Below are 57,671 nucleotides of genomic sequence, written 5' to 3' on the forward strand. Positions count from 1 at the left end.
GTTCTCAATGGTATTTCAATTTGAACATATTAGTTTGGACGAACAAGCGGGGAAAGGGAAGTGGGATCTTAAGCCTCTAGATTTTCTAGAATTAAAAAAAGTGTTGTCTAAATGGCAGACAGAGCTGAAGGGGGATGCCTGGAACAGTTTGTTTTGGAATAATCACGACTTACCCCGAATCGTTTCTCGTTGGGGAGATGACGGAGAATACAGGATAGAATCGGCTAAAATGTTGGCAACCCTTCTTCATGGCATGCGAGGCACACCATACATTTATCAGGGGGAAGAATTAGGAATGACGAATGTTCAATATCCAATTGAAGACTATCGGGATATTGAGTTACTAAATTTCTACAAAGATAGAATTGAGAAAGGATACCCTGAAGACAAAGTTATGGAGTCAGTCTTTGCAAAGGGTCGTGATAACGCTCGAACACCAATGCAGTGGGACGCTTCCAACAACGCTGGTTTTACATTAGGGAATCCTTGGATTAAAGTAAACCCGAATTATAAGGACATCCATGCACAAGAAAGTTTAAATAACCCTGAATCCATATTCCATTATTATCGGAAACTAATCCGATTAAGGAAAGATCATGAAGTGATCATATATGGGGATTATGAGCTGATATATCCCAAGAATAAAGATTTGTTCGCGTACACTCGAACGCTGAAAGGAGCCAAACTACTTGTAGTATGTAATTTTCAAAAATACACAACCCATCTCCCACTTCAGAAAGAGCTGGCAGAGACTAAGCAGCTGCTAATATCCAATTATCCAAGTAACATGTTTGAAATAGAAATGCGCCCTTATGAAGCGAGAATGTACCTTATCGATACACTCCATAAATGAAAAGGTCTCAGCTTTTTAGATTTCTTTTTTTGATGACAATAACCACAAATAGTAACAAAGGGAGAAGAATTTGAAAAATAGGAAACCAGGAATTAAGAACAAATTTTCGACCGATTACCATGTGATGAGTATAGTTAGGCGACAGAAAAGAAAGCCCGTAAATAAGTGCAGCAAGGGGAAGAATCCATTTTTTAAATCCGACTCCGGTTATTTTTTCAAGTCCTATCACTGCACCGTTAAAAAATAAACACATTTTGATGATCAAGCCAAGAAAAAGAAGCAAGGTGAAAAGGGCATCCATTCGTTCGAACAGATCTGCTAATTCAATCAACTGAACGGTTTCCAAAAGAGGAAGTGTGCTATTGGCGGCGATCTTGGGTCCGAGAACAAAAATATCCAATTGATTAACAAATGTTAGAGCAAGTGCGGTCATTATATAGGCAAAGAAAACGGGTTTTGTGAGATTCCGGCCTTTATGTACAAGCGGATAAAATACAAGAAATAACACAGTTTGTCCGAATGGAAAGGAGATAAGCTCAGGAATAGCGGCTTTAAATATGGGTTTCCATCCTTCCTCTAAAACTGGAAGGGAATTTTCCAAGTGAAAGAGACCAGTTGCCGGAATTAATATACTAATTATGGCGTATCCAAGTACAAAAAAAGGGAAAAGGAACAAGCAAAATAAGAAAAATGCTTTGTAGCCGTAACGAACCGTGTTGGATACAACCACGATTGTGATCAAGATGATGATCCACAAAGGGGTTTGGCGGAGCAAAGTCATTACTGTCACCTCGCCTAAATCGCGTATGTTCCGAGAAGCTTCATATGTAAAATACATCACAAAAAGTAAATTGATGAGTGTGCCCACATATTTCCCAGTGTAACGGCGAAACAACATGAACAAATCTAATTCAGGATCTTGATAGTGAATAACAAGATGGAGCTTTAGCAGAAGTAGTCCTGCTAAAGCTCCTATCAACATGACTAACCAAGCATCTTGATTTGCTTCAGCCCCCATTAAAAACAAAGTTGTACTTCCAACTTCAAATAAAGACATACAAATGATCAACTCGGATACTCGGATTTTATTTTGACGCATGGCTTCAATTCACCTCTCCCTGTTTATCTCATTTCAACAGTTCGTTAAAAGATTTTTCGAATAATCCTGGACGTGCAAGCTTCATTTTTACATCTATTTTTATATCCATGTTTGCTAACTCTCCAGGCCACGTCTCTTTTATTTTTTTCCAGTCTTTTGGATACTTGTGATGAATTTTATTTCCAATACCGATAAGGTCGATATTCTTTTGCTGTAAGGCTTTCCAGCCTTCCTGAATTTGCGATTTGATCGTTTCTGCTGCTTGCATCTGCAATTGATGTGTACTTTGCATATTTTTCATTTCTCTTTGGGAAGAGGCTGACAGAAGATCACCGGTAGCTTTAACGTCAACGTTTAGGTAATAATGATTTAAATTCTTGATTGGCGTAGCCTTAATCTTGGCTTTCCGGATGAGGAAAGCGGACGTAACATTTCCATCCACATAGTTTACAGTAGTGTTTTTAATCTGGTTGTTTAACCATGAAACCCCCATACTTTCCTTTTCATTTAGGAAGCCGACTCTCTTGTCTTTCTGAAAAATGCTTAAACCCGATAACTTGAGTTTACTTTTGGCGGAGGTTTCCTTGAAAACATCAACAGAGTTTAGTTTCTCCGGCTCTGAACCCTCAAGAGATATTTCTGGAACTCCGGCTGCGCCACTATCGGAGCTAATTTTCGAAATAAATTCATACATGGATATTGCGGGGTAGATTGATCCTAATTTGCTATCTCTTTCTATAATCTTTTCTAAAGCTTGACCAGGAATTTTCTCTGGTGGTACAAGCTTTTTTAAAAAATCACGAGCCTCTCCGTTGGCAATGAATACTTTTACAGTTTCTCGTGAATCAAGGTTGCGGAGGTAAATATCAATAATCTCTTCAATGCCTTGTTCTGCTGCTTTTTTTCCAATAACGAGTATATTATTTTGGGCAAAATATAGTTTACGCGGGTATTCCAGGCTACTCTTCGTAACGGTTTCTCTCAATGTTTTTCCATGTGTAGAAAAGGTATGTACAGCGCTTTGCGATGCCCCGGTGGAAGAACCACCTGATCCAGTCGTCATAGCTGATGGAATTATGATTTGATAGGTATTGATCCAGTCGCCCTTATGGCCATCAATTCCAGTTGCTGTTGTGATGGCTAATTCGTTCAATTCTGTACGATCTACGCACCCTGTAAGTAATAACCCTGCAATAAACAGAACATAACTAACTCTTAATTGCCGCACCATTGATCTCTCCTATTTTTGGGTATCAGACTTGTCATTATTTTTGATTTCATCCGAACTAGCAGGGTATTGGTGAGCTGCCTGTCTTGTCTGGTTATGGCCTGATTTTTCGCTAGGTCTGGTTTTCATAGCCCACCACGGAGCTCTGATGATAAGGTCCTTCATATTAGATTTAAAGGTGGGGCTGTAGGGCACAAAATAATCAACTCCGAATGATTTGAGAGATACAAGATGAACAAGAAGGGGGATAATTCCTATCAGAATACCGAATAAGCCCAGAGCCCCCGCCAGTAGCATAAGTGCAAAACGCAACAACCTGACTGCTGAAGCCATACCAAAATACGGGATGACAAAGTTCGATATAGCAGTGAAGGCAACAACGATAACCATTGCACCTGAGACCAGTCCGGCTTGCACCGCTGCCTGCCCGATAACCAGAGCTCCTACAATGGAAACGGCTGGTCCGATGACCCGTGGCATTCGCACACCTGCTTCACGAATCACTTCAAACATCAATTCCATCATTAATGCTTCAATTAATGCAGGAAAAGGAGTTCCTTCCCGTTGAGCCATCAGCGTAATTAACAGCGTGGTGGGGATCATTTCCTGTTGGAAAGTCGTCAAGGCTATAAATAGAGAGGGAAGCAACAATGAGACTAGAAAAGATACCACACGAAGAGCCCTTAAAAAAGTTGAAATGTCATATCTCTGGTAGTAGTCTTCGGCCGTTTGAAAGAAATTGAAGAAAGTTACAGGTGCAATCAGAGCGAATGGCGTCCCATCAACCAGAACAGCTACTTGTCCGTCTAAAAGGCTACCTGCGACAGTATCCGGACGCTCTGAGTTTAGCATGGTGGGAAAGAGACTAAGTGGTTCATCCTGTATGAATTCTTCGATATAGCCACTTTCAAGTATGCTGTCTGTATCAATGGATTGAAGCCGTTTTGTAATTTCCCGTATTACTTCTGGATTAGCGACATTTTCAATGTAAGCTAATATGACTTTAGTTTGTGTATATCGTCCAATAACGTGACTTTCAAATTTAAGGTCAGGTGTCCGCAATTTTCTTCTGATCAGTGTAATGTTAGTTGAGACATCCTCTGTAAATCCTTCTTTAGGACCCCGTACTACGGTCTGAGTACTGGGTTCCTGAATAGCCCGTCTTACTCCGCCTGCGATGGAAACTGCCAAAGCATAGTTGTTTCCGTTGATGACAATGACAGCATTCCCGGAGAGAATGGCTTGATATACCTCATTTTGCGAATGTATCATTTGAATATTTCCTGCTGGAATTGTCTTCTTTAATAGAGAGACCGTGCTATTTTCACCAAGCTTAGAGGAAGATTCAGAGAGTTTTTCTGTAATTAAACCTTCCATTAAATCGGAAAGTAAGTTTTGATCAATTAATCCCTCGATATAACATACTGCGAGATGACCGGCATGGGCAGGATTTTCGGAAAAATTACGAATGATAAAATCAGGACCTTGTCCGAGTTTCGATTTGAGTAAAGACAGAGTTTGGGGCAATGACGGATTAATGGGGTCAGTTGTTTGCTGATTGGACTTTTCACTATCTTGTCTACGCCTTCTTTCAGGTCTCAGAACGTTTCTAAACCAACCTAACAACACAAGTTAACCCCCTTGCTTTATTGATAAAGCATATTTTATCCTCTAAGACCTAAAATATACTTCTTAAGAGCAGTTGATTCCAAAGTTAACCATTAAAATCTAAAAAATCAAAAGCGAGCGCCGTCCAACAGAGGAGAGCGCCCGCTTTTGATTTTTTGGAAATAACTAAATTCAACTAGCAGGTCAGGGAATCAACTCGAGCCCTTCTCCCGGTTCCAACACTTTCCCTACCCCTTCCTTTAGAAGCGAGGCGAAGTAGTGAGGGTCTTGTTTGATATGAGGGAACGTATTGAAATGGATCGGCACAACTTGTTTCGCTTGAAGCCATTCAGTTGCCAGCGCAGCATCTTCTGGACCCATAGTATGGTTGTCTCCGATCGGCAGAAATGCCAAATCGATATTGCTGAGTTCTCCAATCACCTTCATATCGTAGAACAAACCTGTGTCTCCTGCGTGGTAAATCGTTCTGCCCTCTGCTGTGAACAGAATCCCTGTAGGCATTCCCGTATAGATGATTGTTTTAGTCTCCAGATTAACGAGGCTTGAGCTATGAAAAGCCTGGGTTAATTTCACTTTTCCAAATTCGAATTGATAAGCTCCCCCAATGCTCATGGCGTGGGTTCGTACACCTTGCCAACTGAGAACATCCGCTAGCTCTGCCGATGCGATTACCAGCGCGTCATTTCGTTTTGCAATTTCCACAGTATCTCCAACATGATCCCCGTGGCCATGGGTCAGAAGGATTACATCAGCCTGCACGTCGGTTGCTTCCAGATCGGTGTTGGAGTTGCCTGTAATAAAAGGATCAATAAGAATAATTGTGCCATGGGTTTCGATTTTTACAACGGAATGTCCATGATAAGATACTTTCATTTTTCTTCCCCCTTGGTCAAATCGGCGGTGCCGGGTTTATTCAGATTAATGTGATGTAACAAACCATTGCCACGATATTGGCTAATCTCCAATCGCTATCGAAACATACTCTTAGAAATTCTTCGCAGCATTGCGCGCTTTTTCAATTGCTTCGGCTTTGATTTGGGGAGCGCGGTCTCCCGCCGTGGACAGACCTTCCACAAATAGGCTATCAAAGTCTGTTACGCCGACAAAATTCAAAACCGTCTTCAAATGACGGCTTCCATTCTCGCGTTCCGCCACAGGACCTTCCGAATAGATGCCGCCGCTAGCTTGAATGTGGAATGCTTTTTTGTTATGCAGCAGTCCAACGGGGCCATTCTCCGTGTATTTGAATGTTTTGGCTCTGACGCAAAAGGAATCAATGTATGCCTTCAATACCGGAGGGTAAGAAAAGTTCCACATGGGTGTAACGAACACGTACTTGTCCGCAGTGACAAACTCTTCGAGCAAATGATTCAGTTGGGTTATTTTTTCTTGATGCGCGGCAGTCAATTGATCAAACGATGCTCCCGTTTGAAGCTTGCCCCATGCCTCCAATACATCTGCATCGATATGCGGAATGTCTCGTTGATACAGATCTACGTGCACAATCTTATCTTCTGGGTGACTTTCTTGATAGGCTTGTACAAATTGCTCGCCAACGGAAAGGCTGTAAGATGCTTCAGGATTACCAGGATGCGCAGTGATATAAAGAAAGTCGACATAATTATATTTTCTCTCCTTCTTATATAAAATTACGATTTAAACAATAAAAGGGGCGATGCCGTTGCCATAAGACCAGTTGTCTTTCGTGACTTCAATTAAATTGATAAAAACATCCTCGGTTCTAATGTTGCACTGCTCATGCAGTTGTTCAGCAAATGCCGCATAGAACTCTTTTTTTACTTCAGACGATCTGCCGACATTCAAAATGATTTGAACGATGAGAAATCCATCGCTTCTTTCAATGTCCAGACAGTTTGGATCAAAGTTGAAGTTCTCTCGGTTGTGTTCCTCGATAATCAAAAAACGATCATTTTCAGGCACTTGCAGCTTGTCCACGATCGTTTGCGAGACGGCCTCTTTAATACGGGCTTTAGCTTCGCTCGAACGTCCTTCCAACGTGACGATACGCGTTAAAGGCATGTAGATTACCTCCTCTTTTTGTTGATATGCTTTATTCTATCTGTTAAAATCCAGAACACGAATGTACATGAGTTCGTGTTAGTTCGTGTCAGAGATGCTCAAACTATTGAAGCCAGGTGATAAGATGGAAGACGAAAAATCTTTGAAAGATTGGCCCCATGATTGGATTAAAAAAATTCGTTCCAGGCCCGCTAGACATAACCTTTCCAAACGAACACGGCAAGTTGACTTGGCAAGGCAAGTTGGCGTCGATCCACGAACCGTTCAACAGTGGGAGAACGGAGATCGTCTTCCCAGCGTTGGCAGCCTCAAACGTTTGATTCAAGTCTTTTTGGAGGAAGGACTCTTCCTGGAGGGAGCCCAGCGGAAAGAGGCTGAGGAGCTTTGGCTTGCAGTAAAACGCTTTTCGGAAGTGCGCTTTGCAACAAAACGGGAGTTTCCGGATTTTGATGTCACTTGGTTTGAAACCGTTGCTTCGTTCGAAGGTTCCGCGCAGGAAGGTCGGGTTGCCACGCAAGCCGTTTCACTTGCAAGGCAAAGTCAGTTACCGAAGCCTCCTTCTCTCTTTATAGGAAGAAACCAATCCATGGCTGACCTGAAAGAACAGCTGAAGTTCCATTCCCTTGTGTCAATCGTAGGACCCGGAGGGATAGGGAAAACATCACTTGCTGTTCGAGTCGCTTCAACGCTTGCTGAAACGTATCCGGACGGTATTTGGATGTTCGAATTCGGCGCCGTAAAGGATCATCATTTTTTGGGCCAGTATCTGTTATCCACTATGGGACTGCAAAATCAAGGGAATCGAACTGATCTCCAAACCATATTAGATGTAATCTCCGAGAAAAGAATGATGTTTATTTTCGACAACTGCGAACACATCATTGATGCATGCGCGGCTTTAGCTGAATCACTCCTGATGGCTGCGCCAACACTAAGCATCATGGTCACGAGCCGAGAAGCCTTGAACATTTCGGGGGAATACGTCTATCGGATTCCCCCGTTATCCTTTCCAGGTGAGGAGTATTCGCTGGAGGTGCTTTCCGAAGAAGAAATCAAGGAATTTGAAGCCGTGCAACTGTTTATGGAACGTGCGCTTTTGGTTGCTCCTAAGCTTCAACCCACGCTGGCAAACTTGCAGCTTGTAGGTGCCATATGCAAAAAATTAGAAGGGATTCCGTTAGCCATTGAGCTTGCGGCTTCCAGAATGAGTATGTTGACATTAGAACAGATGGAAGAACGTCTGGCGAGTCTGCTGACATTATTGACTGCTGGAAAACGAAATGCTGTGCCTCGGCAAAAAACGCTGAAATCTACAATCGATTGGAGCTACGATCTACTAACCGGCAAGGAGCAACTGCTTCTGAGAAGGCTCAGTGTATTTTCGGGAGGGTTTACGTTGGAGGCAGTGGAGCGGATCTGTAGCTGCGAACCCACATTGCCCACCCGTGATGATAAACTTGCTCGGGAAGATATGCTTGATCTGTTATCCGGACTGGTCAACAAGTCACTCGTCTCAATCGAAACCAGTGATGACTACCGCTACATCCGTTATTTCATGCTGGAAGCCATTAAGGAATATGCTGGCGAGAAGATGCGGGAAGAAACTGACGGCCGTAACAGACATGTTCTTCTTGAACGTCATGCTCAATATTACAGCCAAATTTTGAATCGTGCCGAGGCCAAGTTCAGGACTCGAGAGCGTGATGCCTGCCTTGATGAAGTGAGACAAGAATATGCAAACCTGCGCTCAGCCATGCAATGGTGTTATCAGAATGATGCACATACCAACTCAATCGGATTTCATATGGTTTCAAACCTTTACTGGTTCTGGCTTCATGAAGGCAGATTAAAGGAGGGGATTTTTTGGCTTAACCGTTTTCTGGAAAGTACCGTTCATAAAGAACTGCCTGGTGGAGATTTTTCCAAAGCATTGCATGGGCGGGGCGTCATTCAATTGGTTCAAGGAAACGTTGAAGAAGCCCCGGTTTCAGCTGCACGCAGCGTTGAGCTGGCCCGTGATCTGAATCATTCTGCACAATTAGCCTCTTCTCTTCGTCTCATGGCATTTATTTATATCAACCAGCTACTTTTGAAAGATGCCGAGCCTCTCGTTAAGGAGAGCGTTGATATTGCCAGGAAAACGAAGGACATGTGGAATTTGGCGGCTTCGTTGCATGCTTACGGAAAGCTAAAGCTGGAACAAAAGGAGTATCATGAAGCATCCATGCTTCTAAAAGAGAGCGTGTACTTCTTCGAATCGGTTCAGGATAAATGGGAAGTATCCGGTCCGTACGAATGCCTCGGTTATGCTGCCTTGAAACTTGGGCAGACCGATCAATCCATTGAATGCTTCAAAAAAAGCATTGCGATCAGCCAAATTTACAAAGGGACATGGATTCTCTCTCGCGGAATAGAAGGGTTGGCTATAGCTTTATGGGCAAAGAAGGCTTATCCAGAAGCGGTCATCCTTCTGAGTGCTGCTGAGAAATGTCGCGAAAGCTTCGGAGGTGCTGCCGTTCCGAATTTTCCCGTGGAGCATATAATGTAGTGCTTCTTGATCTTCAACATGTTTTAATTGAACAGGAAATGCGCGATATTTGGAACAAAGGAAAGAGTCTAACGAAAGACCAGATTCTCGCATATTCTTTAGAAACTTAGGTGTGAAAGCCTCCCTGAAAATCTGATCGTCCAAACGATGGACGGCCTCATTGACAGCACGAACAAGGTTGATAGTACAAAGAAACCGTTCCTTTCGTAAATGGTGGGTCGCACTTCCATTTTCCCAGACGGTTTCTTTTTGTTTTACATCTTTGAGAAAAGCGGTCTTCCTGTGGGGTATGCAGTTTATGAACGACCAATAAAAGTCAAAAAATTGGTGTCTGCATTTCAAGATCCCTCTTGACACTCATTTTTTTCTGTAACTATAATGATTACATTAAGAAGGGAGTTAGTAATGATAATATTCAGCGGATTTTCAATAGGACTCGAAAAAGTTCCACTGCTGAATGTTTACCAGACAGTGGAAGTCATGGAGTAGGGGAAGCTCTTTCATATCCACGAACAGCATAGCTAGAATTGCTATTAATAGCATTGTATCCTCAATTATTTTAATCATAACATAGGAGTGGATTTATCATGGCAACTGTATTGTACGTAACCGCGCATCCTTTAAAAGACGGTACATACAGCTTATCAGTCGGCAAACAGTTTATCGAAATCTATCAGGAGGCCAATCCAGGAGATGAGGTCATTCATTTGGACCTGTATCGCATGGATCTTCCGCAAATCGACGCCGATCTTCTAAGACGCTGGGGGCAGCCACCAAGTGGTCTTTCTTTCGATGAACTGAGCGAGGGATCGAAGGGCAAAGCGGTGCGAATGCGCGAGATTGCGGACCAATTCATGACTGCGGATAAAATCGTCATTGTCAATCCGGTATGGAATTATTCTTTCCCGTCGGTTCTGAAAGCGTACATTGACGCGGTTATAGTTCCGGGAAAGACTATTAAGCGAGCCGATAATGGGCTGCGGGGTTTGTCCGGTTTGATTGGGACGCAGCAGGACAAAAAAGTGATGCACATTCAGGCTTCCGGCACGGTTCTCTCCCATGGGAAGTTCAAAGATGTAGAGTACAGCCATAGTTATGTAAAAGCTATCATGAATTTACTGGGCATTGACGATGTGCAGGCTATCTTTGTTGAAGGTATCAGTGAGCAGCCGGACCAAGCGCAGAGCATAAAGGAATCAGCAATCCGGCAAGCCATATTGGCAGCCAAAGCGTTTTGATGTGACAGCCTAAAGAAAAAGCGGAAAAATTCCAGGATTTTTTTCTGGTTTTTCTTTCTCTTTTTTGACCATGATGGGGGAATGTATTGTTGTTACACCTGATGTACGTTACCCAAATAAGTTGCATTATTACAATCCTTGATACTTAAGGCAATTCCTTTGTTTTGGCGGCCACAATGCGGTCATCATTATGGAGCGCTATGAGCCATAAGTGGAAATATAATGGTTAAACCCCAGGGACCTTATCCATCTGGAAGAAGCCCTGAGGTTTTTTGTTATTGAGCAGGGAGGTCTTGCCTGTAGTAATACGAAGCGGTCTCAAAATCTTTTTGGTGATAATAAGCTTCAGCTATAAGAATATACAATTCACTCATTTTTTTGTGCGCTTGCTTTTGTTATTGAGTTGGGCTTTTAAATCCAGGTTCATATTTATATGCAAAAAATCATCACAGATCCTTTCTGCTTCTTCAATGTTTTGAATATCAATATATAGCTTTTAACGCAAAAGTAATCTCATCCAAATGGCAGTGAAAGATGCCAAGGTTGAGAAGAACATCGACATAAAGTAGTTTGTCGACTGTAAATAGCTTGGTCAGCAGCAAAGCATATGATTTGGCTCTAATATCGTAATCAAAAGGAGGCGCATGCTGAATGATATTTTCAATATATTCGTAGGCTTTTTCCATATCGTTAGATAACCAGTAATACCTTGCATAAAGTAATTGTTGCTTGGCTTTTAAATTAGCATCTTCCTCTGTGATTTCTATACTCTTTATTATGTTTAGAAACTCATTTAACAAATTGCTTTCAAGATATTGTTCCGCCCTTACCAATTGAGTAGGAATGGAGGGAGGAGGAGAAACGGTTTCCGAGGCCACTTCTTCTAAGAGAAAAGTAATAGAGCAATTTAATCGCTCCGCAAGCTTGCTAATGATCTCAAAAGAGGGCATCGCATTTCCTTTCTCAATTTGACTAATCAATATCAGATGATGAATTCACCCGCAGCTGGTTAGCAGCAGGGATAAGCAAGGATTATGCTGAGATCATGACCGGACTCGACCGTAAAATTCGCGAGGAAGGAGCGGAAGATCTAAGTACTGATACTGTAATGAGGGTGACTGGGAAGGCGCCTGTCTCCTTCCAACAATTTGCACAGAGACACGCAGGAATCTGGATGCGGGAATTAGACAGTACTATGACATTTTAGCCAAACTCAAACAGCGTGCACCAAGCTTGGAAAATTCCCTTGGAATCCTCGGCACTTCGCGTAGATATTTGTGTGTCCCAGCTTCCAACTGACAAAACCGAAAATATCTAGTTACGAACACAAGCTGAGAATTGCGCTAACAGAGATGCTTGTTGAATAAATTAGTCTAAATCTTCTATTAGAAACAGACTAGAATTATTGCTTTAATAGGGGGGATTATGATTAAGCGAAAGGTGGCATCTTATAAAGCGGAAAAGCGAATCCAAGGGTCAATTCAAGTAAAGAAAGGACAGGGTTCACTTTAAACCGCTCTGCCCTTTCTTTATAGATGAGGATAAACGAGTGATAAGTTTATGGTTCGATCAAGGTTTACAGATCGATTCTCCAGTTGCCCATCATCTTGGCGACTTCCGGGTCGCGATACGATAAGAAAAGACTTTCCCGCGTATCGAGGGCCGAGATTTGTTCGATATCATCCGCGCTCAACTCAAAATCGAAAATGTCAAAGTTTTCGACGATCCGCTCTTTTCTCACCGATTTTGGAATTACAACGACTTCACGCTGAACAAGCCAGCGCAATACGACCTGAGCGACGGACTTGTTGTATTTTTCTGCGATCGAGAGCAACACTTCGTTTTTGAACATGTTGTTAAGTCCCTCAGCGAATGGGGCCCACGACTGGTGTTGAACTCCGTGCTCTTTCATAAAAGCTGCGCTCTCTGTTTGCTGGTAGAACGGGTGCGTTTCGATCTGGTTGACGGCGGGTACGATTTCGTTATGAACGATGAGGTCCATCAGGCGGTCGGGTAGGAAGTTGCTGACACCGATCGCCCTAATCTTGCCTTCGCGGTACAGGTCTTCCATCGCACGCCATGCACCGTAGTAATCGCCAAATGGCTGGTGAATAAGGTACAGATCGAGATAGTCGAGTTGAAGCTTCTTCAAGGATTTGGCAAATGCGTGCTTGGTACTCTCGTAGCCGGCATCCTGAACCCAGAGCTTGGTCGTGATGAACAGCTGCTCACGCGGTACGCCGCTGCGGTTAATCGCACGACCGACCGCTTCCTCATTCAAATAACCGGAGGCGGTGTCGATCAGGCGGTAACCAGCCATCAGCGCTTCATATACAGCGTTCTCGCATTCTTCAGCATCTGGAACTTGGTAGACACCAAAGCCGATGATCGGCATTTTCACACCATTGTTTAATGTTACGGTTTGCATTGTATTTCCTCCCATTGTCCAAATGTAAAACGCAAACGGCCGCAAAACTCGGAAATCGGGCACCTCAGTGGGCTTCCGCTTACGGTCGACTTGCATTACAATAAGCCTAACGCCTTCGTGTTACACGAAGTCAAGCCATCTTCAAAAATTTTTATTTTTCCAAGGAGGATTCCACATGCATACAGTCAAAGAAGCTGCCCAGATAACGGGACTCACCGAGCACGCTGTACGCTTTTACACGGATAAAGGCCTGGTACCAAGCGTACAGCGCAATCAAAACAACATTCGGATGTTCGACGAAGAATCGATCAACTGGTTGCATGGCGTCAAATGTCTCAAGCAATCCGGGATGCCGATTGAAGTCATTAAAATGTACGTCGATTTCTGTCTCGAAGGGGATTCGACCATTCCGCAACGCTACACACTCATGATGGAGCATAAGGAAGCGGCGCTCATTAAGCTCGAAGAAGCCAAACAGCACGTTGCCCATTTGGAACAAAAAACGGCTCTATATCAGGCCATTCTGGAGCACCGCTCTCCAGACACGACCAATCCTGGCAACTGGGATAAAATTCAGCATATGCATAGTGACGTTTTTTACTCGCCCTCTGTTCGGAAGGCTAGAGATCTACGTGAGACACAACCACTCGAAGAAAATCCTCTGTTTTAAATTCCTGGTTGGCTTAGGATGAACAAGATTCAGAACAGTCTAGATTGGACTAACGAGAGACGATAACTTAATCATAATGAGAAGGCAGCAGGCCAAATGGACCCATTGCCTTCGTTCAAATCCTCTGTTTTTACACTAAATAACAGCACTGAACGCATCGTAAAAGATCATAAAATGGTAGCGTTGTTTCAAACATGAGTCGAACCGTCTGGGTAACTTAGTTCTCGGACTGATCTTCCCAATGTATGTATTTACCTTTTTGCGGGATCAGTCGATCAGCTAACGCACTTTCGGGAAAGCTTTCTATGCATCGTATGTACACATGATTAAAAGGAGGGCAGCACCCCACGCCAGCGGTAGAATTGACTACTACAGAGATTAGAATGTAAAGAAACGTAAGTCTGAAATAACAAGGGGCAGACTGAAAGATTTAATGGAACTGCGTCCAAGACTTAAACAGGCACAGTATGCCAAAATACTTGGGCTAAGCCGATTCAGTGTCTCACATCATATGCGAAAATTCAGAGAAGATTCAACTTGTGAATAGCTCACTTAACTACGTAATTGACCATTGCCCAATTATAATATACTATTGGTTAAAAATGTAATCAGGAGGCAGCTATATGTTTAACTCGGCAGTTTTAGAATCAATAAGTGACATAAACCTTTTGTATGAAATGCTGCAAGCAGAGTTTTCACTAGATGGTTGGGATGCTATGGTACATATTGCGGATAAACTCCACCACTCAATCAACGCATTCTATGAGGAAGACCAACTTAGACAAGCAAAAGGGCAGCCGAGGATTGATACTAAAAGACTTAAACGAAGTGTTGCTTTTTATTTTGGATATTCTATGGTGGCGAAAGGTATCGCATTGCAAAAGATGGGCGATTACTCAGCAGCCAGGGATTGTATTGAAAAGTACTCTGAATTGGGATGGATATCTGGATTGGACGATGAGGGGAAGGAGGATGTAGCACATTTCAGGATGATTGCAAATGCCAATACATATGTTTTGAATTTGCTGGAAGGTAATATGGAGACGCTTCCTGAATATGTGCAATTTATACACAATGCCGAGGAAGAAGAGTTGTTGCCGGGGATTATTACGATACTGGAGTCAGCTTTAAAACATAACTGTAACGTTGATTGGGCATTAAAAGAATTTGAGCCTAATTTGGACGCTCTGGATGGAGAGTACGAAACGGAAGCCAATATTCGTTATTATATAGATCATTTATATCTTATGTCCCTTTACCACTTTACTAATGGTAATATTTACAATGCATTAAATATATCCCTCAAGGGATTGCGAATGTCTGATAAACTTAAGGATGATACTGGATATAAAAAAATCAATGCATTATTTGTTTCATTTAGTGTTCATGCAACTAAAGAACAGCTGAATGAATATAATGTATTGAACAAAACTATCCTAGAAAGGGTGTTAAAAGATGAAAAAGGCATTAGGTATGATGGCAGTAGTATTGTTTCTGTTAGGTAACGTAATCATCCCTACTGGTGCAGCAACGATCCAACCTAACAATCACGGCATGAATAGCTTCCAACAACTTAACAATCATGGCATGAATAGCTAGGTTCGTATATTTGAAACCCCTTCTACAAAGAAGGGGTTTTTATTTGGTAGAATAGTTCCAAAGAATCATAACAATCTTCTAGAAATCTACTGATTTTTCTGAAGGATATCCACTCAATTCACAGAACACTATCATTGAGGAGAGACGTGTCGAGGCAGGGGGTGCTTCGTGCCCTCATAAAGCCATTTCAGCAGCACAAAGACTTAATGTCTCGGCCGTCAATTCAAATATATCGGTTACATTGGGCGTTTTACATTGCAATAAAAACGATGGAGGGCGCTCAACGTGATAACACTGACTAGTAATCGTTACTGATAATATTCCCTCCATTCCTATTCCAGTCATAGGTTCAATATCAATTAACCCCATGCATACTAAATAATGAAAAGTTAAGTGTCGTTCAGTATTTAGTTCTAGCGGACCTGACAAAAGGCATTGTCAAACAGTTTCCTGGGAAATTTTAAGCGATCGTTATAGACGCTCCAAAGCAGATTAGCTTTTTATAATCACCCGAAAAGGTGGCTATGGAAAGCTTTTTTACCGGTTTAATGAATCATTAATACAATGATGGATGTAGTCGGTACGACGTACATACACAAATTTCGTTAGAGCGACTAGCATAGGTTTTGCTGAAATACAATAGTTCTTTGTACAATAAAGTTGTTTTCTAATGTCTAACAATTTCTTAATCCTGATGTCATCGGACTGTCCAATTAAGTGCAGCCTAAAAAAATTCGAAGAAAATCTCCCGAGCATGATACAAAAAAGGAAGAAGGTTCGTCTTCCTAATAGCTGCAGCTTAAAAGGAGGCAATTATAAAATGAGTATTCCGGAATCCTCACCATTCCGCAACATATTTTATGAGTATTATCCAACTGTACGCAGAAAACTGGCTGCGCTTGTGCGAGATGAAGCAGCAGCCGACGATCTGGCGCAGGAAGTATTTCTGAGGTTGTACAGAAATCCGCCGGACAACCCGGCAACCCTGGGGGCATGGCTACACCGGGTACTGACAAGAATCGGATACGATTATTTAGAGAAGAGAGCAAGAGAGAGAAAGCTGCAGAATAAGCAGGAGATAATGTATGAAGGGGAAGTCGCTTCTGAATCCGGCGAAGAGGCGCTGATGCGTCGATTGGATCAGGAAGAGGTTCAGGCTTGGCTGGACAGACTGCCCGAACGAGACCGCCAAGCGCTGCTTCTGCGCTACTCCGGCTACAGCTATGCGGAGATCGCGGAAGAGCTTAATGTCAGGTCGCCGCTAATAGGCAGTCTGCTCCAAAGAGCGACACGCAAGCTGCAGGCCACATCCAGCAAGGCTATAGCAAGGCAGGACTAATCAAATATTCGGAAAGGATTGAAACGATATGACAACTAAATTGCAGCATTCAGAAGCAGACAAAAGTACACATGAAGCCTGGGAGAGGCTGCTACAGAAGCTGGCCATGGAGCCGGTAAACGCCAAGTGGGAGACCAGGGACGCAAATAACAAAGAGGACGTTCTGAGGCTTGCCGATACCCTTAGGCCGCCAGCGGACTCAGCTGCAATTCAGGATTCGGAATCCAGTTTGAAAGTTGATGCTCCGGCTCCAGTTGCTTCTTTCCGCCGGCGAGCAGGCAAGGGCCGAAAGTGGGCCGCAGCGGTGGCGGCAGCCGTTATCTTTGGCGTCGTACTTACAACCCCTGTGGGAAATAACGCGCTGGCGGCATTTTTAAATCAATTCCGGGTGCAGGATATCGCTACAGTTGACGAAAGCACGCTCGAAGATATGTTTAATCAGCTGGTTCCGGGAAAATCGGCCGACATAGAAAACACCTTTGGCCAGTTTACATCGGAAAGCGGAAACGTACAGGGGGATTTTACGCGTGAACAAGCCGTCTCTAAGCTCGGATATCAGCTTCTTCCAGTAAATGTGGCCGGAACGAAGGAAAGTGTGTACGTTACTCCTTCGCAAAAAATTACAATGATGCTGAATGTGGATGAGCTCAATAAAGCTATGCAGCGTGTAGGGGCAACGAAGCTGCTGCCGGAGTCGATGGACGGTAAAGAAATAGCGTTTAGTACACATGAAAGCGTAAATTACGATTTGGGTACCGATCAGGACCACTGGGCAACTCTGACACAGATGCAGGCTCCAGAAATTACGGTGGATCCGTCCGTTGATACAGAGGAAGCGGTGGATGCCGTTCTTCAGCTTCCGATTCTGCCTTCCGATCTGAAAGAGAAGGTAAAGCGCAGCCGCATTCTGGCAGGTTCCATTCCTATGCCATATGTGGTTAATAAAAGTGCTGAAACTTCTGAGATTACCGTTGGAGGAACCAAGGTTCTGGTTACAAACATGAAGTACAGCTCAATGACGAATCGTACCGCTATCTGGGTCAAAGACGGACAGTTCTTTTCCTTTGAAGGTGGGAGCGCCTATGAGTCAGAGTTTGATTTCATGCACAAGCTTAAGGAGCTGGTTGAGGCATGAGTAAGCCGACAATCGACGCTAGAGGATTAACCAAGGAATACAGCAACGGGCGCGGCTGCCGCAACGTGACCATCACCGTAGGGAAAGGGGAAGCCTTTGGCTTCCTCGGCCCCAATGGAGCCGGGAAAAGCACATTTGTGAAAATGCTGGTCGGACTCATCCATCCGACGGCCGGAGAAGCAACCCTGATGGGTGCACCCATCGGAACGCTCGAAGCGAAACGGCAAATCGGGTATCTCCCCGAGCTGTACCGATATCAGGAATGGCTTACCGGTGATGAGGTCGTCCGGTTGCATGGGCGATTATGCGGTTTGGACAAGCAGGTGATCGACAAGAGAGTTCCTGAGCTATTGCACATGGTAGGTGTGGGTCAGCGGGGGAAGGACCGTGTTAAGCATTATTCCAAAGGCATGCAGCAGCGGCTTGGACTGGCTTGCGCGCTGGTGAATGATCCGGCCGTGATTTTTCTTGACGAGCCTTCTTCCGCCATGGATCCGGTTGGACGAATGCATGTACGTAATATACTTGAGGAACTGAAGCAGCAGGGGAAAACGATTTTCTTAAACTCCCATCTGCTTGAGGATGTGGAAGTATTATGCGACAGAATGGCACTCTTGAATAACGGACAGGTTCTCCGCCATGGGCGGGTAGCCGAAATGCTTCAGAAGCGAGTCTGCTGGCGTTTTAAAGTCGGCGGATTTTCGCCTTTTTTGCTGTCCTGGCTTATGGATACGACAGAGCTCAGCTTTCGGGTAATAACAGATGGAAAAGCCGAAGGCGGATTTACAGGAGAGAGAGACATAGATGATACCGTCTGGCTTGAAGCGGAACTGGAGAGCGAAGAACAGGCAGGCTGGATCAATACGTTGCTGATCGGACAGGGGATGACGTTATATGAAGTCACCAAAGTTCGAGAACGGCTTGAAGAGTGGTTCATGAAGGCTGTTGCAGGGCTGAATCATAGGGGGGAACAGGAATGAGGATTATTTGGACCATGACCTGGAAGGAGCTACTGCGCAAACGGGTCCTCCTGCTGACACTTTTATTAACTGTTGTATTCCTGCTGGGATTTTGGTTTATTGCCGGCGCCATCGCAGGAGATTCTACCTCCAGGGTGATCACAGGCGGTACGAATAATGAAACTATGATCCAGGAATTTACGCTCGGGATGTTCATTTTGATGCTCGGTTTTTTCTTCGCAAGTTTTGTCCTCGCCTTTTTAGCGATTTTCAGCTCATTTTCCACGATTGCGGGCGAGGCGGAGCAGGGGGTCATGCAAGCGATGCTGCCGCGGCCGATTCCGAGGTGGAAATGGTATACGGGCCGCTGGCTCGGCTATGTTTCGCTTGGTGTAATCTATGCCTTGATATTGTACAGCCTGATTTTGTGGATCACCGATGTGCATGCTTCGATCCCGCGTGATCGGGTAGTGCTGGTGCAGTCTTTTTTGCTATTTGCTTCAGTCGTTCCCTTGCTTGTAACCGTGTCCATGTTCGGATCCGGCTATTTGTCATCGGTTGCGAATGGTGTCGTCATGACGATGCTTTATGGGGCTGGTTGGCTCGGTGGCATGGTTGGAAAAATCATCGGCTCTGTGGGTCTGGAGCCAGGTCCCATGCAGACCCTGAACAATATAACGGGTGTCCTGTCCCTGATCATGCCTGCCGATGGACTGCAGCGTAAAATGCAGGCAGTGTTGTTCAGCTTCGAGAATATTAATGGACTCATCCCGGTAAGCACAAGTGGACCGTTTGGTATCGGCGAGATTCCTTCAACAGCCTTTTTGATATACGCGGCATTTTACACGGCTGTGCTCTTTGGACTCGGGCTGCGCCGCTTTGTCCGCAAGGATTTATAGGTTCTACTTTGAAGTTTCAGACTTCAGCAGCCATTCAAAAAAATTGTTTTAAAAGACCTTCTGAGAATAAAAAAGGTGGTCTAAAAAGACCGCCAAATTGCTTGCTTTATTCCAATAAATGAATCAATGAGTCTGTTTATCTATTTCGATCGTTCATTAGTTTCAGCCTCGTCTTTACGCCATAATCACGCTTAAAGCGATCAAAAAGGGCCTAAGGTCTCCAAGTCTATAGAAGGTGATAGACATTATTGCAACCATATTTACACAGCGATAATAATATTTTAATTGGGGCAGAACAAGATGGACTGCTGCTAGTTACTATTCTGACAATATGCATCTTAATTTCAGTTTGATGTTACCCGTTAGAGAGCATCGGGTACAAGCTCAAACTTTAATCATTTGATGTTGACCTCTATGGCTAATATTTCTATTTTCAAAAGACGTTTTAGGATAACCTAGAGCGTTTTTTTATTTTGAAAATCACCTGGGTATATGCCCATTTCTGCAAACGATGCTTATCTTTCCAGCGTAACAATCAATAGAAACCTACTAATTTGATTAACCATGTCAAGTTGGAGTTTTTCATCCTATACAATAGAAAAAGACAGTGGTTTAGAATTTCTATGTGGCCAAAAGTATTCAAATATGACAGGCGAAGAACTGCTCATGGACGTGGAAAAACTATTAATCGCTTGAGCTTCATAAAATACAAATGCAATTGCTCTACATAAAAAGTTGACCTGATTTTTGCCCGCCAGCTACAGCATCTTCCGAAAATATTTTTCCACATCGTAGCCGATCATGGCAAGCATCCTTCCATCACAGGTTGCAAGTGAGTCGTCATTTGTTACCTCCCCAAATCAAATGTTTGAAAGGTCAGAAGTTTGTCAAAAATGGATATCATATCCTATATTTGCAATTCGAATAATCTTCAAAGGGGAGCTATACATGGTAAAAAAAATTCAGTTGCCATTGCAAACCTTAAGTCTGGTTGTCTCCTTTATGGTCTGGGTCTTGATCTCTTCCCTGATTTCTTACATAAGTCAGGATATTCCGCTGACGCTCGGACAAAGAGCGTGGTCCACCGCGATCCCGGTAATCTTGGGCTCTTTGCTGCGAATTCCGGCGGGGATTCTGACCAACCGCTTCGGGGCAAGGCTGATGAATACAGTCAGTTTCTTTATTCTGCTTGTTCCTGTCTACTATTTGAGCCAGGCCAATACTTTTCTGGATTTGGCGGTCGGGGGCTTCTTTCTTGGGATAGGTGGAGCCACGTTCTCGGTCGGTGTGACTTCACTGCCCAAATATTATCCCAAAGAAAAGCAGGGCACCATCAACGGGATATACGGGATCGGGAATCTGGGTACGGCCATCTCTACCTTTGGTGCACCGTGGGTGGCTGATGCGATCGGCTGGTCAAGAGCCCTTCAGTTTTTTTTGATTTTGCTCGCCCTTTTCGCTCTACTGAATCTGTTTTTAGGGGATAAGCACGAAGAGCGCGTACGAAGGTCCTGGAAGAATCAACTCAAGCAGGTTTATCGCAACGAAAAGTTGTGGTTTTTCAGCATATTTTACTTCATCACCTTCGGCTCCTTCGTAGCTTTTACAATCTATCTCCCCGGTTTTCTGGTCAGCTATTTTGAATTAAGCAAGGTGGATGCCGGACTCAGGACGGCGGGTTTTATCGCCTTGGCTACCTTTCTCCGTCCAGTAGGCGGGATACTGTCCGACAAGTTCAATCCTTTTGTAGTTCTTATGTTCGTGTTTGCCGGCCTAACCTTGTCAGGAGTTTTACTCTCTTTCGGATTGACCATGCCTCTTTTTACGTTGGGTTGTTTGATGGTAGCCGTGTGCGCCGGTATCGGGAACGGCGCGGTGTTCAAGCTGGTCCCGCTATACTTTTCAAAGCAAGGGGGCATCGCCAGCGGGATCGTCTCTGCCGCGGGCGGTCTGGGCGGTTTTTTTCCTCCACTGCTGCTTACCCTGCTGTTTGGGTGGACAGGCCACTACGCAATCGGCTTTATGGCCTTGTCCGAGGCCTCGCTGGCCAGCCTGATACTTGTTCTGTGGGTATTTTTCAGCAACAAGCTGGAGTTTGCGTCGGATATTATCAAGTCCACAGCCGATGCCGTGATGGTCACTGATGCCAAGGGCGTGATCCATACCGTAAACGCCGCCTTCACCGAGGTCACCGGATATCCCAAAGAAGCGGTGATTGGAAAAACTCCCAATATACTCAGCTCCGGCTTCCAAGATCGTTCTTTCTATAATGCCTTTTGGGACACTTTGCTGACCACCGGAAAACAATAAACCGATTCCTGAATATCGTAAGAACCCACATTGCTCTGCCAAGAGATGCTTAAATTCTTTCCTGACGATTGGCAGGCAAGCACTCTTATGGATTTAGCAAATTTATCATCTGTGTCAAAATTAAAGGGCATGAGTCCGGTACGATACCGAGCGCATGCCCAACAGGTTGCCTAAATAATACGTGTCTAACTTTAAGGGGTCACTCTACTGCTGGCTGCTTTTGTTATTTTGAGGGGGATGTTGATGCTGCTCCAAAATGTAGGATATTTTCGATAACTTTCGATGGCAGGTTAAGTAAGATTAAACCTCTGTCTTGAAATCCGGATAAATTCGGATATAGCTGCAGTTTCATAAGTATCTTTACGACGTATGAATAGAGTCGGAACTTTATAGAATTCTTCCGAGATTTCTTGAGATCGCAAGTTATATTGAACCGTGGCTCTTTCAACCACCGAGCGAGGTAAAAGGGATACTCCGAGACCAGCATGAATACATCCAAGGATTCCTTCCAATGTTCCGAACTCCATGATCTTAGCAGGAATAATTCCTTGCAAATGTAACCAATCCTCGAGTTTTCGTCGGTATGAACACCCAACACGAAATACTAGTAAAGTCAGATTTTTCAATTGTTCAGGCTGATCTATTGAGGGGAATTGTCCTCCCGATATAAACGCAAGTTCCTCAACCCCTACCTCAGTAATATCGAGCTCAGCATGATCAACTGGCGCAGCTACGAAAGCTCCGTCCAACTCGTATTTCAACACTAAATGGATAAGTTCTTCCGTCGTTCCAGTTTTTAATGCCAAATCCACCTCTGGATAGGATTTATGGTAATCAGTGAGAATAGATGGTAGGCGAATCGCAGCTGTGGTTTCAGGCGATCCGATCCGAAGCGGGCCTCTTGGGATCGAGTTATCTGCCACGACTCGTTCTGCCTCTTGAGTAAGAAAGACAATTTTCTCAGCATAGGACTTTAGTGTCTCTCCGGATGTTGTGAGCCGAACCCCTTGCCGGCCACGACGAAATAACGCTGTTTTCAGTTTCTTTTCAAGCTGCTGGATACGGATGCTTATACTCGACTGAACATATTCCATTTTTTCGGCTGCTTTGGTAATGCTTCCTTCGTTCGCAACCGCCAGAAAAATCTGCAAGTCCCGGATGTCCACCGTCATTCCTCCATTTTATTATTGATAATTTTGATATTACAAATCGTATAAATTCATTTTACACGATATTTGTGAGGAGTTACAATTAGTTTAGTAAGCGGCAGGTCTTATGAAGAAAACAGGAGGTTATAGTATGAGGGCTTATCATTCATTAGAGATAGAAGGATTAAACGTATTTTATCGTGAGGCTGGTAATCCCAACAAGCCAGTCATTTTATTGCTTCATGGCTTTCCATCCGCAAGTCATATGTTTAGAGAGCTAATACCTATTTTACAAAAAGACTACTATTTAATTGCTCCTGATTATCCGGGGTTCGGGAATACCTCATCACCTGACAGAGAAGATTTCCAGTATACATTTGACCATATAACTGAAATTATAGAAACTTTCATCGATAAACTAGGGCTTACTAAATATGTGTTATATGTCTTTGACTACGGAGCCCCTATTGGCTTTCGCATTGCCAAGCACCATCCAGAACGTGTAACAGCAATAATAAGCCAAAATGGCAACATTTATCGTGAAGGACTAGGAGGAAAATGGGCGGCACGAGAAGATTATTGGCGTTATCCTACACAAGAAAAAAGGGAAAGTTATAGGACAGCATTTGCGCCTAACACAATCAAGGGCCAATATGTTGATGGAACAAAGGAAAGTCAAGTTTCCCCAGATGGCTATACTCTAGATATTGCTTATATGTCCCGGCCGGGAAATGATGAGAAACAATTGGATTTAATTTTTGATTACCAAAATAATGTAGAAATGTACCCGGAGTTTCAACAGTATCTCCGTGAATATCAGCCGCCCTTGCTAGCAGTCTGGGGTGAAAATGATGTTTCCTTTATTCCGGCTGGTGCTGAGGCTTTTAAGAAAGATTTACCTAAAGCCGAGATTCATTTATTAGATACTGGGCACTTTGCATTGGAAACACATGCATATGAAATTGGAGAACTAATGTTGGATTTTTTAGGAAAACAATAGAATTTGAAGATTCAAAAGTTGGTAAATCCCGGATGGTTTCTACCGTCATTTCTTGTTATAGGAATTGATTTTTTTAATGTTAACTAGGATTTATGTTCATATTAATTGATGTATTGAGAGGTAAATTGAATTTAGAAGGGTGACAGGTCAGTCTCATGGAGAATTCAGGAGCTAAAAATGCGAAATTGTTTAATTCCACAAAGACCATGATCGGTGGTTTAGTTATGCTCATTATTGCAATGGGAATCGGACGTTTTTCATATACTTCCATTGATGCAATCACAAGCTCATCTATCCGCTACGGAATCCGGATATTTGGCAGGGAGTAATAACTTGGGTTACCTTATCGCTGCCTTTGGTGCAGGTTTCATAACCTGGGGATCCCGAAGAGCCTATCACTACTTCTTGCCACTTTAGTGCTTGTTGTTGCTGCTATAATATTGCTATCCGGTGCAGTCATTTCAAGTCAAAAAGGAGCGATAGGAAATTTAAACCATGCTCGTATTCATCCTAATCAAGAGCTTAGTTAGATCCTGGGTAATTTACATTGGAACCAGATACAAATGGAATTGGTGAATTAATTTTGAATTAACCGTTAGATATATAAATTGATTCCTTTATTGGAGGAATAGAAATGCAAATAGGTTTTTTTGATTCTGGTATTGGAGGCATTACTGTATTGTATGATACATTAAAAGTTTTACCTAATGAAGATTATATGTATTACGCAGATACAATAAATGTTCCATATGGGCACAAAACGAAAGATGAAGTTAAAAAGTATGTTTTAGATGCTATAGAAATTATTAGCCAGCAAAAAGTAAAAGCGATAGTGATTGCTTGTAATACTGCCACAAGCGCAGCAATCGAAGAAATAAGGGCAAAATACAGTATTCCAATCATTGGTATGGAGCCTGCCGTAAAACCAGCTGTTAAAACAAAAAAAAATATAGATAAACGAGTTTTAGTAACTGCTACTGCTTTGACTATAAGGGAAGAAAGACTTCAAAATCTTATTACTAAACTAGATAACGAACATGTTGTTGATTTATTACCTCTTCCGAAATTAGTTCAGTTTGCAGAAAGTTTTGAGTTTAACGAGCAAATAGTGCTGCCTTATCTTCAAGAACAATTATCTATATATGATTTAAGTAAGTATGAAACTATTGTTTTAGGATGTACTCACTTTTCTTACTATAAAGATATATTCAGAAAATTATTTTCATCGAATGTTAATATAATTGATGGAAATAATGGTACTGCAAAAAATCTAAAAAAAGTACTGGAAGAAATGAATTCTTTAGATGAAAGCAACGGTAATATTTCTTTCTATTGTTCAGGGGTCAAAGTCGAGGACAAGGCTAAATTAAAAGAGTTTAATAAACTGTTCAAAAGATTGGATGCTATTGACGAATATAATTGAAAAGTCTGAGATTTTATTATCATTGATTATTGCGCTGATCCTGCAAGTCGTTGGTGTCATGCTGCCAGTATGACCTTCCCAATATATTCGGCATGAGGTTAGGGTCTGTTCTTTTTTGAAGGCACGAGTTCATCTAATTTTCAATAAAAGGAGGTTTTTAAAGGTGTTTGAGACTGATTTGACGCGTGCTCTTAAAATTCGATACCCGATTTTTCAAGCGCCGATGGCTGGTGGCGTTTCGACGCCCGAATTAGTAGAGGCTGTTTCAAATGCCGGTGGGCTAGGCAACCTAGGGGGCGGATACTTAACACCGGAGCAGCTCCGTAGCGAGATCCAAAAGATCAAGCAACGAACGGACCAGCCTTTTGGAGTAAACTTGTTTGTGCCTGAGCAATCAGAAGATTCGGAAGAAGCAATTTACCGGATGACAGATTATCTGAATAAATACCGCATCAAACTTGGCACGGCTCAAAATCCATCTCTTATGAAGTTTTCAGAATCATTTGAGGAGCAGCTACAGGTAGTGTTGGAGGAGCGTGTACCTGTATTTAGTTTCACTTTTGGCGTACCATCCCAAGACGTGATCCAAACCATGAAACAGCATGGAATATTCATCATTGGAACTGCAACAACTGTTGATGAAGCCAAGCAATTGGAAGCAGCTGGCGCAGATGCAATTGTGGCTCAAGGGAGCGAAGCAGGCGGGCATAGGGGGACCTTCATGAAAGACCCTTCCCATGCTTTGATAGGCACTATGGCTATTGTTCCGCAGATCGTTGACCATGTGTCGATCCCGGTCATCGCAGCAGGAGGAATCATGGATGGGCGTGGACTTGTAGCAAGCCTTACATTAGGAGCCGCCGCAGTACAGATGGGCACTGCGTTTCTAGCCTGCCCCGAGAGCGGCGCCCATGAAACGTACAACCAGAAAATCCTCTCGTCAAATGAGGACTCCACTGAAATTACACGTGCTTACTCTGGAAGAGCTTCAAGAGGCATTCAAACAAAATTTATGATTGACATGCATCAGTACCCCGGAACAATCCCGACTTACCCCATTCAAAACGCGATGACCCGGGACATTCGTCAGGCAGCTGCAAAAGCGAACGACCCCGAGTATATGTCACTTTGGGCGGGCCAAGGTCTTCGGTTAGCAGGCGACCAACCTGCCGCTTCAATTGTAAAACAAACCATTGATCAAGCCAGTGTTCTTGTCCGGAAATTTTCTTTTATTTAGAATGGGTGATAATAAATAGGGAAAAATAATTTTCATTAAAGGGAGGAAGTTAAAATGCCATTACTTCGTTTTGATCTTATTAAAGGACGAGATAAAGCAAGCCTGAAAAAACTTTTGGATGTTGCCCACCAAGTTGTTGTGGAAGCTTTTGACGTTCCTGAGCGAGATCGTTACCAAATCATTCACGAACACCCGGCGGACCATATGATTATTGAGGATACATTTTAAGTTGTAGGTTTTTGCGAGAGGAAGGCTACACTATGATCAGGAGAGCGTTAACAGGGGGAGAGCGACTGGAATTTCTATTAACCTACCTGTCTTACAAGGGAACATTGGAAAAGTTTTTTAACAATTTTCCCAGGAGGGAGAGGATTTTCAGATCGACCCACTGCAGATTAGTGTAGCCCCTGACGAATAAGCAAATGGAGTTAGTTATTAGATCGCGGCGGGTAAAAGAAAATAAAGATTTAGACTGAAAAATAAAGTATTAGACTGACGATGCTTCATTAAGCTAACGGGCAAAATTTCAATGCTAAGTGTATAATTTAGAAGACGTAAAGAATCTAATTTGGAGGCTTCTATGATTAGAGATCTTTGGTTTACAGTGCAACGGATTGATGATAATACATACGCAATTAGTGAATACGGACGTTGGGAGAAAGTACATTCATTTTTATTATTGGGAAATCAAGAAGGGGTATTAATTGATACAGGGCTTGGGATTGATAGTATCAAAAGAATAATAGAGCAGTTGACATCTTTACCTCTAAAAGTTATTACGACACATGTCCACACTGACCACATAGGTAACCATGGCGAATTTGAACGGATCTTTGTCCATAAAGAAGATGAAGACTGGCTAATTAACGGGATTCAAGGCTTAACAATAGAGCAAATCAGGAAGAATATTAGAAGAGATATAACCTTGCCTACTCCAGAAAGGTTTAATCCGGATACATACCAACCCTTTAAAGGAAAGCCGACAGGTTTGTTAAAGGATGGTGATATATTCGATCTAGGGGACAAAAGATTAATTATATATCACACTCCAGGACATTTTCCTGGCCATATTTCAGTTTTCGATGAAACAAAAGGGTATTTATTTACTGGCGATCTGCTCTATGATGAAGCGCCAATATATGCCTTTTATCCTTCAACGAACCCTGTTGATTTAGTGAATTCATTAGAAAAGATTGCAAGAATACCCAACGTCAAAATGGTATACGGTTCTCACAATACATCAGGACTTAATCCAATAATTTTAGTTGAAGTAAAAATTGCAGTTAAATTTCTGAGGGAACATGATCTCGTCAAATTTGGAACTGGGATTCATAAATTTAACGGATTTAGTGTTCAGTTCTAATAATCTTGTCAAACTAACGGGAAACGTTAGCTCAATAAAAATTAGCGACAGTCTAGGACTTTATTTCGTGTTATTAGGTCAATCAGAGATTTCTGGTTGGCCTTTTTTCTTAGGCACCATATGATGGCGGTAGCCGAGAGAACGTTGACTTTATTGGGGCGGGCCCGTCGTGAAAACAGTTCTCTCACTGCCCTCAATGACCATGTTTGAGCTGGTTGAGACAGGGATCTCGTATCACAAGCGAAGCTATGGGGGAACCATCGTGGGAGTGGCCGCAACTTTAATATTAGGGAGTGTGTTATGGAGCCGGTTGTAGGATTAGATGTGGATTAGTTTCCTATTTTAATACGCGAGGAGTGCAAGCATTTTATAATCAATCCACTTCAAACTAAACGTGCGAGAAACACGCAACTACGAAAAGTAAAAACCGACACTGCAGATGTCAAAAGATTGAATTTATCAATAAATAGGCAAAATGAATAAAGTCCCTGGACTCTTAATGCGATGTGCATGCGGATCGGGGACTTATCATGTGAAATACTCAATATAAGCGGTTTGCTTAATTTTTGAAAAAAACACTTAAAAACACTTAACAAAAAGCGTCTAATCGCTTATGATGAATATAGGGAAAGGGGGAGGGGTTATATTTACCAAGAGGAACGACTTTTAAAAATTATGGAGTATCTCCAAAGCCGTAACCAATTATCAAATTCGGAAATTTGCGATTTATTGAACATCTCGAGAGATACGGCAAGAAGGGATATTATTAAGCTTGTTCATGAAGGGGGGGGTATCAGAACCCATGGAGGTATTGCCTTACCCTTATTAAAAGAAGAAATAAGAGCCTACAAGGAACGTGTAACCTCAGCAACAAAGCAAAAGATGCTTATTGCAAAAGCAGCTTCTGAGCATATCGCTGACGGAGATGTATGCTTCATGGATGTATCGACTACCATTCAACTGCTCTGTGGGCAATTGGACAAGAATCTGACGGTTTACACACACTCGTTGGATAATGCAGAAGCTTTATCAGCAAAAAGTGAAATTAACATAAATTTGCTCGGGGGCAAATTTAATCATGAAAACCGTTTTTTTTATGACTACGACACGGCTATGCAGTTGAACGATGTTTTTTTTGACAAAGCTTTTTTAGGAGCTGCCGCCATTATGGAAGACGGAGTGTATTTTGCGAACCGTGATGATGCTTTAGTTAAAAAGCTGGTATCGAGGCGTGCCAGAGAAGTATTTTTACTTGCCGATTTCAAAAAATTTAATTTAACAAGCCCGTTTAAAGGTCTGAATTTTTCCGAAATTGATATTCTAATTACAAATCAGGATGCCCCGAAGCATTCATTACTGATGTTGCAGGATAGCGGAGTAGAAGTTATCAAGGTGCTTGAGGAAGAAAAGTGATAAAAAATCGCAAGGGAGCATGGGCCATGATACAAGCAATCTTTAGCGATATTGACGGGACGTTGTTAAATTCAAAACATCAAATTACATTCGACACCAAAAATACAATCCAAAAGGTTGTGGGAGGAAATATCCCTTTTGTACTCGTTTCAGCGAGAATGCCAAGCAGCATTTTTCCTCTTCAGCAAGAGCTCAATATTAACGCTCCCGTCATTTGTTATAGCGGTGGTCTAATATTGGGCTGTAATAGGGAAATCCTCCATAGCATCTGTTTATCGAAAAAGAGCATTAAACAAATATACGATATTGTATCGGATCATTATCCTTCTATTAGTTTTAACTTATATGGCTATGACCAGTGGATCGTTGATAACACTCAAAATCCTTGGGTAATTCAGGAAGCGGGAATTATTAATGGCTCTCCCATACAGAGGGTGCTTTCCTCATATATAGAAGAAGATCATGAAACTCACAAAATTTTATGCATGGGACCTCCCGAAGACGTTGAGCGGCTTGTACAACAAATCAAAAATGAAGTTACTGGTATCAGTGTCTATAAATCCAAGGGAACCTATCTGGAAATTATGGATGAGATGGTGTCCAAATCGTATGCCATTCAGGAACTCGAGGGGATATTTAATATTACTTATCGTGAATCGATGGCCATTGGAGACAACTATAATGACATGGATATGATTTTGTACGCAGGCCTAGGAATTGCAATGGGGAATGCGCCAGAGGAAGTTAAGAAAATTGCCGACTGGGTCACATCGAGTAATGATGAAGACGGTTTGAAAATAGGCTTGGAGAAATACATTTTGTCCGTTTGAAATGATCCAGTGACATTGTATATCCAAACACCAAAAAACTGTAGGCATTAGAAATAGAACAGAGGGGGACACATAACCCTGAGGATACTGAGTTTGTATCTTCTCGGTCTGCGAGTGACGAGAACGGTAGAAAAAGAAAAGCAGAGTGAGACGACAAAAAGAGATCAACGTGTTCCGACCGTTGATCTCTTTTTTGTTGTGCTCAATCAGCACGACAGATTACAAAAGAGATGAGGAAAGTTAGGTTGGGAGTTTGGTCGTCTGGATTTGTAGTGAAGAGCTTATTTACCTGTAATGCAGAAGAGCAGAAGGGATTAGCGATGCACGTTCTTATTATGGGCGTCAAAAGTCAAGTTTAATGAATATATAAGTATACTAAATATCACATTCACATAGGAAATCATACGAAAAGGTCCCTAAATATCCATTTTTCATCAGCAAGATCAGAAAATAATTTGGCAAAGTTCATTTACTTCTAAATGGAGGCGAGTTGCATTTTGTATTAGGTGTGTTTTTAAATAATGTTCTCCAGCTAATTGACAATTTATCATTTGTCGGGTGACAAGAACATTGTTACATTCCCGATAGGATTTCATCGACGGCGACAGAGGCCCTTTTATTAAACTAAAGGGCAGGATAGTCAATTTTTTCACAAATACTTTACATTTGAAAGAAATTTGCGAAATTCGTAGATAAGAGGTTATGAGAAAGTGATGTAAGCTTTTGGGTGCTAGGTGAACAAGGAGAGCCTGCTTGCCTTATGACGGATTTTCTTATAATGGACTGATTAAAACCCATGAAAACGTGGGTTCTTTTTTATGCAACATTAACGTTATCTTTGTGTGATCAAACATAGGGCTTTAGCAGTTAGACACCATTCATAGATATAGTGAATAAGTGGATAGTGCATAATGAAGAAAATAGGAACGGAGGACAAATCGGTGAAGATACAACTATTGGTACTAATCATTTCTATTGGTGGAGTAGTATTAGCGACATTCATTTCTGTGTTTGCTGTGCTTCGATTGAAAAAGAGTCATCAAACGGCGACTGACGAACAGAAGAATAGTAGAAAAGTAAACTTAGCCATACCGTCTAAAACATTTGAAGTTGAACTCCATCAATCACTCTTTCAGGACTGGGGAAGTGGTGTGGAGGAATCATCGTTTCAAGACGATAAATCTAGTGTTTATCTAGAAGTTTATAATCATGGAAATATCCCAGCAGAAAATGTCATGGTTGAGATTGCGGTTGATTTTGATGAATTAAATGATTTTATGAAATATCATACCGCTTTCAATGATGAAGATAATCATTCATTTTATCTTTCTGAGGAAGAAGAAAAAGTCGTTATTTCATTTAATAAAGTAGAAAATATCAAACATGAAATCAGTTTTCATCTTAAGGATTTGGGAATGATTCATCCTGTTGGCGCAGAAAAACACGGTATAAAAATACATCTTCCTAAATGGTACATATACTTATTGAACATAAAGGCCTTTAATGAAAACTTGGATTTATTCAGTTTGAATATCATATTGGTGTACAAAGATCCGAATAATGAAAGTAAATTATGTACAGAAGAGTTTTTGATTGAACCTGAGATACATATGGCGAAGAGGGAAGAAGAGCATTCTAATAATAAGGTGAAGTATAGAATTAAGGGTGAGTTAATAATAGTATAACTGTTTGGCACGGTTTATACGGCTTTCAGTAGGTAGTCGTTCTTTTTTGTTTCAAAAGATACTTAACAATATCCTGGGAGCCAGCTACAAGGCAATTAAAATGAACAAATGGACTTCAAGGATCAATGTGAAATCGGTGAACCTATTTAGGTAACTTTGCGTCATCAGCGGCGGGAACTTTTGTCTTATTACACAAGTGAAGATCATGGCTATCTATTTGTATCAGAGTCAAACAATTCAAAAGGGAAGCCATTAAGTAAGAAAGGCGTTTACAGTAAGTATAATAATTTGGCTGATGACTTATTTCAACGAACTGGGGGAAGCGTAGACCTACGTTCCTACTATCCACACACCTTCCGACACTTATTCGCGACATCACTTCTCCTAAGATATCGCAGACCATCCGAAGAGATCAGCAAGTGGTTGGGGCATTCTTCTGTCGTGATTACGCGCGATACATATATTCATTAGATACCTGAGTCAAATAATGACACAGAAAAAGGTAAAGTAGATCATTTAGGGAGGGTATTTATGCGACAGGCGGAGATCTCAGAGGGAATCCACGCGCATGAGGAGGACTCGGAATGACACTAGAATGGACTCCATTATCGGAATTTCGCAAATTTTTAAAAAACACGCTGCGTTTGAATCATGTGAATCAAGTATTTTCTTCTATAAAAAATCCCGTCCTTCAATTATTTACTACATTTCCGGCCCCGGATAACTGGTTAGCTGTACCGCCTGAAGAGAGACCAACCTTTCGGCATTGCGACAGTCGAGACCTATGGTATGTCATTTTCTGGGCTTGGCATACAGGTTTTTGCAAGGGAAATGATGTAGTAGCACAATATCGTCGAAACGACTTGGTTTGTTACCTGTCAACCAGAGGTCGTGTTAATCTGTCGGATTTCCCCGTCAAAATGGGCCTCCTCAAAAATTCAGAAGCAGAAAACATCCGCAAAAAAGACTCAAACCGTATAGGTTTGTTCAACAAACTATCTATACACCTTCTAGGTGTTATGAAACCGCTGGGCGATTTCACGGAAGAAGATATAGCGTTAGCGGATGTAATGCGTCCGAACGACAAACGTTATAACGCCAAGTGTTTAAAGGACATTCTTTTTGAGCTTGGATATTCGGATGAACCAGGAAGACGTAGGCAAAGAATACTGTTTGACGATTGCTGTGAGCATCCAAAGTGGGGGGATATCGCACGTGAGTTTCGCGAGCATTTAAAACGAAGTAATTCGCTAGACTATTATATTCGTAAAGCGGGCAGTGCTTTGCATAAATTTTTCAAATGGCTTGACCAGCACGGGGAGTCGGATGCTTCATCTCTCGAGTATGAAGATTTTCTCGATTTGTTTGATTACATTTCAAAGAATAACGATGGAGAGGAGTTTTCAGCTAAGTATACCGGGAACAATCTTCTACACATAAAGTTATTCTTTGATTGGGGGAAAGGTTCTCATACATTTTTTCCAACATACGTTGACTGGCCCAGTGATTTATATTCTGGAATTCATCGTGAGGCCCAAGAAGAAACATATTCCGGTGATGGCCTCGCTTTTGATGACCCAAACTTCCCGATGCTCATGAAGGAAGCAATTGAAAATTATCATCCCGAAGATGATGTTGAAGTTTTATGTCGCGCTTTTTGGTTAATTATTGCCTCATCACCGGTGCGTAAAACGTATCTGCTCAATCTTCAGGCTGAAGAATGTATGCTGCCATTGCCTAATGCTCCATCAGCGGTAGGATTATACAGCCCATATTCAGGTATTGAGAAAGCTAAACATCGTAACGGCCAATTTCCTATAATTGATTCTGCAGGTCTTAGAGCGGTCGAATTTTTACAGAAAAGATCGAGCGATAAAGCCTTCCGACCGATACGGAACGAAAGAGCGGATGCATCGTATGTGCATCTTTTTCAATTGGAGAAATATCCCTGGATTTTGAATGAAAGACAAATATATAGGTTTTTTTACAAGATAGCAGAATTTATTGGACATGGAGATAAAAAAGGGAAGGCTCATGGTTACAGACACTATCTCATAACTCACATTGCAATCGAAACCGGGAACAGTGAGTTAGCACGACTTGCTGCAGGTCATGAAAATCAAACCATGCTGAATCGATACTTACGAAGTAATCTCTCCCGTCAAGCATTGTTATTTGCTACTATTAAGAAATATCAGGATGGTGAGATTGCGGGACGGTTTATTTGGCGAATCTTCGAAGCACTTGCCAGCGAACAAACTGAGCCTGACGAATTGATAAAAGCTTTGGGATCTGAAGAGCTATCTTTAGATGAATTCTTTGCAAAATTCGGGCTTCCAGCTCCTACAGGTGTAGGAAGATGTTTAATACAGAGGGCTTGCCTTTTTGAGGCAAAGTGTTTTTCCTGTCATCATTTCGCCATACGAAAAAGTGAAGCAGCACAGGCATTTCATACTTTGGCCAGATTAACCAAGGACATGTGGAACATGATGCGAGGCAGTCGGGATTTTACAACCAAAAACGCCAAGGCGGCCGGATTAGCTACGCAAATAGCGTTGCTTGGGGACATGATTCGGCATTTCGGCTATAGTGACGAACAGATTCAAATAGAGGTTATCAGTCGACTAGTCTGAGCTTAGATTGGAAAGAGGTGAAATCGTGTCGCAAATATTAGCTTGGCAATCCCTGAGATTTGGACCCATTACTGTAAGGCGAAAGGGACAATTCGAGAGTAGAGAGCATCTGACAAGATCGGAGTATGAACAATACAGATCGGCAGAGACTTGGGGACGGGTTGAACCTATTTTATCAAGCTCCTTAACGGATTTGGTACAACCCACAATATTTTTCAAGTTACCCGGCACCCAAAGAGATTACGTATTACTGCTTGCCATTTTACAACGGATCAGTTTGCCTTTAGAGATCGTATTTCCAACCAAGACCGAATTCAATAAATTTCCTTTTCCCGAGTTACCGAATTTTGAGTACTTTGATGCGCTTTACGATAAATACTATCCGGTATTGTATCCGATGGATAGCGAAAAACAACTACAAAAGGCAAAGAAAAGGATTCCTTTGCTTCGAACTGTAGTTTGCTTATGGTTCGCAGGTTACGCCCTTAAGGAAGGGTTAGAGGGTAATCATATTATTACTTCCTCTGTATTAGCAAAAGCAAGTAAGATCGCTAAATATCATAGAAGTAGTTTAACCCTCCTAGGTAAGATGTTAGCTAAAGAAACAGATTCCTTGATTGAAAATAAACCGGTCATACCTTGCGATGAAGCGGAAAGAAGTGTCTGGATAGCCGCGGGAATATATCCAGCCCAAACGCCGTTTGAGGAGAGTCTCTATACCTTTGCATTTTCTTACTTGAGGCAACGTGTGAATGATTCAATAACTGATGATTATTACGACGATGAAGGAAATTTACTTTTCAGATACGGTAAAAAAACTATCAGCATAAATTATTGGAAAGCGATAGTCAAGTACATCCGGTATTTTGCAATCAAATGTCGATCAAAAGGTCTTACTGACATAAGCGAGAATTCAATATCAGAAGTATACACAGAGATTTTTGGCCAGATGAAGGGACAAGAAGATAAGACGTTTTTCCGAGTGGCGCTTCGACATTGGCTTAGGTGGCTTATAAGAACTACAAATGCTTCATACAACATAGAACGGATTATGCCAAGACCTAGACGTGTTATGTCAAAAGATCATGGACGAGTATTTAGTATGTCCAAAGCTTATATTCTTGTGCAGACCTTAATGAACGATCAAACTCCTTTAATTAACGAGAACATTCTGATGGACTTTCGTCATAGGCGGGCTTGCCTGTTGATGTTATCAACTGCAGCAAGGCCTCATGAAATAGTTAATTTGCTTCAGAATGCTTTATTTATAGATTCGCAGGATAATTCCTGGATTCGTTTTCACAAAACCAAGACCATTCGCAATCAACCCGATCGAAACGGCTATGAATGGGTTCATCACGCTCTAGTGAAGAGCGATGCTGCAAGATGGTTTAACGAATTGATTCATTTTGCCCCATCAGAACCTATATTTTTTCCAAGAGAGTGGGGTGGGGATGGCCTTACGGAACTTCGTTTACTGGCTTCAAAACATAATGATGGCCCTATACGAACTAGCGGACTGTATAATTTTTTAACTCGCAATCAATCGAAGTTATGGCCTGAACTTAGGAAGCCATATTTCACACCCCATAATCTAAGAGCGCTCCATCTTACTTATCGGCGTATCTTAGGAGACAATGATGAGCTACTAGAGAGGCAGGCAGGACATAGTCATCCTTCCTCAAAAAAGCCTTATACGGAAACAATGCCTGCAGAAGAAGTTGCAAAGTTTGGTCATCTACTTCAAAAAGGCGTTTGGAGAAAGAAACCGGAAGGGGAGGATGCTGATAAGACAGAAGGGGCTGGAATTTCGTCTACTGAATATGTAGCCATTGATGAGATAACCGAAATTTCATCTAAGTTTGAGGTCACGCCTCAAAAGCTAGATGAAGCATATAAATTAACCCAGAAAATTATAGAGGAATCACCACGTTTCCAAGGTAAAGTTATTGATTTGGAAGATGAGTTACACGAGGTTAACGTAGGTGGTTATACGCATAATTGTAATGCACATGTCTTGCTAAACTGTGGTCATACACCCGGGCATTGTAGAGCATGTGATGATTATAGTCCTGATGAGGGTACAGAAGATGCGCACAAGGCCGACATATTTCGTGAAATGTTGCATTATTACTATTGTCTCGATGCAGAGAAAAATTTCAAGTCCACAGGACAACGAAAAATGGTTTTTCAGAAGGCTGAGGATATAAAGGAACGGTTGAACAAAACAGAAAGAAGTCTCTGGGTAAATAAATTTAAAATGCCGCCAAATGAGGCGAAAAAACTGCATTCATTGCTCTTTGAGAAAGCAAAGGCATACTTTCGTGAACAGTCTAAAGAGAAGCCTAATCCAACTAATGCAGAAGTGCTTTGTTATATTTTAAGTGGGGAGGTAAAGTAAATTGGCTCGTCCGGTTTCTTTCAGTAGCAGCGACTTGGCATGGGAATGTGCACAAGTAAAAAGAAAGCTTTTAAATGATGTCAAAAAGGGGCGATTATCGCGTCTTTCAAAATCAGATGTGTACGATATGATTGCAAAACGCCCGCGAATCAGATTGAAAAGCTCGCGAATGTTGTGGACGGGTTCCTATAAGGAATATTTGGAAAAATGGTTCACCAAATTGAATGAGGAAATACAATTAATCCTAGACTCGGCCTCTGAAGGAGAACCAACGATTACAAGTCCTGAGATTGTAGCCCAGGAGCACCGGGAATTGCAAGCCAAGGTTACTCATTTAACACAGCTTATAAGTACGTATAAAGATGCTTTGGACGAATTACGCATAGAGAACGGACAGTACCGAGAATTAATCAGCCAGCGTTTCGGAGATATTGACTTATTCTAATGATCCTGAATGTCCCGTGTACTGATACCCTTCGCATACATATGTGCTCCTCAATGCCGGTCACATTCGTTTGATTTTTCTTCACGACTACAGGTTCAAATTCTACATCACCGTATTCGGAGGTTACGGTTTTCTTACTGTTGTAGCCGTCGCGGCTGTTTCTCGTTTGTTTGTTTTTACATCATGTTTCTCATAACCGGGATGCGTATCCAGTTCGGCTTCTAATGCTTCTTGAAGTACATCTGCAAATAATTCCTTTAATGTCCATTGAATATCTTCTGCCGATTGAAAATTATGCTCTTTTACGAATTGACGTAATTCTTGTTTTGACAATAATCCGCTTCAGGTCACCATGTGCTTATTCCTCCAACTTTGATCTAGTAGTCAGTATTGACAAATTTATCTCAGTTGAAGTAAAGATTATGTCCAAACTAAATTGTTACTTCAAGCCTTGTACGGAATTGAATTACAAATGGGTGAATCTCTCCCGGAGCGACTATTCTTTGGTGTGACGGTTCACTCGCAATTAATGAAAGCAGGCCGCGTGATAGATTTGAGGGCTGAACGCATTCTTATCATTGGAAATAAAACTGTATTTCATGAATATATCCAATCGTTATCGAGAATTGGTAATTTGTTAGAGAAGAAGATCATTGTTGTTTATCTTGGAAGTTTTCCAGGACCGGATAAACGATTTTTTCTTCGGCAAATCCAAGATAAATTTGATAAAAATGGTCTTCAGATTGAAGTTCAGTTTTGGGGCGACATCGATTGGGGAGGGTTCCAAATATTCCGGCATTTGCAAAAATCAGTGTTTCCACAACTACGACCCTATCGTATGGATAAGACTACTTTCCATCAGCATTTGGATTGGGCAGAAACCTTCACTGCAGATTATCAAGTCAAATTGGAGCAGCTACTGGAAAACACGGATAATTCCTAGTTTCACGGATTAATTCGAGAGATGTTGTGTACGGGCAAGCGTTTAGAGCAAGAAGCTATACTATTATAAACTGTATTTCAGCCACTGGTTGTTGCCGAATTCTATAAGATTCGTGGTAATACTTTGTATTGACAGTGTATTTCACAATAGCCGCGACTTTTGCGGCTTTTTTCATTTATTGTTATTAGTTGTTTTCTTGGACTGGGACAAAAATCAAAATTGAGCCTTCTATTTTTACCATAAAAATGCAAGTAAATCCGTAACTGGCCGATCAAGGAAACAAGGTTGTTACCAGGTTGGTGTAGAGCAAGGTAACGTCTGGGTATCTTGGCGGCTTATTTAAATGGGGGATGAAGAGCCAGTTGCAGACTACATTCTCAGTTCCCGGCTACAGCAAGCGATCAAAGCGTGATCGTGTGCTGACACCGGCGGTTACTCCTATTCGTGGTCGGTGGAAATTTCTCTTACGGGGTCACCGCTTGCGGCATGTTGTTAATCGGGGTCGGGACCGGTTTATTCCTTACCCCCAATACGACGGAGATCATGTCAAGCGTTCCGGAGCAAAGCCGCGGGGTGGCGAATGGACTGCGGTCCATGCTATATAACTTGGGTCAAGTGCTGAGTACGGCTCTTTCTTTAACCATCGTCGGCGCAGCGCTGCCAGCCCACCTGAAGAACGTGCTGTATTCCGGAAAGAACAATGTGATTTCTGCCGTTGATTTTGCTTTCGTCATTCACGGTTACCGCTGGGTCATCATCGCACTAATAGGGACTTCTCTACTCGCTCTTGCTGCCTCGTGGTTCCGTCCGCAACAGAAAAAAGCTTACGAAAGCTCTTCAGCGGCCTCTTGACTTTGACGCATTGATGCCGCGTCAATCCGTCCGATCCTCATCGATCGGTCCTGCGGCTGCCGCCATAACCCCAGCGCGTCCGGTAAGCCCAAACTTCTGGAGCTAGCGATATATATCCGGCGGGTAGTGGAGCGTTGACGATAATATTGCTTACCAACCTGTAACTAAAGAAGTTTTTATTAGAAGGATACCTTTTTACTTCTACAAACCCGATACACGCTCAAAAAATGTAGGTGGCTTCCTTGCTATAATACGTTGCTCTCATTTTAAGATTTCCAGCCTGATAAAAATTTCAAGTAAAGTAGAACTTATGACCTATTGGAATTATTTTCATATTACTGTATTATCATTGAGTGTAAACATGATCGATCAGGACTTTTTAAAAGAACACATAAAGGATAAATACGGATACGAAAGACTCATCACTTATTTCTCAAGACATGAAGTAATTGGGGAAGAAATTTTTCCGTATCTTGGTACTGCCATTCACTAAACGGACTGGTATATTTGCGTTTATGGGAGGATTTCACGGAATGTCGCTGGGGAGTCTGGCTGTTACCAGCAACATTCAGAAAAGATCTTCCTCCGGCATAGCATTATCCGATGTTACCTTTTTCCCATACTCCGAGAGTCCAATTGACTCATTCGATACTATTGAATACATGGAAGCCGTTCTAAACGACGGTCACTCGGGAATCGAAAAACCGGCGGCTATTATATTTGAAACCATTCAGGCGGAAGGCGGCGTAAATATAGCTTCACCCGAATGGATGCTCAGGCTGAGGGAACTTAGCGACAGACACGGTATTCTACTGATTTGCGATGACATTCAGGTTGGCTGCGGACGCACCGGACCGTTCTTTTCATTTGAACGTGCCGGGATGATCCCTGATATTGTACTGCTTTCCAAGTCAATCAGCGGGTATGGCCTTCCCATGTCTATTCTGCTGATGAAACCGGAACTTGATGTCTGGAAGCCTGGTGAGCATAACGGTACGTTCCGGGGAAACCAGCTTGCTTTCATTGGAGCTACAGCTGCGTTGGAATATTGGGAAATGAATAATTTGGAACAGTCTGTGAAATATAAGGAAGCATTTGTAAGAGAATATTTAACCAAGCAGATTTTGTCATTACATAAGGGCCTGACCATTCGGGGTGCAGGTTTGATTTGGGGTATTGATTTTTCCAATGTGGAGGATGAGCGAATCACGCAAAAAGTAGTAGAGGAATGTTACCAAAACGGTTTAATCATCGAAAGCGCAGGAAGAAAAGACAGTGTTATAAAACTTATGCCTCCGTTAACCATCGAGCTTGAACTTTTGCAGCAGGGTTGTTCAATTATCAGACAAGCTATTCAAGAGAATATAAATAAAGTATTGGAGGTCGAAAGTTATGGATAAAATCGCCATTATAGGAATAGGATGCCGTTTGCCAGGAGGAATAAGTGGGCCTGAGGAGTTCTGGGAAGCATTGACTGCGGGAAAAGATATGACTTCCGATTTACCCGAAGGCCGCTGGGATTTAGAAAAGTTTTATGATCCTGACAAATCAAAGCCAGGCAAGCATTACACCTGTCATGGTGGATTTTTAGATAAAATAGATGAGTTTGACCCTTTGTTTTTTGGTATTTCTCCAAGGGAAGCGGCCTTTCTTGATCCACAGCAAAGACTGATGCTGGAGACATCATGGGAAGCAATGGAAGATGGAGGCTTGGATCCGGCCAAGCTAGCAGGAACCAATACCGGTGTCTTTGTAGCCGGCTTCACCCTTGACTATCAAGCAATACAATTTAAAAACGAATCGGTTGAAAATTTAGATACACATTCGGCAACGGGTATGATGATGACAATGTTGTCCAACAGGATTTCATATATATATGATTTCAGAGGTCCAAGTTTGTCTGTAGATACAGCGTGTTCGGGCTCTTTGGTTGCAACACACCTTGCATGCGGGAGTTTATTGAATAATGAATGTAATCTCGCAATAACAGGCGGAGTAAGTGTTATAGCTACACCTGAGTATACCATAGCGGAAAGTAAGGGTGGTTTTTTATCTCCCGATGGACGGTGCAAAACTTTCGATTCCAGTGCAAACGGTTATGCAAGAGGAGAAGGAGCCGGCGTTGTGGTTTTAAAACGCCTGTCAGATGCTATCGAAGACGGAGATAGGATTTATGCCGTAATAAGTGGATCGGGTGTAAACCAGGACGGCCACACAGACGGGATTACTGTTCCAAACGGGCAGGCTCAGGAAAACTTAATGAAGGAGGTATACAAAAAGGCAGGAATATCACCTTCAGATATAACATATATTGAAGCTCACGGCACCGGCACTCCGGTTGGAGACCCTATTGAGGCTAATGCAATAGCACGAGTGGTTTCAACAGACAGGCCAAAAGATAAAAAGTGTATTGTCGGATCTGTTAAGACAAACATTGCCCACCTTGAGGCCGCTGCAGGAGTTGCCGCACTGATAAAAGCTTCACTAATCATAAAGCATAAGCAAATACCTCCACATCTGCACTTTAAGAATCCAAACCCTAAAATTCCCTTTGACGATTTATGTATACGAATTCCTCAGACCCTGGAGCCTTTGCCGCAACCCGCATTGGTTGGCATAAATTCATTCGGTTTTGGAGGAACAAATGCCCATATCCTCTTGGAGGAAGCTACAGATCTCCAAAAACAGGGTACTCCTGAAGTTAATGTAAATACCGGATGGCCATATATGATTCCCATATCTGCGCGCTCAGAAAAGGCGCTAAAAAACTATGCGCAAAAGTATGTTGATTTTATTAATGGAAGTGGAGAAAGTATTTCTTTATATGATATTGGAAGCATGATGAGCAAAAAGCGCACCCATCATGACTATAGACTAGCGGTTTCGGCATCTTCAAAGGAAGAACTTGCAGGAAACCTGGAAGCGTATATTAAAGGACAAGCACGCCAGGGGATGTCTGCGGGAAATGTTGAGGCAGGAAAGTACAATAAAGCTGTTTTTGTATATACAGGTATGGGGCCCATATGGTGGGCTATGGGCAGACAGCTCCTTGAAAAAGACCCTGTGTTTAGAAATATGATAGAAAAATGCGATAAACTTACACGTCAGTATGCTGGATGGTCTCTACTGGAGGAACTTCTCGCCGATGAGGAGAATTCACGTCTGGACCAGCCCCAGTTTGCTCAACCTGCCAATTTTGCTGTTCAGGTGGGTTTGACTGAAGTATGGAAATCCTTGGGTATTATACCCCATGCGGTGGTAGGACACAGTGTTGGAGAAGTGGCTTCTACATATGTTGCAGGAATTTACAGCCTTGAAGATGCCATGTTGGTAAGTATTCACAGAAGCCGTGCACAGCAAAAAGCAGTAAACAAGGGCACAATGCTGGCGGTAGGTTTACCAGAAAAAGAAGTTGTGGCCCTGCTGGATGAGAACATAAAAGGTGTTTCAATGGCAGCAATCAATAGCCCAAATTCGGTAACTTTGTCAGGTGATCCTGATGCCCTTGAGCAGATCCAAAAACAGTTGCAGGATAAGGGGGTTTTTGCGCGGCTTTTAAAGGTCAATGTAGCGTATCACAGTTACCAAATGGAACCATATGAGCAGGAGCTATTGGAGGCATTAAAAGGAATAAAGTCCCAGCCTGCCGGGATACCGATATATTCCACGGTTACAGGGAAAATGCTGACGGGTACAGAGTGTGATGGACATTACTGGTATAAAAATGTAAGAGAGCCGGTACGTTTTGAAGCAGCAATGTATGAAATGATTTCGTTGAATTATAACTTATTTATTGAGGTGGGCCCTCACCCTGTTTTAGCAGCTTCTATTTCTGATTGTCTGTCAGCTAAAAACGTTGAAGGTAAGAAGTTGTTCTCTATAAAAAGAAATGAAAACGAACAGGTTTCAATACTGGAGAACTTAGGGAATCTATATGCACTGGGATACCCTATAGATTGGAACAAGATTTACCGGTACCAAGGTGAGTTTGTAAGTCTCCCTCTTTATCCATGGCAATGGGATAAATACTGGATGGAAACGCAGGAATCAAGTGAATTTAGGCAGGGAAAAAATAAGCACAAGTTTTTAGGACGCCGTTTGAAAACTTCCAGCCCTATATGGGAGATTGAACTTAATACTACCTATATGACGTATCTTTCTGATCATAAAATACAAGGTATAGAAGTTTTCCCCGGAGCAGGGTATGTAGAGCTGGGAATGGCTTGTGCCAGAAGCTATTTTGGAGAGGGTTTTTATACAGTTGAAGATATAAAGTTTGAAAATGCTTTATTTTTAAATCAAGGAGTATCACCTGTGGTGCAGGTGGTTTTGGATCCAAAAACCGCAAAATTCGAGATTTCAAGCAGGATACCGGGACAAGATAAGACTTGGACATGCAATGCATCCGGCACAATAAGAAAACGGCAAAACATAAAGATCACTGCTAAAGATGAGTTGATTCAAATACTTGGCAATTGTACCAAAGAATACGGAAAAGAAGTATGTTATAAAACCTTCTATCAAATGGGTTTCCATTATGGTCCTTATTTCCAAGGTATAGACAAGATATGGAAAGGCGATAACGAAGCTCTTGGCAGGATTGAGATCCCTAAAATACTGGAGATTGATAGCTCTATCTACGGTCTTCACCCGGCGGTATTGGACGCCTGTTTCCAGGTTACCATTGCGGCAGTTGCACCACTTAATGAAGATGAAAATAACGAAGGCCAATCATTCCTACCTGTAGGAATAGACAGGGTGCAGCTTTATGGAAGGCCGGAGCCTGTCATGCTTTGTCATACGCAGATGGTAGATAGGAAAGATAATAATTTGAACGCCAACATCCGTCTATATAGTGAGGACGGAAATCTAATCGCCGAAATACTGGGCATAAGAACTAAGGAACTTGGAAATAGTGGAGGGTCTGATGCTGGAAGAGTTAAGGATTATCTTTATGAGATAAACTGGGAGCTTCTAAAAAGTGAAGAAGTTGATACCCGCACAGCTGCTGCTAACTCTGGAGCATGGCTTATTTTTGTGGATCATAAAGCAGCAGGAAAAGAACTGGCAAATCTCCTTGAAAAAAGGGGAGAAGAATGCTTTATGGTATATCCTGGTGAGAATTTTGGTTGGCAGTATGAAGAGCGTGAGATATATATAAACCCTCGAAGCATTGAGGATCTTAGAGCGTTGTTTGATGAATTCTCAAAAATTAAAACGAAGCTAACAGGTATTGTATATATGTGGAGCCTCAATATCCTTGAGATCCAGGAAGTTAGCAATACAGCTATAGAAAAAGCTTGTTTTGAAAACCTGTTTGTATTAAAACACCTGGTACAAGCAACCACAAATCTGGGATTAAATTTTAAGCTGTGGGTTATTACAAGAGGAGCCCAAATGATCAACAGGGCTACTCCAAATTCTGCATTCTTACAGTCGTTGGTATGGGGCCTTGGCACCGTCATAGGTTACCATGAGTTGCCTTCAAATTGGGGAGGCCTTGTAGACCTTGACATAGAGGCCAATGCGGGTGAAATGGAAATGCTGTTAAAAGAAGTCTTAGGTAATGGAGAGAACCAAATTGCTTTCCGTAATGGGAATAGACTTGCAGCAAGAATCGATAAACTGCGGATTGATATGCAGCATCAAGTACCCGTACATCTTCGCCCCGATGGAAGTTATGTTATTACAGGTGCTTTTGGTGGCATAGGTATGATTACAGCCCAGTGGATGGTTGCCAAGGGAGCAAGACATCTGGTACTGCTTGGACGCGGAGAATTTCCAAAACGTTCTGAATGGAACAATGTAGAGCCAGGCAGCAGCCTTGCAGAGAGGATTGAGTTTGTTCGTAAGCTGGAGTCCCAGGGGGCAACAGTATATATTGGATCAGTGGATGTAACTGATGAGGAAAAGCTTGCTGGATTTTTTAAAGATTTTGATAAGGAAGAAAGGCCTCCTATTCGAGGTGTTGTACATTCTGCTGGTATTACGGATGATCAATTTCTTGAGGTTAGTAAAGATGAGACTTTTTATAGGGTCCTTTCGCCTAAGGTAAATGGTGCATGGAACCTTCACCGTATGACAGAGGGACGGCCTATTGACTTCTTTATTTTATTTTCTTCAGTTGCTTCTGTATTTGGTTCACCAGGCCAGGGAGCATATGCAACTGGGAATGCCTTTTTGGACTCACTTGCACATTACCGTTTATCGAGAGGACTTCCTGCACTGAGTATCAATTGGGGACCATGGTCAGAGGTTGGAATGGCTGCAAGGTTTATGGAACGTGATCCGGAGTATTATATACAAAAATCCATAGAATCTGTAACGGTAGAAAAGGGAATTAGGGCTATGGAGCACCTTGTTGGAGAAGCTGTTGCACAGTCTGTGGTTCTACCTATACTCTCGTGGCAAACGTTTTGGGAAAAATGGTTCTCACCCATGAGTTCTCCACATGTGCTTAAAACTCTTTTGCAAGATGAGTCAGGACAACAAGAGAATATAAATAAATCAAAGGTGGATGTTGATATCCTGGAGGATATTATTTCATCTCCAATACAGAGCAGGCAGAATATCGTTGAAATGCATATTAAAACAATAGTAGCGAAGGTTTTGCGTTATAATCCTGAGGATCTAAGTACCAAACAACCACTAACTGTTTTTGGGATGGATTCATTAATGGCCACCGAAATAAAAAACAGGATGGAGGTTGCCTTTAAAACACCTGTTTCCATAGTAGAACTTCTTAAGGGTTCCAGCATATACGATCTTTCCGAGCAAATGATATCAAAGCTATACGAATCGGGAAAGATTTCAGAACAGGGTTCCCTAAATATGGGTAAGGCTGAGCTTGAAAGAATACCTAAAGTTTCTGAAAAAGAGTACTATGAAACCTCATCTGCACAAAAGATGATGTATATCATTAATAATCTTGAGGGTAACAACATTGGGTATAACATACCTGTGGGAATTTTATTTGAAGGTGGGATTGAAAGGGTTGCCCTTGGGGAAGCATTAAAAACATTGATACAAAGGCATGAAGCATTTAGGACATCCTTTGAGATGATTGATGGGGAGCTTGTGCAAAGGATACAAGATGAAGTTGATTTTACTATAGAATATTTTGAGTCTGAGGAAGACGGAGTAGAGAAAATAATCGATGAATTTGTAAGACCGTTCGATTTAAGCAAAGCACCCTTAATAAGAGTAGGTCTTATAGAAATCCATGCTAGCAGGCAAATACTTTTGCTTGATGTACATCATATAGTCTCGGATGGAACTTCAATAATCAGGACTTTTGATGAAATAGTTTCTATATTAAGTGGTGAAAGCCTTCCGGCAATGGAGGTGCAATATAAGGATTTTGCCCAGTGGCAGAATGGCTTGTTTAGCACTGAGGTTTACAAAAAGCAGGAAGAATACTGGCTTAATAGGTTCAAGGGTGAAATTCCTATCCTTGATATGCCTACAGATTATCCTAGGCCTGTCCTTCAAAGCTTTGAAGGAAATAGGTTGCTATTTGATTTAGACAGTCATTTGATGGATAAATTAAATGTACTTTCCTCCCAAACAGGAGCCACCGTGTATATGATACTTCTTGCGGCATTAAATACACTAATGTATAAATACTCAGGACAGGAAGACATAATTATTGGTACTCCTATAGCGGCAAGAACTCATTTTGATACTGAAAGAATACTGGGGATGTTTATAAATACCCTGGCATTAAGGAATTTCCCAGAGGGAAATAAGGCCTTTACTGAGTTCTTGGAAGAAGTAAAAGAAAGCTCCTTAGAAGCATATGAAAATCAGGAATACAGATTTGATCAGTTTGTGACAAAACTTAACGTAAAGAGAGATTCAAGCAGAAATCCTTTATTTACTGTTATGTTTAATATTGTTCCTTCTGATGAGCATATTATGGAACATCGTGGTGAATTAAAGTATTCCAAATATCCGGTAGAAAGTAAAACATCAAAATTTGACCTAACATTCCAGTTGATACCAAATGGTCATAATATAATATTATGGATGGAATATGCTACACGTCTGTTTAAGAAGGAGACGGTAGAAAGGCTTGTTCAGCATTACTTTAATATCCTTGAAGAGATAACCTCAAACCCTGAAAAAAAACTATCAGAAATCAATATGTTATCCCAAGAAGAAAAGGAGCGAATAATATACGGCTTTAACGATACGAAGGTTGAATTTGAACATCACCTGACGGTACACCACCTGTTTGAGCAGCAGACGAAAGTACGTCCAGACAATATAGCAGTAGCGTATGAAGGCCGTAGATTTACATATGGCCAGATTAACCAAAGGGCAAACAGGATAGCAAGGTACATGCTAAAGGCTGGCACTGGTAGAGAAGAAGCCGTAGTTGTCATGCTGGAGAGGGGACCCTTATTTGTAGAATCGGTACTTGGTATATGGAAAGCAGGGGGGGCTTACATACCTGTAAATCCAAAATACCCTACACAAAGGGTGCTTGATATATTTAAGGAATCTAAAGCTGCCTATGTGTTGACCTTATCAGATTATGTGACCCAGCAGCTTAGTGAGAACTATAAAGGCCGAATTATATACCTTGACCAGTGTGAAAAAGAGATTGAGGCTGAAAGTGGCGAAAACCTAGATCTAGATATAGACATAAATAGTTTGGCCTATGTTATATATACATCTGGTTCAACTGGTGTACCAAAGGGAGCTATGATAGAGCATCTTGGCATGATAAACCACATCCATGCGGAAATAAAGGAACTTTGTATAACTAACAACAGCATAATATCCCAGAACTCGCCTCAATACTTTGATGTATCTGTATGGCAGTTCTTTGCAGCCCTAACCATAGGAGCTCAAATTATCATCTATCCAGATGAAATAGTAAAGGATGTTGCAAGGTTTACGAATCGGATCATAGAAGATGGCATAACGGTCCTTGAGGTGGTACCTTCATACCTTGCTTTAATGCTTGAGTATGTGGAAAATACAGGGAATAAACCGGAAAAACTTCATTACTTGCTGATAACGGGAGAAACCGTAAAATCCGGCATAGTAAGGAAATGGTTTGACCTATGTCCAAATACTAAAGTAGTTAATGCCTACGGACCTGCAGAGGCAGCGGACGATATTACTCTATATACTATGGAAGCTGCTCATGAAGGAGAGAACATTCCTGTAGGCAAGCCTATACAAAATATGAATCTATATATAACAGATAAAAACATGAACCTGTGCCCTATCGGAGTAAAAGGAGAGATCTGCGTCTCTGGAACAGGTGTAGGAAGGGGTTATTTAAATGACCCTGAAAAAACAGCCCATGTATTCCTTGAAGATCCTTTCAGAGAAGAAAAGGGGATAAGGCTGTACAAAACAGGAGACCTGGGAAGATGGCTGCCTGACGGGAATATCGAATTCCTGGGCAGAATAGACCATCAGGTTAAGATCCGCGGATACCGAATAGAGCTTGGAGAAATAGAAGCTCAGCTTCTAAAACATTCTTCAATAAAAGAAGTTGTGGCAGCAACAAGGGAAGACCCCCAAGGGAACAAGTACATCTGTGCATATATAGTTGGAGAAAGTGAATTGACAATACCGGAATTAAGGGAGTATCTCTCCAAAGATCTGCCAGACTACATGATCCCTTCATATTTTGTACAGTTGGAAAAACTGCCTTTATCAGCGAATGGCAAGGTAGATAGAAATGCCCTGCCTGCCCCTGATGGAAATATTAATACAGGGGTAGACTATGCTGCACCATTCGGTGAAATTGAGGAGAAGCTTGTACTGATATGGAGCCAAATCCTTGGAGTCCAGAAGATTGGAGTAAATGATAACTTCTTTGAATTAGGAGGAGACTCATTAAAGGCAACCAATCTTGTATCAAGGGTTCATAAAGAATTTGACATAGAATTTGCATTAAAAGAAGTGTTTATGGGTCCTACAATTTCGGCAATAGCAAAAAGTATTAAAAATAGACTTAACGATACAGTGGAAATCGAAGAAATTTTAAGCATGATTGAAAATCTATAAATAGGAATTAAAAGAGATGAAATAGAGAAGAGGGACGAAGTTATGGATAATTTGATGAAAAGAATAGAATCTCTTTCTCCAGAAAAAAGAAAGCTATTTGAGACGATGCTAAAAGAAAAAGGAAAAGATGTTTCAAAATATACGCCAAATGCCTTTTCTGGAATACCTTCTGCCAGAGAGCAGGAATTTTACCCTATGTCATCTGCCCAGAAAAGGCTGTATATACTAAACGAGCTTGAAGGAGCAGGTACTGCATATAACATGCCAGGCGTCGTACTGCTGGAAGGAAACATTGATGCAGTACGCTTCGAACAGGCATTCAAGGAGCTAGTAAAAAGACATGAGGCTCTGCGCACATCATTTCATATGGTTGAGGGTGAACCAGTACAAAAGGTTCATGATTACGTGGATTTCAGTATTACGTACCTGGAACTGGATGAAGAAAAAGCAGCAGAAATAGTCAAAGAATTCATAACGCCCTTTGATCTTAGCCAAGTTCCATTACTGAGAGTAGGACTTGTAAAAACGAACGAAGACAGGCGTGTTATGATGTTTGACATGCACCACATAGTATCAGATGGTATATCAGTCAATATACTTATGAGTGAGTTTTTGGATTTGTACCAAGGGAAGACCCTTTTGCCACTACGGATACAGTACAAGGATTTTTCTGTATGGCAGAAGGAGATGTTTGCCGGAGACTCAATAAAGAAGCAGGAAGAATACTGGCTCCAGACATTTAAGGGTGATATACCGGTACTGGATATGCCTACTGACTATCCAAGACCGGCGGTACAAAGTTTTGAAGGAGATGCTGTAAGCTTTGAAATAAACCCTGAACTTTCAGTCAAACTAAATAAGCTTGCAACAGATAATGGAGCTACCTTATACATGGTACTGATGGCTGCATATAACGTACTCCTGTCCAGATACACTGGACAGGAAGACATCATAGTTGGAAGTCCTGTAGCCGGAAGGCCCCATGCTGACCTGCAGGGTATCATTGGTATGTTTATAAATACCTTGGCCATAAGGAACTATCCTGAGGGAGAAAAGACCTTCGTCCAATTCTTGCAGGAAGTAAGGGAAAATGCGTTTTTGGCTTTTGAAAATCAGAACTACCAGTTTGAAGAACTTGTAGAAAAACTTAATCTCATGAGGGACATGAGCAGGAATCCTCTTTTTGACACTATGTTTGCACTGCGCACTTCAAACAAGACAGAATTTGCAGCATCGGGTATAAACTTCAAACAATACAACAACTGGCTGGAAGGCAGAAAGGCAAAATTTGACCTTATGCTTGAAGTGGTAGAGGGTCAAGAAGGTATAACATTTAACCTTGAATATTGTACCAGGCTGTTTAAGAAGGAGACAATAAAAAGGTTTGGAACCCATTACATTTCCGTTCTTGAAGAGATAACGGCATGCCCTGAAAAAAGGTTGTGGGAAATTGATGTACTGTTACAGGAAGAAAAACAGCAAATCCTATATACCTTTAACGCTACAGAGGCACAGTATCCTAAAAACAAGACTATCCATCAGCTTTTTGAAGAGCAGGCAGAGAAGAACCCTGATCATGTAGCTGTGGTATTTGAGGGTAAAAAGCTTACATATAGTGAACTCAATAAAAAATCAAATGGGTTGGCCCATGTATTAAGGGCTAAAGGAGTCAAACCGGACAGTATCGTAGGTATTCTGGCAGAACGCTCACTTGAGATGATAGTAGCAATCCTAGGGGTATTAAAAGCAGGAGGGGCATATCTTCCCATAGATCCAGATTATCCTGAGGAAAGAATAAGTCATATGCTGGAAGACAGCCGGGCAGTGATCCTGTTGACCCAATCACATTTTATAGACAAATATACATCAATAGGTACAGTAATAAATTTAGAAGATGAGCAGGAATATTCAGATGAACAATATAACTTATCGGAGGTAAATAAACCTTCCGATCTAGCTTACTTAATATATACCTCAGGCTCTACAGGTAAACCCAAAGGGGCAATGATAGAGCATAGAAACATAGTAAGGCTGTTATTTAACAGTAAAATGCAGTTTGATTTTAACGAAAATGATGTATGGACTATGTTTCATTCTATGAGTTTCGATTTTTCCGTATGGGAGATGTACGGGGCGTTGTTATATGGGGGCAGATTGGTGGTAGTTCCTAAAATGACAGCACGCAGCAATGTAGAGTATCTGAGACTTCTAAGGAATGAGAAGGTGACCGTATTAAATCAGACACCTTCAGCCTTCTATAATATAGCCAATGAAGAAGTATCATATGAAGAAAAAGAACTTAAGATAAGATATGTCATATTCGGAGGGGAAGCATTAAAGCCTGCATTGTTGAAGGAATGGAGAAAGAAGTACCCGCAGACTAGACTCATCAATATGTATGGAATAACCGAGACAACAGTGCATGTCACATATAAAGAGATAGAAGAGGAAGAAATTAGATCTAATGTGAGCAGCATAGGAAGGCCTATACCAACCCTTACAACATATGTAATGGATAAGAACATGAAAGTTGTTCCCATTGGAGTAGCCGGAGAGCTTTGTGTAGGAGGAGACGGAGTTTGCAGAGGATTTCTTGGAAGACCGGTGCTTACAAAGGAAAAGTTCGTTCAAAATCCGTACAAGCCGGAAGAGAGGTTATATAGATCTGGAGACCTGGTCCGGTTATTATCTGATGGAGAAATGGAATACCTGGGTAGAATAGACCACCAGGTAAAGATAAGAGGCTTTAGGATAGAGCTTGGTGAAATAGAAGCACAACTGCTAAAGCATCCTTCAATTGAGGAATCTTTGGTGATTGCAAAGGAAGACCATCAGGGCAGTAAATACCTGTGTGCATATATAGCGGGAGAAAATGAGCTGACAATATCAGAACTAAGGGAGCATCTCTTAAAAGAACTGCCCGAATACATGGTACCATCATACTTTGTGCAGCTTGAAAAAATGCCATTGACAGCTAATGGCAAGATAGACAGGAAGGCATTGCCTGAACCCGAAGGTAATATAAATACGGGAATAGAGTATGAAGCGCCTATAGGCGAATTTGAAGAGAAGCTTGCACTGATTTGGCAAGACATCCTTGGAATTAAGAAGATAGGAAGAAATGACAACTTCTTTATGTTAGGTGGACACTCTTTAAAGGCTACAAGCCTTGTAGCGAGAATTCACAAAGAGTTCAATATAGACATGCCTCTTAAGGAAATATTTAAGGCTCCAATTATAGCGGAAATAGCAAGGTATATGAAGGAAGCAAAGGAGAGTATATATCAATCCATCCAAACTGCTAAAGAGATGGAATACTACCCTATGTCATCAGCCCAAAGAAGGCTGTATATATTAAATCAATTTGAAGGAGCAGGGACAGCATACAATATGCCAGGCAGCTTGCTGGTTGAAGGCAGTATTGATCTGGAGCTTTTTCAGAAGACCTTCCAACAGCTTATAAATAGGCATGAGACCCTTCGAACATCTTTCCATTTCATAGAGGGTGAACCCGTCCAGAAGATCAATGATCCTGTGGGTTTTAGTGTAGTGTATCTAGAATCTGACGAAGAAAAAGTGGGGGAAATCGTAAAAGAATTTATAAAGCCGTTTGATCTTGGAATTGCTCCGCTGCTAAGAGTAGGCCTTGTGAAAACGGGAAAAGACAAGCATGTCATGATGTTTGACATGCACCATATCATATCTGACGGTACGTCCATGGATATACTGGTACATGAGTTCATGGATATGTATGGAGGAAATAACCCTTCTTCCCTCCGTATACAGTACAAGGACTATTCTGTTTGGCAGAAGGAACTATTTGCTGGGGACAAAATAAAGAAGCAGGAGGAATACTGGCTCCAGGAATTTAATGGAGAAATTCCTGTGCTGAATATGCCAGTAGATTACCAAAGGCCTGCGGTTCAAAGCTTTGACGGAGGTTTTATCCGTTTTGAAGCAGGCAGTGAGCTTACGGGAAAACTTATTAAGCTTGCAAGGGATAATGGGGCTACTCTTTACATGACATTGCTTGCTTCATACAACATACTGCTGTCTAAGTATACGGGGCAGGAAGATATTATAGTGGGAAGCCCTATAGCTGGAAGACCTCATACAGATTTACAAGACATAATAGGTATGTTTGTAAATACTTTAGCCATGAGGAACTATCCCCAGGGAGAAAAGACCTTTGCTGAGTTTCTAAAGGAAGTAAGGGAAAACTCTATAAGGGCTTATGAAAATCAGGACTACCAGTTTGAAGAACTGGTGGAAAAGCTTAATGTAAAGAGGAATATGAGCAGGAATCCTCTTTTTGATACTATGTTTGTATTGCAAAATACCGGCTCATCAGAATTGAAGATAGATAGGCTTAAGTTTATACCCTATACAAATGAATTTAGAATATCCAAATTTGACTTGACATTAAATGCTCGGGAAACCCAGGAAGGTATTGCATTTGATTTGGAATATGCCACAAGGCTGTTCAAGAAAGAGACTGTAGAAAGGTTTGCAGCCCATTACCTTAATGTTCTGGAAGAGATAACGGTTTATCCTGGAAAAAGGTTGTCAGAAATTGATATGCTTTCACAGGAAGAAAAGCAGAAAATACTATATGACTTTAACGATACAAAGGTCCGGTATCCTAAGGATAAGACTATACATCAACTGTTTGAAGAGCAGGTAGAAAAGACACCCAATAATATTGCTGTAGTGTTTGAAGATAAACAGCTGACTTATAAGGAAGTAAACGAAAAGGCAAACCAACTGGCCAGAAAATTAAGAGAAAAGGGAATAAAACCTGATAGTGTAGTGGGAATTATGGTAGAACGTTCCCCGGAAATGATCATAGGGATCATGGCTGTCCTAAAAGCTGGGGGGGCTTATTTACCCATAGCTCCTGAATACCCTGAAGACAGGATCCAGTTTATGCTTGATGACAGTGGCAGCCAAATTATTCTGATACAGGATAAATTTATAAATGCTAAAGGTAGTTACAGAAATGCTGAATTTATTAGCATAGAAAATCAGGAACTATTTACTGGGGATGTATCAAATCCAAAGTTAATTAGTAAACCTGAAAACTTGGCTTATGTAATATATACATCCGGTTCTACCGGCAAACCCAAAGGGGTAATGATAGAGAACTACTCCGTAATCAACCGGATCAACTGGATGCAGAAGCAATACCCGATAGCTGAAGGTGATGTGATCCTGCAGAAAACTCCCTATACCTTTGACGTATCGGTATGGGAATTATTGTGGTGGAGCTTTACTGGGGCCAAAGTCTGCCTGCTGATACCGGGAGGAGAAAAAAATCCGGAAGAAATCGTGAAGGCAATCGAAAAAAATAAAGTTACCACAATGCACTTTGTACCATCCATGTTGAGTGTATTTTTAGAGTATGTAGAGGAAAAGGGGATAATAGAGGAAATAGCAAGCTTAAAGCAGGTATTTGCCAGTGGAGAAGCACTGAACCTGAAGCAAGTAGAAAAGTTCAACAAGCTGCTGTACAAAGAAAAAGGAACAAGCCTGCATAACCTGTACGGACCAACAGAAGCAACAGTAGATGTATCCTACTTTGGCTGCTCTACGGAAGAAGAATTGGAGCTTGTACCAATAGGAAAGCCCATAGATAACATTAAGTTGTATGTTGTCAGTAAGGAAAAGGGCCTGCAGCCGATAGGAGTAGCGGGAGAACTATGCATAGCAGGGGATGGACTGGCAAGAGGGTACTTGAACAGACCGGAACTTACAGAAGAAAAATTCGCAGCAAACCCATTCGCACCGGGTGAAAGGATGTACAGGACAGGTGACCTGGCAAGGTGGCTGCCTGACGGCAACCTAGAATATCTGGGCAGGATCGACCATCAGGTAAAGATAAGAGGCTACAGGATAGAACTGGGTGAAATAGAGAACCGGTTATTAAAGCATGAAGCAATAAAAGAAGCGGTGGTATTGGACAAAGAAGGAGCTGACGGAAATAAGTATCTTTGTGGATACGTCGTACCGGATCAAGAAATAACCGTACAGGGGATGAGGGAACACTTGTCAAAAGAGCTCCCGGACTACATGATCCCTTCCTACTTTGTGCGGATGGAAAAGCTGCCATTGACCCCTAATGGAAAAATAGACAGGAAAGCATTGCCTGTGCTCGATAGCAATGTTAATACCGGCGTAGAATACGTAGTACCTTCGGGAGAAATAGAGGAGAAACTTGCGCTGTTGTGGCGGGATATCCTTGGAATAGAGAAGGTAGGAAGAAATGATAACTTTTTTATGCTTGGGGGACACTCGTTAAAGGCAACAAGCCTTGTAGCAAGAATTCACAAAGAGTTCAATGTAGACATACCTCTTAAGGAAATATTCAAGACACCAACCATCTTAGAAATTGCCAGATATATTAAAGACTCAAAGGAGAGCCTATATCAGTCAATCCAACCGGCAGGAGAAATGGAATACTACCCTATGTCATCTGCACAAAGAAGGCTGTATATACTAAACCAGCTTGAAGGGGCAGGGACAGCATACAACATGCCTGGTATTATGCTGCTGGAAGGAAGCATTGATACAGCGCGTTTCCAGGAAGTCTTCAGGCAGTTGGTAAAAAGGCATGAGACTCTTAGAACATCGTTCCACATGATCGATGGTAACCCGGTCCAGAAGGTTCATGACCATGTGGAATTCAGCGTGATGTACTTTGAAACTAACGAAGAAAAAGCCGCAGAGTATGCTGGGGAATTTGCCAGACCTTTTGATCTTGGCAAGGCTCCTCTGCTAAGGGTAGAGCTTGTAAAAACGGGAGAAGACAGGCATCTTATGATGTTTGATATGCATCACATTATATCCGATGGTGTCTCCATGGACATACTGATTCGTGAGTTTATGGATCTTTATGAAGGAAACAACCCTCCAGCACTTCGGATACAGTACAAGGACTACGCTGTATGGCAGAATAAACTGTTTGATGAGGGCGGAATTAGCAGCCAGGAGGAATACTGGCTCCAAGCATTCCAGGGAGAAATACCTGTACTGAATATGCCGCTAGACTATCCAAGGCCTGTAATACAAAGCTTTGAAGGGGATTTTTTTAGCTTTGAAGCAGGCAGTGAGCTTACGAATAAATTAAACAAGCTTGCAAGGGATAATGGGGCTACGCTTTACATGACACTGCTCGCGGCATACAACATATTGCTGTCTAAGCACACCGGACAGGAAGACATAATCGTTGGAAGCCCTATAGCCGGAAGGCCACATTCAGACCTGCAGGATATCCTTGGTATGTTTGTAAATACCTTGGCTATGAGAAATTACCCCAAGGGAGATAGTACCTTTGTAGAATTCTTGAATGAAGTAAGAGAAAACGCTCTAAGGGCTTATGACAATCAGGATTACCAATTTGAAGAACTGGTTGAGAAGCTTAACTTGAAGAGGGACATGAGCAGAAACCCACTGTTTGATACTATGTTTACCATGCAAAATGCCTCTAAGGTAGAATTTGCAGTACCTGGTATAAGCTTCAGACCTTTTAATAACGGGCTAGAGTATAGAATATCAAAATTTGACCTATCCATTGATGCAATAGAGCGTGAAGATGGTATGGCTTTTAGCTTTGAATATTGTACTCGGCTTTTCAAAAAAGAGACTATAAAAAGGTTGGCGGCTCATTACCTTAACGTGTTGGAAGAGATAACCGCAAATCCGTTTAAAAGGTTGTCGGAAATAAATATGTTGTCCCAGGAGGAAAAACAGCAAATAATCTATGGCTTCAATGATACAAAAGTAGAATATCCTAAGGATAAGACCATACAAGAGCTATTTGAAGAACAAGTGGAAAAGACGCCTGATAACATAGCAGTAGTATTTGAAGATAAATACTTGACTTACGGAGAACTTAATGAAAAGGCCAATCAACTGGCTTGGATCTTAAGGGACAAGGGATTAAAACCTGACAGTGTAGTAGCTATAATGGTAGACCGGTCCATAGAAATGATAATAGGTGTAATTGCTGTATTTAAAGCAGGAGGCGCGTATTTACCCATAGACACCGAATATCCTGAAGAACGAATCAGATATATGATCGATGACAGCTTGGCTGGAATTATTCTTACGCAAGAACATCATAAAGAAAAAATTAAATTTGATCTTGATATTATAAGCTTTGATGACTGTGTGAATTACAACGGGAGAACAGAAAATCTTCCTGTCATTAATAAATCTTGTAATTTAGCATATGTCATTTATACATCAGGAACCACAGGAAAGCCAAAGGGGATCATGATAGAGCATAGAAGT

Annotated in this window: 35 protein-coding genes and 4 pseudogenes (2 of these 39 running past the window's edge); 29 read left to right on the top strand and 10 right to left on the bottom strand. The window is 41.8% G+C overall.

The genetic code is table 11. From position 1 onward, the window contains the following. Positions 1 to 853: the 3' portion of a glycoside hydrolase family 13 protein gene (locus ACYCS5_RS27645; RefSeq protein ID WP_029515316.1), read on the top strand. The gene continues 785 nt to the left of window position 1, outside the view; only the last 853 of its 1,638 coding nucleotides appear in the window; its start codon lies off the left edge, out of view; the stop codon is at positions 851 to 853. Between the two features lie 7 nt (positions 854 to 860). Here ACYCS5_RS27645 and ACYCS5_RS27650 read toward each other — a convergent pair whose 3' ends face one another. From ACYCS5_RS27650 to ACYCS5_RS27675, 6 genes are all read right to left on the bottom strand, one after another. After that, positions 861 to 1,952: a GerAB/ArcD/ProY family transporter gene (locus ACYCS5_RS27650; protein WP_029515315.1), complete on the bottom strand. Its 1,092-nt coding sequence runs from the start codon at positions 1,950 to 1,952 to the stop codon at positions 861 to 863. A gap of 28 nt (positions 1,953 to 1,980) precedes the next feature. Beyond that, complete coding sequence (locus ACYCS5_RS27655; RefSeq protein WP_029515314.1) at positions 1,981 to 3,183, bottom strand: Ger(x)C family spore germination protein; 1,203 nt, start codon at positions 3,181 to 3,183, stop codon at positions 1,981 to 1,983. A gap of 9 nt (positions 3,184 to 3,192) precedes the next feature. Next, positions 3,193 to 4,809 carry a spore germination protein gene (locus tag ACYCS5_RS27660; protein ID WP_029515313.1) on the bottom strand — a complete coding sequence of 539 codons (1,617 nt, stop codon included), beginning with the start codon at positions 4,807 to 4,809 and terminating at the stop codon, positions 3,193 to 3,195. A gap of 183 nt (positions 4,810 to 4,992) precedes the next feature. After that, entirely contained in the window at positions 4,993 to 5,682 is a 690-nt protein-coding gene (locus ACYCS5_RS27665) for a metal-dependent hydrolase (RefSeq protein WP_165150643.1), read from the bottom strand. Positions 5,683 to 5,793: 111 nt separating this feature from the next. Next, positions 5,794 to 6,459: an FMN-dependent NADH-azoreductase gene (locus ACYCS5_RS27670; protein WP_459761345.1), complete on the bottom strand. Its 666-nt coding sequence runs from the start codon at positions 6,457 to 6,459 to the stop codon at positions 5,794 to 5,796. 6 nt (positions 6,460 to 6,465) lie between these two features. After that, positions 6,466 to 6,849, bottom strand: a complete 384-nt coding sequence (locus tag ACYCS5_RS27675) for a tautomerase family protein (RefSeq protein WP_340885432.1) — start codon at positions 6,847 to 6,849, stop codon at positions 6,466 to 6,468. 94 nt (positions 6,850 to 6,943) lie between these two features. Between ACYCS5_RS27675 and ACYCS5_RS27680 the strand changes: the two genes are divergently transcribed. Further along, positions 6,944 to 9,397 (top strand): NB-ARC domain-containing protein, encoded by a 2,454-nt coding sequence (locus ACYCS5_RS27680; protein WP_340885435.1) that lies wholly within the window; start codon positions 6,944 to 6,946, stop codon positions 9,395 to 9,397. 587 nt (positions 9,398 to 9,984) lie between these two features. After that, complete coding sequence (locus ACYCS5_RS27685; protein ID WP_165150645.1) at positions 9,985 to 10,635, top strand: FMN-dependent NADH-azoreductase; 651 nt, start codon at positions 9,985 to 9,987, stop codon at positions 10,633 to 10,635. A gap of 482 nt (positions 10,636 to 11,117) precedes the next feature. On the opposite strand, the gene ACYCS5_RS27690 is transcribed toward ACYCS5_RS27685, so the two are convergent. Then, entirely contained in the window at positions 11,118 to 11,585 is a 468-nt protein-coding gene (locus ACYCS5_RS27690) for a hypothetical protein (protein ID WP_029515309.1), read from the bottom strand. Between the two features lie 626 nt (positions 11,586 to 12,211). Further along, the gene (locus ACYCS5_RS27695; protein WP_029515308.1) at positions 12,212 to 13,063 is read right to left on the bottom strand and encodes an aldo/keto reductase; all 852 of its coding nucleotides are present in this window, start codon (positions 13,061 to 13,063) and stop codon (positions 12,212 to 12,214) included. 175 nt (positions 13,064 to 13,238) lie between these two features. Here ACYCS5_RS27695 and ACYCS5_RS27700 point away from each other — a divergent pair, with 175 nt between their 5' ends. The 7 genes from ACYCS5_RS27700 (at position 13,239) to ACYCS5_RS27730 (ending at position 21,974) form a co-directional block, all read left to right on the top strand. Next, positions 13,239 to 13,733, top strand: a complete 495-nt coding sequence (locus ACYCS5_RS27700) for a MerR family transcriptional regulator (RefSeq protein WP_029515307.1) — start codon at positions 13,239 to 13,241, stop codon at positions 13,731 to 13,733. Positions 13,734 to 14,356: 623 nt separating this feature from the next. Then, positions 14,357 to 15,238, top strand: coding sequence for a hypothetical protein (locus tag ACYCS5_RS27705; protein ID WP_029515306.1), 882 nt, complete (start codon positions 14,357 to 14,359; stop codon positions 15,236 to 15,238). A 914-nt stretch (positions 15,239 to 16,152) separates the two neighbouring features. Beyond that, positions 16,153 to 16,671 (top strand): sigma-70 family RNA polymerase sigma factor, encoded by a 519-nt coding sequence (locus tag ACYCS5_RS27710; protein ID WP_342446547.1) that lies wholly within the window; start codon positions 16,153 to 16,155, stop codon positions 16,669 to 16,671. Between the two features lie 28 nt (positions 16,672 to 16,699). Next, positions 16,700 to 17,806, top strand: coding sequence for a hypothetical protein (locus ACYCS5_RS27715; protein WP_459760464.1), 1,107 nt, complete (start codon positions 16,700 to 16,702; stop codon positions 17,804 to 17,806). Beyond that, positions 17,803 to 18,786 carry an ABC transporter ATP-binding protein gene (locus ACYCS5_RS27720; RefSeq protein ID WP_459760465.1) on the top strand — a complete coding sequence of 328 codons (984 nt, stop codon included), beginning with the start codon at positions 17,803 to 17,805 and terminating at the stop codon, positions 18,784 to 18,786. The genes ACYCS5_RS27715 and ACYCS5_RS27720 overlap by 4 nt, the downstream gene beginning before the upstream one ends. Next, complete coding sequence (locus ACYCS5_RS27725; RefSeq protein WP_459760466.1) at positions 18,783 to 19,664, top strand: ABC transporter permease subunit; 882 nt, start codon at positions 18,783 to 18,785, stop codon at positions 19,662 to 19,664. The genes ACYCS5_RS27720 and ACYCS5_RS27725 overlap by 4 nt, the downstream gene beginning before the upstream one ends. Before the next feature lie 948 nt (positions 19,665 to 20,612). Then, the gene (locus ACYCS5_RS27730; protein ID WP_459760467.1) at positions 20,613 to 21,974 is read left to right on the top strand and encodes a nitrate/nitrite transporter; all 1,362 of its coding nucleotides are present in this window, start codon (positions 20,613 to 20,615) and stop codon (positions 21,972 to 21,974) included. A gap of 290 nt (positions 21,975 to 22,264) precedes the next feature. On the opposite strand, the gene ACYCS5_RS27735 is transcribed toward ACYCS5_RS27730, so the two are convergent. Continuing rightward, positions 22,265 to 23,140 (bottom strand): LysR family transcriptional regulator, encoded by an 876-nt coding sequence (locus ACYCS5_RS27735; protein WP_459760468.1) that lies wholly within the window; start codon positions 23,138 to 23,140, stop codon positions 22,265 to 22,267. A 133-nt stretch (positions 23,141 to 23,273) separates the two neighbouring features. On the opposite strand from ACYCS5_RS27735, the gene ACYCS5_RS27740 reads away from it, so the two are divergent. The 14 genes and pseudogenes from ACYCS5_RS27740 (at position 23,274) to ACYCS5_RS27805 (ending at position 37,552) form a co-directional block, all read left to right on the top strand. Continuing rightward, positions 23,274 to 24,122 carry an alpha/beta fold hydrolase gene (locus ACYCS5_RS27740; protein WP_459761346.1) on the top strand — a complete coding sequence of 283 codons (849 nt, stop codon included), beginning with the start codon at positions 23,274 to 23,276 and terminating at the stop codon, positions 24,120 to 24,122. Between the two features lie 155 nt (positions 24,123 to 24,277). Beyond that, positions 24,278 to 24,451 carry a hypothetical protein gene (locus ACYCS5_RS27745; RefSeq protein WP_413987581.1) on the top strand — a complete coding sequence of 58 codons (174 nt, stop codon included), beginning with the start codon at positions 24,278 to 24,280 and terminating at the stop codon, positions 24,449 to 24,451. 305 nt (positions 24,452 to 24,756) lie between these two features. Next, complete coding sequence (murI, locus tag ACYCS5_RS27750; protein ID WP_459760469.1) at positions 24,757 to 25,545, top strand: glutamate racemase; 789 nt, start codon at positions 24,757 to 24,759, stop codon at positions 25,543 to 25,545. Positions 25,546 to 25,708: 163 nt separating this feature from the next. Continuing rightward, positions 25,709 to 26,782, top strand: coding sequence for an NAD(P)H-dependent flavin oxidoreductase (locus ACYCS5_RS27755; protein WP_069011896.1), 1,074 nt, complete (start codon positions 25,709 to 25,711; stop codon positions 26,780 to 26,782). Between the two features lie 54 nt (positions 26,783 to 26,836). Further along, positions 26,837 to 27,004 (top strand): annotated as a pseudogene (locus ACYCS5_RS27760) (tautomerase family protein); the annotation flags it as partial. A gap of 358 nt (positions 27,005 to 27,362) precedes the next feature. Further along, the gene (locus ACYCS5_RS27765) at positions 27,363 to 28,145 is read left to right on the top strand and encodes an MBL fold metallo-hydrolase (protein ID WP_459760470.1); all 783 of its coding nucleotides are present in this window, start codon (positions 27,363 to 27,365) and stop codon (positions 28,143 to 28,145) included. 675 nt (positions 28,146 to 28,820) lie between these two features. Beyond that, positions 28,821 to 28,904 (top strand): annotated as a pseudogene (locus ACYCS5_RS27770) (DeoR family transcriptional regulator); the annotation flags it as partial. A gap of 123 nt (positions 28,905 to 29,027) precedes the next feature. Continuing rightward, positions 29,028 to 29,558 (top strand): DeoR/GlpR family DNA-binding transcription regulator, encoded by a 531-nt coding sequence (locus ACYCS5_RS27775; RefSeq protein WP_230585219.1) that lies wholly within the window; start codon positions 29,028 to 29,030, stop codon positions 29,556 to 29,558. A 26-nt stretch (positions 29,559 to 29,584) separates the two neighbouring features. Further along, positions 29,585 to 30,388, top strand: a complete 804-nt coding sequence (locus tag ACYCS5_RS27780) for a Cof-type HAD-IIB family hydrolase (RefSeq protein WP_064964234.1) — start codon at positions 29,585 to 29,587, stop codon at positions 30,386 to 30,388. Positions 30,389 to 31,329: 941 nt separating this feature from the next. After that, on the top strand, positions 31,330 to 32,073 hold the full coding sequence (locus tag ACYCS5_RS27785) for a hypothetical protein (RefSeq protein WP_459760471.1): 744 nt from the start codon (positions 31,330 to 31,332) through the stop codon (positions 32,071 to 32,073). Between the two features lie 180 nt (positions 32,074 to 32,253). Further along, a complete protein-coding gene (locus ACYCS5_RS27790) occupies positions 32,254 to 32,544 on the top strand; it encodes a tyrosine-type recombinase/integrase (protein ID WP_459761347.1) in 291 nt (96 codons plus the stop codon). A 113-nt stretch (positions 32,545 to 32,657) separates the two neighbouring features. Further along, a complete protein-coding gene (locus ACYCS5_RS27795; RefSeq protein WP_459760472.1) occupies positions 32,658 to 34,706 on the top strand; it encodes a site-specific integrase in 2,049 nt (682 codons plus the stop codon). A 193-nt stretch (positions 34,707 to 34,899) separates the two neighbouring features. After that, positions 34,900 to 37,107: a hypothetical protein gene (locus ACYCS5_RS27800; protein WP_459760473.1), complete on the top strand. Its 2,208-nt coding sequence runs from the start codon at positions 34,900 to 34,902 to the stop codon at positions 37,105 to 37,107. A 1-nt stretch (position 37,108) separates the two neighbouring features. Then, positions 37,109 to 37,552 (top strand): hypothetical protein, encoded by a 444-nt coding sequence (locus ACYCS5_RS27805; protein ID WP_023988780.1) that lies wholly within the window; start codon positions 37,109 to 37,111, stop codon positions 37,550 to 37,552. Here ACYCS5_RS27805 and ACYCS5_RS27810 read toward each other — a convergent pair. Continuing rightward, positions 37,552 to 37,885 (bottom strand): annotated as a pseudogene (locus ACYCS5_RS27810) (transposase); the annotation flags it as partial. The gene ACYCS5_RS27805 and the pseudogene ACYCS5_RS27810 overlap by 1 nt on opposite strands. 118 nt (positions 37,886 to 38,003) lie before the next feature. Between ACYCS5_RS27810 and ACYCS5_RS27815 the strand changes: the two are divergent. From ACYCS5_RS27815 to ACYCS5_RS27835, 5 genes and pseudogenes are all read left to right on the top strand, one after another. After that, a complete protein-coding gene (locus ACYCS5_RS27815) occupies positions 38,004 to 38,495 on the top strand; it encodes a Wadjet anti-phage system protein JetD domain-containing protein (RefSeq protein ID WP_161626963.1) in 492 nt (163 codons plus the stop codon). Between the two features lie 543 nt (positions 38,496 to 39,038). Next, complete coding sequence (locus tag ACYCS5_RS27820) at positions 39,039 to 39,347, top strand: MFS transporter (protein ID WP_185156378.1); 309 nt, start codon at positions 39,039 to 39,041, stop codon at positions 39,345 to 39,347. A gap of 491 nt (positions 39,348 to 39,838) precedes the next feature. Then, positions 39,839 to 40,747: pseudogene (locus ACYCS5_RS27825) on the top strand (aminotransferase class III-fold pyridoxal phosphate-dependent enzyme); the annotation flags it as partial. Continuing rightward, a complete protein-coding gene (locus ACYCS5_RS27830; RefSeq protein ID WP_459760474.1) occupies positions 40,740 to 49,379 on the top strand; it encodes an amino acid adenylation domain-containing protein in 8,640 nt (2,879 codons plus the stop codon). The pseudogene ACYCS5_RS27825 and the gene ACYCS5_RS27830, both read left to right, overlap by 8 nt. A gap of 42 nt (positions 49,380 to 49,421) precedes the next feature. Next, positions 49,422 to 57,671 carry the start of a non-ribosomal peptide synthase/polyketide synthase gene (locus tag ACYCS5_RS27835; RefSeq protein WP_459760475.1) on the top strand. The gene runs 9,069 nt beyond the window's last position, so the window shows 8,250 of its 17,319 coding nt (coding positions 1-8,250); its start codon is at positions 49,422 to 49,424; the stop codon falls past the right edge of the window.

It is taken from the genome of Paenibacillus sp. SEL3 (assembly GCF_054602585.1).

Coding starts and splice junctions, on each gene's coding strand:
- ACYCS5_RS27720 (WP_459760465.1), top strand. CDS start 17,803: ATGAGTAAGCCGACAATCGACGCTAGAGGATTAACCAAGGAATACAGC.
- ACYCS5_RS27700 (WP_029515307.1), top strand. CDS start 13,239: ATGCATACAGTCAAAGAAGCTGCCCAGATAACGGGACTCACCGAGCAC.
- ACYCS5_RS27745 (WP_413987581.1), top strand. CDS start 24,278: ATGGAGAATTCAGGAGCTAAAAATGCGAAATTGTTTAATTCCACAAAG.
- ACYCS5_RS27730 (WP_459760467.1), top strand. CDS start 20,613: ATGGTAAAAAAAATTCAGTTGCCATTGCAAACCTTAAGTCTGGTTGTC.
- ACYCS5_RS27665 (WP_165150643.1), bottom strand. CDS start 5,682: ATGAAAGTATCTTATCATGGACATTCCGTTGTAAAAATCGAAACCCAT.
- ACYCS5_RS27725 (WP_459760466.1), top strand. CDS start 18,783: ATGAGGATTATTTGGACCATGACCTGGAAGGAGCTACTGCGCAAACGG.
- ACYCS5_RS27740 (WP_459761346.1), top strand. CDS start 23,274: ATGAGGGCTTATCATTCATTAGAGATAGAAGGATTAAACGTATTTTAT.
- ACYCS5_RS27675 (WP_340885432.1), bottom strand. CDS start 6,849: ATGCCTTTAACGCGTATCGTCACGTTGGAAGGACGTTCGAGCGAAGCT.
- ACYCS5_RS27710 (WP_342446547.1), top strand. CDS start 16,153: ATGAGTATTCCGGAATCCTCACCATTCCGCAACATATTTTATGAGTAT.
- ACYCS5_RS27685 (WP_165150645.1), top strand. CDS start 9,985: ATGGCAACTGTATTGTACGTAACCGCGCATCCTTTAAAAGACGGTACA.
- ACYCS5_RS27765 (WP_459760470.1), top strand. CDS start 27,363: ATGATTAGAGATCTTTGGTTTACAGTGCAACGGATTGATGATAATACA.
- murI (WP_459760469.1), top strand. CDS start 24,757: ATGCAAATAGGTTTTTTTGATTCTGGTATTGGAGGCATTACTGTATTG.
- ACYCS5_RS27705 (WP_029515306.1), top strand. CDS start 14,357: ATGTTTAACTCGGCAGTTTTAGAATCAATAAGTGACATAAACCTTTTG.
- ACYCS5_RS27830 (WP_459760474.1), top strand. CDS start 40,740: ATGGATAAAATCGCCATTATAGGAATAGGATGCCGTTTGCCAGGAGGA.
- ACYCS5_RS27780 (WP_064964234.1), top strand. CDS start 29,585: ATGATACAAGCAATCTTTAGCGATATTGACGGGACGTTGTTAAATTCA.
- ACYCS5_RS27650 (WP_029515315.1), bottom strand. CDS start 1,952: ATGCGTCAAAATAAAATCCGAGTATCCGAGTTGATCATTTGTATGTCT.
- ACYCS5_RS27795 (WP_459760472.1), top strand. CDS start 32,658: ATGACACTAGAATGGACTCCATTATCGGAATTTCGCAAATTTTTAAAA.
- ACYCS5_RS27690 (WP_029515309.1), bottom strand. CDS start 11,585: ATGCCCTCTTTTGAGATCATTAGCAAGCTTGCGGAGCGATTAAATTGC.
- ACYCS5_RS27715 (WP_459760464.1), top strand. CDS start 16,700: ATGACAACTAAATTGCAGCATTCAGAAGCAGACAAAAGTACACATGAA.
- ACYCS5_RS27680 (WP_340885435.1), top strand. CDS start 6,944: ATGCTCAAACTATTGAAGCCAGGTGATAAGATGGAAGACGAAAAATCT.
- ACYCS5_RS27655 (WP_029515314.1), bottom strand. CDS start 3,183: ATGGTGCGGCAATTAAGAGTTAGTTATGTTCTGTTTATTGCAGGGTTA.
- ACYCS5_RS27775 (WP_230585219.1), top strand. CDS start 29,028: ATGCTTATTGCAAAAGCAGCTTCTGAGCATATCGCTGACGGAGATGTA.
- ACYCS5_RS27695 (WP_029515308.1), bottom strand. CDS start 13,063: ATGCAAACCGTAACATTAAACAATGGTGTGAAAATGCCGATCATCGGC.
- ACYCS5_RS27820 (WP_185156378.1), top strand. CDS start 39,039: ATGTCAAGCGTTCCGGAGCAAAGCCGCGGGGTGGCGAATGGACTGCGG.